The sequence below is a fragment of the Paenibacillus sp. 3LSP genome (genome assembly GCF_032465655.1).
Lineage (GTDB): Bacteria > Bacillota > Bacilli > Paenibacillales > Paenibacillaceae > Fontibacillus > Fontibacillus barengoltzii.
Genome location: NZ_JAWDJI010000173.1, coordinates 1 through 45173, shown reverse-complemented (window position 1 = coordinate 45173; position 45173 = coordinate 1). Strand labels below are relative to the sequence as shown.

Annotated in this window: 35 protein-coding genes and 1 other annotated feature; of the genes, 30 read left to right on the top strand and 5 right to left on the bottom strand. The window is 54.2% G+C overall.

Annotated elements, in window-relative coordinates; genetic code table 11:
- Positions 1 to 112 precede the first annotated feature (112 nt).
- Positions 113 to 329, top strand: a binding site (T-box leader).
- A gap of 111 nt (positions 330 to 440) precedes the next feature.
- Positions 441 to 2882 (top strand): leucine--tRNA ligase, encoded by a 2442-nt coding sequence (leuS, locus tag RW092_RS14740; RefSeq protein WP_316010567.1) that lies wholly within the window; start codon positions 441 to 443, stop codon positions 2880 to 2882.
- A gap of 30 nt (positions 2883 to 2912) precedes the next feature.
- Here the strand turns inward: leuS and comER are convergent, their stop codons facing one another.
- Positions 2913 to 3848 carry a late competence protein ComER gene (comER, locus tag RW092_RS14735; RefSeq protein WP_316010566.1) on the bottom strand — a complete coding sequence of 312 codons (936 nt, stop codon included), beginning with the start codon at positions 3846 to 3848 and terminating at the stop codon, positions 2913 to 2915.
- Between the two features lie 238 nt (positions 3849 to 4086).
- Here comER and RW092_RS14730 point away from each other — a divergent pair, with 238 nt between their 5' ends.
- The 6 genes from RW092_RS14730 (at position 4087) to holA (ending at position 11583) form a co-directional block, all read left to right on the top strand.
- Positions 4087 to 4653 (top strand): ComEA family DNA-binding protein, encoded by a 567-nt coding sequence (locus tag RW092_RS14730; protein ID WP_316010565.1) that lies wholly within the window; start codon positions 4087 to 4089, stop codon positions 4651 to 4653.
- Between the two features lie 42 nt (positions 4654 to 4695).
- Positions 4696 to 5214: a deoxycytidylate deaminase gene (locus RW092_RS14725; RefSeq protein WP_085278005.1), complete on the top strand. Its 519-nt coding sequence runs from the start codon at positions 4696 to 4698 to the stop codon at positions 5212 to 5214.
- Positions 5215 to 5312: 98 nt separating this feature from the next.
- Complete coding sequence (locus RW092_RS14720) at positions 5313 to 8111, top strand: ComEC/Rec2 family competence protein (protein WP_316010564.1); 2799 nt, start codon at positions 5313 to 5315, stop codon at positions 8109 to 8111.
- Positions 8112 to 8283: 172 nt separating this feature from the next.
- Entirely contained in the window at positions 8284 to 8832 is a 549-nt protein-coding gene (locus RW092_RS14715; protein ID WP_016311416.1) for an RNA polymerase sigma factor, read from the top strand.
- Positions 8829 to 10043, top strand: coding sequence for an anti-sigma factor family protein (locus RW092_RS14710; protein WP_016311417.1), 1215 nt, complete (start codon positions 8829 to 8831; stop codon positions 10041 to 10043). Before RW092_RS14715 ends, RW092_RS14710 begins: the two co-directional genes overlap by 4 nt.
- Before the next feature lie 511 nt (positions 10044 to 10554).
- Entirely contained in the window at positions 10555 to 11583 is a 1029-nt protein-coding gene (gene holA / locus RW092_RS14705) for a DNA polymerase III subunit delta (protein ID WP_316010563.1), read from the top strand.
- Between the two features lie 86 nt (positions 11584 to 11669).
- Here the strand turns inward: holA and rpsT are convergent, their stop codons facing one another.
- Entirely contained in the window at positions 11670 to 11942 is a 273-nt protein-coding gene (gene rpsT / locus RW092_RS14700) for a 30S ribosomal protein S20 (protein WP_016311419.1), read from the bottom strand.
- Positions 11943 to 12147: 205 nt separating this feature from the next.
- On the opposite strand from rpsT, the gene gpr reads away from it, so the two are divergent.
- From gpr to dnaJ, 11 genes are all read left to right on the top strand, one after another.
- The gene (gene gpr / locus RW092_RS14695) at positions 12148 to 13161 is read left to right on the top strand and encodes a GPR endopeptidase (RefSeq protein ID WP_316010562.1); all 1014 of its coding nucleotides are present in this window, start codon (positions 12148 to 12150) and stop codon (positions 13159 to 13161) included.
- Between the two features lie 156 nt (positions 13162 to 13317).
- Positions 13318 to 14712 carry a stage II sporulation protein P gene (locus tag RW092_RS14690; protein ID WP_316010561.1) on the top strand — a complete coding sequence of 465 codons (1395 nt, stop codon included), beginning with the start codon at positions 13318 to 13320 and terminating at the stop codon, positions 14710 to 14712.
- 30 nt (positions 14713 to 14742) lie between these two features.
- Entirely contained in the window at positions 14743 to 15285 is a 543-nt protein-coding gene (locus RW092_RS14685) for a hypothetical protein (RefSeq protein WP_316010560.1), read from the top strand.
- 89 nt (positions 15286 to 15374) lie between these two features.
- Entirely contained in the window at positions 15375 to 16445 is a 1071-nt protein-coding gene (locus tag RW092_RS14680; protein ID WP_316010559.1) for a LacI family DNA-binding transcriptional regulator, read from the top strand.
- Positions 16446 to 16639: 194 nt separating this feature from the next.
- Complete coding sequence (gene lepA / locus RW092_RS14675; RefSeq protein WP_316010558.1) at positions 16640 to 18457, top strand: translation elongation factor 4; 1818 nt, start codon at positions 16640 to 16642, stop codon at positions 18455 to 18457.
- Between the two features lie 115 nt (positions 18458 to 18572).
- Positions 18573 to 19778 (top strand): radical SAM family heme chaperone HemW, encoded by a 1206-nt coding sequence (gene hemW, locus RW092_RS14670; RefSeq protein WP_036699352.1) that lies wholly within the window; start codon positions 18573 to 18575, stop codon positions 19776 to 19778.
- A gap of 172 nt (positions 19779 to 19950) precedes the next feature.
- Positions 19951 to 20418, top strand: a complete 468-nt coding sequence (locus RW092_RS14665; protein WP_316010557.1) for an N-acetyltransferase — start codon at positions 19951 to 19953, stop codon at positions 20416 to 20418.
- Between the two features lie 107 nt (positions 20419 to 20525).
- Positions 20526 to 21554, top strand: coding sequence for a heat-inducible transcriptional repressor HrcA (gene hrcA / locus RW092_RS14660; protein ID WP_316010556.1), 1029 nt, complete (start codon positions 20526 to 20528; stop codon positions 21552 to 21554).
- Positions 21555 to 21600: 46 nt separating this feature from the next.
- Positions 21601 to 22260, top strand: a complete 660-nt coding sequence (gene grpE / locus RW092_RS14655) for a nucleotide exchange factor GrpE (protein ID WP_254899772.1) — start codon at positions 21601 to 21603, stop codon at positions 22258 to 22260.
- Between the two features lie 59 nt (positions 22261 to 22319).
- On the top strand, positions 22320 to 24155 hold the full coding sequence (gene dnaK, locus RW092_RS14650) for a molecular chaperone DnaK (protein ID WP_028537895.1): 1836 nt from the start codon (positions 22320 to 22322) through the stop codon (positions 24153 to 24155).
- Between the two features lie 308 nt (positions 24156 to 24463).
- Positions 24464 to 25582, top strand: coding sequence for a molecular chaperone DnaJ (dnaJ, locus tag RW092_RS14645; protein WP_016311430.1), 1119 nt, complete (start codon positions 24464 to 24466; stop codon positions 25580 to 25582).
- Between the two features lie 74 nt (positions 25583 to 25656).
- Here the strand turns inward: dnaJ and RW092_RS14640 are convergent, their stop codons facing one another.
- Both RW092_RS14640 and RW092_RS14635 read right to left on the bottom strand, forming a co-directional pair.
- Complete coding sequence (locus RW092_RS14640) at positions 25657 to 25941, bottom strand: YxcD family protein (protein WP_028537897.1); 285 nt, start codon at positions 25939 to 25941, stop codon at positions 25657 to 25659.
- 3 nt (positions 25942 to 25944) lie between these two features.
- Entirely contained in the window at positions 25945 to 26376 is a 432-nt protein-coding gene (locus tag RW092_RS14635; protein WP_316010555.1) for a hypothetical protein, read from the bottom strand.
- 214 nt (positions 26377 to 26590) lie between these two features.
- Between RW092_RS14635 and RW092_RS14630 the strand changes: the two genes are divergently transcribed.
- The 7 genes from RW092_RS14630 (at position 26591) to RW092_RS14600 (ending at position 31850) form a co-directional block, all read left to right on the top strand.
- The gene (locus RW092_RS14630) at positions 26591 to 26959 is read left to right on the top strand and encodes a hypothetical protein (protein WP_316010554.1); all 369 of its coding nucleotides are present in this window, start codon (positions 26591 to 26593) and stop codon (positions 26957 to 26959) included.
- A gap of 65 nt (positions 26960 to 27024) precedes the next feature.
- Entirely contained in the window at positions 27025 to 27204 is a 180-nt protein-coding gene (locus RW092_RS14625) for a YfhD family protein (RefSeq protein WP_016311434.1), read from the top strand.
- Positions 27205 to 27313: 109 nt separating this feature from the next.
- Positions 27314 to 28282 carry a 50S ribosomal protein L11 methyltransferase gene (prmA, locus tag RW092_RS14620; protein WP_028537900.1) on the top strand — a complete coding sequence of 323 codons (969 nt, stop codon included), beginning with the start codon at positions 27314 to 27316 and terminating at the stop codon, positions 28280 to 28282.
- A gap of 6 nt (positions 28283 to 28288) precedes the next feature.
- Positions 28289 to 28972, top strand: coding sequence for a site-2 protease family protein (locus tag RW092_RS14615; protein WP_028537901.1), 684 nt, complete (start codon positions 28289 to 28291; stop codon positions 28970 to 28972).
- Positions 28973 to 29061: 89 nt separating this feature from the next.
- Positions 29062 to 29826, top strand: a complete 765-nt coding sequence (locus RW092_RS14610) for a 16S rRNA (uracil(1498)-N(3))-methyltransferase (protein ID WP_085279180.1) — start codon at positions 29062 to 29064, stop codon at positions 29824 to 29826.
- A 3-nt stretch (positions 29827 to 29829) separates the two neighbouring features.
- Positions 29830 to 31173 (top strand): tRNA (N(6)-L-threonylcarbamoyladenosine(37)-C(2))-methylthiotransferase MtaB, encoded by a 1344-nt coding sequence (mtaB, locus tag RW092_RS14605; protein WP_016311439.1) that lies wholly within the window; start codon positions 29830 to 29832, stop codon positions 31171 to 31173.
- A 239-nt stretch (positions 31174 to 31412) separates the two neighbouring features.
- Positions 31413 to 31850: an NUDIX hydrolase gene (locus tag RW092_RS14600; RefSeq protein WP_028537903.1), complete on the top strand. Its 438-nt coding sequence runs from the start codon at positions 31413 to 31415 to the stop codon at positions 31848 to 31850.
- A gap of 71 nt (positions 31851 to 31921) precedes the next feature.
- Here the strand turns inward: RW092_RS14600 and RW092_RS14595 are convergent, their stop codons facing one another.
- Positions 31922 to 32947: a Na/Pi cotransporter family protein gene (locus tag RW092_RS14595; protein ID WP_016311441.1), complete on the bottom strand. Its 1026-nt coding sequence runs from the start codon at positions 32945 to 32947 to the stop codon at positions 31922 to 31924.
- Between the two features lie 173 nt (positions 32948 to 33120).
- On the opposite strand from RW092_RS14595, the gene RW092_RS14590 reads away from it, so the two are divergent.
- The 5 genes from RW092_RS14590 to RW092_RS14570 all read left to right on the top strand — a co-directional run.
- Entirely contained in the window at positions 33121 to 34494 is a 1374-nt protein-coding gene (locus tag RW092_RS14590) for a class I SAM-dependent rRNA methyltransferase (RefSeq protein WP_316010553.1), read from the top strand.
- Positions 34495 to 34637: 143 nt separating this feature from the next.
- The gene (gene addB, locus RW092_RS14585; protein WP_316010552.1) at positions 34638 to 38180 is read left to right on the top strand and encodes a helicase-exonuclease AddAB subunit AddB; all 3543 of its coding nucleotides are present in this window, start codon (positions 34638 to 34640) and stop codon (positions 38178 to 38180) included.
- Positions 38177 to 42187, top strand: a complete 4011-nt coding sequence (gene addA, locus RW092_RS14580; RefSeq protein ID WP_316010551.1) for a helicase-exonuclease AddAB subunit AddA — start codon at positions 38177 to 38179, stop codon at positions 42185 to 42187. The genes addB and addA overlap by 4 nt, the downstream gene beginning before the upstream one ends.
- Positions 42188 to 42292: 105 nt before the next feature.
- A complete protein-coding gene (locus RW092_RS14575; RefSeq protein ID WP_036624667.1) occupies positions 42293 to 43492 on the top strand; it encodes an exonuclease SbcCD subunit D in 1200 nt (399 codons plus the stop codon).
- Positions 43489 to 45173, top strand: a 1685-nt coding sequence (locus tag RW092_RS14570) for an AAA family ATPase (protein WP_316010550.1), incomplete at its 3' end; no start/stop codon positions are given. The genes RW092_RS14575 and RW092_RS14570, both read left to right, overlap by 4 nt.

Genomic DNA, 45173 nt, shown 5'->3' with positions numbered 1-45173 from the left:
TTTCGATGTGAGTGAACCGATGCCTCTTTAGTAACATTTTAACTGAGTGATCGCGCAACGTTGACGATATGTGGCATTATTTTATATAATAATTGATAATTCAATTCTATATTGTGGAACTTTGAAGAGGAATAGTAATTTGGATTTCGCCATCCAGAGAGCCGGCGTTTGGTGCAAGCCGGTTGGGGAATGCAGATGAACTCGCCTTGGAGTTATGATGCGAAAATCATCATCGTCTTGCCCGCGTTAAGGGTGCAAAGGGAGCTAGGACAAAGCATGTCCGATGCTAACTAGGGTGGTACCACGGGAAATCTCCTCTCGTCCCTAGCGATCATAACGCTACGGGTCGGGAGGTTTTTTGATTTTAGGGAGTTCACCTCGTCGGCTTATGACGTGGATCCCGCATTTCAAATTGTTGTTTTCAAGGAGGATTTTGAATTATGGCGGACCAAAATGTGCCCCATGATGTTTACCGGGCCCAGGCCATTGAACCGAAATGGCAGGCTTATTGGGAAAAGCATCAAACTTTTAAAACACGGGAAGAGGCGGGGAAACCGAAGTTTTACGCGCTTGACATGTTCCCTTATCCATCGGGAGCAGGCCTCCATGTAGGCCATCCGGAGGGGTATACAGCTACAGACATCGTCTCTCGCTTCAAACGGATGCGCGGCTATAACGTACTTCATCCGATGGGTTGGGATGCTTTCGGGTTGCCAGCAGAGCAGCATGCGCTCGATACGGGCGAACATCCGCGTGACATCACGGTGAAGAACATCAACAACTTCCGGCGCCAAATCAAGTCGCTGGGCTTCTCTTACGATTGGGACCGCGAGATCAGTACAACTGATCCGAATTATTATAAATGGACGCAGTGGATCTTTCTCCAACTGTATAAAAAAGGTCTGGCCTATGTGGCCGAAATTCCAGTGAACTGGTGCCCGGCATTGGGTACGGTGCTGGCGAACGAAGAGGTCATTGACGGCAAGAGTGAGCGCGGCGGCCATCCGGTCATCCGCAAGCCGATGCGTCAATGGGTGCTGAAAATTACCGAATACGCTGAACGGCTGCTGGAAGACCTGGAGGAACTGGATTGGTCGGAAAGCATCAAGGATATGCAACGCAACTGGATTGGGAAATCCGAAGGTGCGGAAGTCGTATTCGAAATCGAAGGTCATGATGCGTCTCTGACGGTCTTTACGACTCGTCCGGATACGCTGTTTGGAGCGACGTATGCGGTGCTTGCTCCAGAACATGAACTGGTTAAGAAGATCACGACCGATGCTCAACGCCAAGCGGTTGAAGCTTACCAAGACCAAGCGGCGCGGAAGAGCGATCTGGAACGTACCGACCTGGCTAAGGAGAAAACTGGGGTATTCACCGGCGCGTACGCGATCAATCCGGTCAATGGAGAGAAGCTGCCGATCTGGATTGCCGACTACGTGCTGGCGGGTTACGGAACCGGTGCGATCATGGCTGTACCAGGGCATGATGAGCGCGACTATGAATTCGCCAAACAGTATGATCTGCCGATCATCGAGGTGGTTGAGGGCGGCGATCTGTCGAAAGAGGCTTATACGGGCGACGGAGCACATGTGAACTCCGGCTTCTTGAACGGCCTGGGCAAGGAGGAAGCCATCAAGAAAATGATCTCCTGGCTGGAGGAGAACGGCAAAGGCCGCGGCAAAGTGACTTACCGCCTGCGCGACTGGCTGTTCAGCCGTCAACGGTATTGGGGGGAGCCGATCCCGATTCTGCATCTGGAAGACGGCACGATGAAGCCGGTACCGGAAGATCAGCTGCCGCTGGTTCTGCCGGATGTAGATGCGATCAAACCGTCGGGTACCGGGGAATCGCCGCTGGCGAACGTGACCGAATGGGTGAACACCGTGGATCCGGAAACGGGGCTGCCAGCTCGCCGCGAAACGAACACGATGCCGCAATGGGCGGGAAGCTGCTGGTATTACCTGCGTTATATCGACCCGCACAACGACAAGGAGCTGTGCTCGAAGGAGAAGCAGCAGGAATGGCTGCCGGTTGACCTGTACATCGGCGGGGCCGAGCATGCGGTGCTTCACCTGCTCTACGCTCGCTTCTGGCATAAGGTGCTCTACGATCTTGGGGTTGTAACTACCAAAGAACCGTTCCAAAAGCTGGTAAACCAAGGGATGATTCTCGGTACCAACAATGAGAAGATGAGTAAATCCCGCGGCAACGTCATCAATCCGGACGAAATCGTAAACAAATATGGGGCGGATACGTTGCGCGTATATGAAATGTTCATGGGACCGCTGGAAGCAACGAAACCATGGAATGAAAGCGGCGTTGAAGGTATTCATCGCTTCCTGTCCCGCGTCTGGCGTCTGTTCATTGCGGAAGACGGCAGCCTGAATCCGAAAATTACGGCGGACGGTGGAAGCGACGATTTCAAACGTACATGGCACAAGACGATCAAGAAAGTGACCGAGGATTTTGAAAACCTGCGCTTTAACACCGCGATCAGCCAGTTGATGATTTTCGTGAACGAAGCTTATAAAACGGACGCTGTGCCGAAAGCGGCGGCGGAAAACTTCGTACAGATGCTGTCCCCGCTGGCACCGCATTTGGCGGAAGAGCTGTGGGAACGTCTTGGTCATACTGATACGATTACGTATGAACCTTGGCCTACGTACGATGAGGCTTGGACCGTAGAATCCGAAGTTGAAATCGTCGTGCAAGTGAACGGAAAAATCGTAGAACGCACGAAGATTTCCAAAGACTTGGATCAAGCGGCGATGCAAGAACATAGCTTAAGCCTGCCGAATGTTCAGCAGGCTGTGGCTGGGAAGACGATCCGCAAAGTGATTGCAGTGCCAGGCAAACTGGTGAATATCGTCGTCGGATAAGCTCATTTCCTTGTGAGGATGTAGGTATGTTCAGGGAATGGAGGCGGCCCCTGATCCATCTGGCGGCTTAACGCCGGACAAGTGGGCTTCCTTTTCCGGACATGACGGAGCTTGATCCGAAGACGACGGAGATTCATCCAGTGTGGCCGGATGAAACAACGTATGCAGCTTGCTGATATCGTCGTCGTATTTACGATGAGTCGTATCGATCAGACGGGCAAATACCTCCCGCAGACAGGAATCCAGCACAGCAATCCCTTCAGCGGTCACGCCTCCGGGGACGGCAACCCGTTCGATCAGTTGCTCGGGATTCAGACCGCCTTCGGTGAGCAGCTTGCCTGTGCCTGACAGCATTTCCGAGCCGAGCGCAATCGCTTCCTCATAACTGATTCCAGTTCGTTCAGCGGCGGATTCGGCCCACAGCTGCAGCATATGAGCTACAAATGCTGGCCCGCAACTGGATAAATCGGATGCGATTCGAGTCTCGCTCTCTTTGAGGGTGATTGGCGTACTGATCGAGGACATCAGCTGCTCTAGGAGTAGACGATCTTCGGGGCGAATCCGCCCGCCGTAGATGCAGAGCGAAGCACCGCTGTGAACGGAATGCGTGATGCTGGGAATGATTTTGGCAATTTTTGAGGGAATGGCAGCTTCTAAGGTTTCAATCTGAACGGGGCTCGTGATCGACACGACGATCTGATTATCATCGAGCACGTCCCGGATTTCCGCGATGACATCGGGGTAATCCAGGGGTTTGATGCACAAGAAGACGATTTTGCTTCCCTGGGCGGCTTCAGCATTGCTGCTGTACGCCCGCAGTCCGGGATGACGCTGGGCCAGCCATTTCGCTTTCGAGGGAGAGCGGTTGCTGGCACAAATATTTTGCGGGAGCAGCGCACCGGAACGCAAAAACGCGTCAATGAGCAGGCTTCCCATGGCTCCGGTTCCGATGAAGGCGACTTTCATCCGGCTTCCCCTTTCCGTGCTTCACGCACTGTATTGGTAAAACGTTAAAGTGATTGCACTCGTTCATGTGTTTGTTGTAATGAGGCGGTTCATCTTACGTTATTGCGAACCTACTTCTGCCGTTTCTACTTCACTTGTATAGATTGTATGCAGCTTGATTGGATCTTCATGACTACTGGCTGATTCTTTTAAGATGTTGGAAGAGGAGTGGAGATACGATATGCGGAGGGAACTCGTCTTGACGGCTATCGTTTCAGCAGTGATTGGCGCTGGATTGATGCTTCTGGCAACGGGCGGTCGCTCGCCTGCAGGCATTGAAGGCTGGACGCCGATAAATGCCGAGGTTAAGGCGGCTTTGGCTGCAGAGGGCGCGGCTGTGGATCGAAGCGAGCTAAAGGCTGCAAATCCTTCAGAAACTGGGTCAGCCGTGGACAAGACTGGCGATGAGGCGACTGGGACAACCGCAGCTGGGAAAACGGACTTAAAGGGTAATTCAGGAGAGATGGCAACGCATGTGAATGCCGCAGGTCAGAACGCAGGATCTACTACAGAGGCCGAAGCGGTCAGCGGAGTTGCAGCCTCCAAGGAAGAAGCCGGGAATTCTACGGATACGGGAAAAATCAGCATTAATCGCGCCGGATTGGCCGAGCTGCAGGAAATCCCCGGGATCGGCGAGAAGAAAGCCAAAGCCATTCTCGATTACCGAAATGCGCATGGTCCTTTTACCTCCATAGAAGCGTTGACCGAGGTGAAAGGCATCGGAGACAAAATGCTGGAGAAAATGAAGCCTTATATCGGGCTGTAATTCTTGTGATCGAAACATGACTTGCGAGGGTGATGATGGAATATGAATCCGGACAAACGCAAAGATTGGGATACGTATTTTATGGATATCGCTTATATGGTATCGACGCGGTCGCGGTGTAACCGACGTCATGTCGGCGCTGTGCTCGTTCAGGGCAAGAAGCTGCTCGGCACGGCTTATAACGGCGCCCCTTCCGGTGTTCCGGACTGCTCGGAGGCAGGCTGTATGATTGCGGAAGAATACGAGCTGGTGGTAGAGGACGGACAGGAGAAAATGGTGAAGAAACAGCGCTGCGTCCGTACGATCCATGCCGAACAGAACCTGCTGTTGTTCACGGACCGGATCGACCGGGAAGGCTCCAGCGTCTATGTGACGGATGAGCCGTGCTGGACATGTGCAAACATGCTGGCCAACAGCGGCATTACGGAGATCGTATTCCATCGGCCCTATCCGAAGGATACCGGTAAAGTGACGGCCATGATGAAGCAAAAAGGCATCACTTTCCGCCGCCTGGAAGGGTATCAACCGCCGCAGGAAACGATTGCGCACGTGGAAGAATAATTGAAATTTTTTTGATCGATCATCGAATGTGGAAGCACCCCATTCGCCTTAGGGCGGGTGGGGTGTTTTTTGTTGAGGTGGATCAGGGAGGGATGTCCATGAACCGAAGACCGTTAATTGCGATAACTTGCAGTTGGATCGCTGGAAGCGGCTTGGCGGCAGCTTATACCGGCTGGCGTTTTTGGTTGTTTGGGCTGGGCTTGTTGTTGGTCTGTACAGCCATCGCCATCATTTGGCGTCAAGCTTGGCGGAGTCTCGCCTTGGCAGGGTTGGCTTTGTTGCTTGGGGGCTGCTATTGGCTGTATAACGAAGCGGGCAATGTGAGCCGGATCGGACCGATAGTGGCCGGTATGGAAGCAGAAAAAGAAGCAGGAACGGGGACAAGCCCTACAAAGGAGGGGGCGCAGGCGCTTGATGGTCAAACCATCCGTATGGAGGGAACGATCGTATCCACGGTCAAGGTCGATGGGGACCGGGCTGATTTTACGCTGAGAGTCAGCGGCTTATCGCTGATTTCGCCAGATGGGAAAGCGTTGGCGAAGCATGAGATTCCTCGTGGAGAAAAGGTTGCGGTCCAGCTGCGGCTCGCATCGCAAAGCGAACAGCAGACGGCAGCCACCTGGCATCGCGGGCTACGGGTTACGCTGAATGGAACGCTGGAGTTACCGCAGCCTGCCCGCAATTTTGGCGCATTTGATTACCGTCGGTATTTACATTTGCAGCGGATCCATTGGCTGGTCAAAGCTTCGGGGGCATCGTCTCTGAAGGCGGGACAGCCATCCCGAGGCGCCGCCGCTGCCTTAGGATCTGTCGATGCTTTGCGCGAACGCCTTGGCGAGCGCATTGAGCGATTGTTTCCGGACTGGCAAGCCGGTTATATGAAGGGGCTGCTGATTGGCTTGCAGAATGAGCTCGACCCGGATAAATACGCGGAGTTTACACAGCTTGGGCTCACGCATATCCTCGCCATTTCCGGCAGCCATGTTGCGATTAACGTGGCGCTTGTTCTGGGATTACTCCGTCTTTGCCGGGTGACGCGGGAGACCGCAAACACGGTTGCTATTGTTTTCGTTCCGGGATATATGCTGCTTACCGGTTTATCTCCATCGGTCATTCGGGCTGGGCTGATGACGATATTGGGCTTGTACTTGCTAAGGCGCGGGCTGCTAAAAGACAGCCTGAACGTATTAGCCGCTGTTGCGATGCTGATGCTGATCTGGGATCCGTATTATTTACTGAATGTCAGCTTCCAGCTCTCGTTTGCTGTGACGGCAGGGCTGATTGTATTCGTCCCGCGCTTAATCCCGTATCTAAGGTGGCTGCCAGGCAAAATCGGAAATGCGGTGGCGATTACGCTGGCGGCACAGCTGGTGTCTTTTCCATTAACGATCGTCTATTTTAACCAGTTCTCTTTCCTGTCCATTCCGGCTAATTTGCTGCTAGTCCCGATCATCGGCACCTTGGCGCTTCCCCTAGGAACAGGGGCATTACTATTAAGTTTGCTGTCGATCAAGCTGGGCTCATGGGCAGCTATTCCGGTACGCTGGTTGAATACGGCAACGTTTGAAGCAACCAACTGGTTGAGCACACGCAGCGGGTTTATGACGTATTGGAAATCGCCTTCGCTGCTTTGGATCGCAGCTTTTTATGCTGGATGCTATCTGTTGGTATATTGGGGACAACGGCGTGAGCGTATTGCCGCCGAGGCCTTAACTGTCCGTGGGCAGGATGACGATACTGTGCCTCTCAATCCAGCTAAACGAGAGGTAGCTTTCGCTCATATCAACTGGCGGGAGTGGTCTCAGGACGTGCCTGGAAATCAGGCTAGGCTAGGGGTACTTGATAGACTGGCAGCGGTTAAAACCGCCTGGACCCAACAGGGTTACGGATGGGGGACGATCGCAAACGCGCTTAGCCGATGGGGATGGTCGAAACGAATGGATTTTCTGCGTTTGGGCATCGCCATAGGCCTTATGCTGCTGCTGATCACCGGATATCAACCGGCCTACAGCCAAGGGACCGGCTATATCGAGTTCATCGATGTGGGTCAAGGTGACTGTGCCTTGATTACTACGCCATCTGGCAAGCATATTTTGGTGGACGGCGGGGGGACGGTATCGTTTCGCAAAGCGAAGGATGCGTGGCGGGAGCGGCGTGAACCTTTCGAGGTCGGGGCCAAAACGGTGGTTCCGCTGCTCAAGAAGCGTGGGATCCATCGCTTGGATGCGGTTATTTTAACGCACGGGGACCAGGATCATATCGGCGGACTGCAGGCGGTCATTGACTCCATTCCTGTGGAAGCAGTGGTGATCAACGGCAGCTTGGCCGAGTCCAAGACGATGACGACCTTAATGGAAACGGCGCTGACTAAGCGTATTCCGGTATATGCGGCAAGCCGCGGCATGAAGTTGCAACCGGATGACGCCACTCGCTTGGAGGTGCTTTATCCCTTGATGCCTGAGGAGGCGCTTCACCCAATCCCCATCGTGAAAGAACAAAATCACCGCTCGATCGTCTTTCGTTTAGATATGAATGGAGCTTCCTTTTTATTTACAGGTGATATGGATGAGACGGCGGAGAAGGAAGTATTAAGCCTTGAACGATTGACCTCTTCGGGAACGACAACACCGCAGCTCTTCTCAATCGATGTCATGAAAGTCGCCCACCACGGCAGTAAAACCTCTACCTCTGCAGATTGGCTGGACTATTGGCAGCCGGAAGCGGCAGTTATTTCGGTTGGGGCTTCAAACCTTTATGGTCATCCGCATCCTACGGTCGTTGATCGGCTGAACGCTCAACAGATTCGAATCTATCGAACTGATCATCAAGGCGAGGTCCAGATGCGAGTTCGAGAGGGAAGAATCGAGGTTAGATATAAGTTGCTCCCAATCCCATAAAACCGGGCCCTTTCGCGGTTTATAAAGATGACGGGGCCTTTTTTTTCTGGTATCCTTAGGTCAGATTGCTTAGAGGGTGGACTTCTAAAATGTTTTTTAAAAAATAGTAACAACATTGCAACATCTTGTCGGACATTAGCGTCTGTAAGGATGCAAGGAAGGGGGAGCCTTAGTGGTAGAGCAGGGACTCATCAGAGCCGCTCAAACGGGCGATCGCGACGCTCTAATCACCCTATTGCGAGAAATTGAAAGCCACGTGTACCGGACGGCCTATTATATTCTAAACAACGAACAGGATGCACATGATGCTGCTCAGGAAGCACTTATTCGCATTTATACGAAAATCGGTTCCTATGAAGAAAAAGCTCAGTTCAAAACCTGGGTCCAGCGGATTGTGACCAACATCTGTATCGACAAATTTCGTAGAAATAAGCCCACCGTATCGATCGAGGAGCACGAAATGGTGTTTCAGGGGAATGATAGCGTAGAACGGGAAGTGATGTCAGGCTACTTGGCCGAGGACATCCGAAGCGCAATTGAACAATTGCCGGAACACCATCGGTCGGTGGTTGTGCTGAGGTATTTGCAAGATTTTTCGTATAACGAAATTGCTGAGAGCTTGAATTTACCGCTGAATACGGTGAAATCCTATTTATTTAGGGCAAGGCAACAGCTGCAACACTTACTCCAAGATTATCAGAAAGGTGGTGTATCAGGATGAAATGCCCAGAGGCGGTGGAATGGATGCATCGTTATCTAGACCATGACTTAAATGAAGAGGAGACCTCTCTTCTCTTTGAGCATATGCGCAGTTGTGAAGAGTGCGCCGAGACGTTTGCGCTGCTTCGCAAGTTATCTGCGCAATTGGAGGATCTGCCGAAGGTAGTTCCGAACTACAGTCTTGTGGACGCGATTCTTCCGCAGTTGGATGAAATCGACCGGGCTCGCCGTGAAGGCGGCAGTACGGCTGAGGACATCGTACTGCCGATGACAGCGGTGCAACGTGATGCGGATGCCGGTCAAGGCGGCATGCTGCCGAGCCGGCGCAGTCTTCGTCGTCCTGATGCGGGAACAGGAATGCGTCGGAGCCGGATTTACCGGTACGGGGCGCTTGGTGTGGCGGCGGTATTGATCTTGGGCGTATTCATTTATCAATACGAACCGCGCACTGTATCCGATGCCGAGATCGCCATGGACACTGCGTTGGAATCGGCGAACAAGCAATCCTCGGCGACCAACTCGGCGGACGATGCAGCGAGCGACGCTCAGTTGTTCAGTGACGACACCAACACGGGGGCGCCTGGGGCCGGAGATTTGGATACGCCAGTGTCCAAGGATGTGGTTCCTCCGGCGGAAGATTCGAATACTGACGGTACCCAAGAGCGAATCGCACCCGGCGATACATCGGATTCCGGTTCTCCAGCGGTGACGCCGGGTAATTCAGGTACAAGCGATAAAGCTCCTAGTGAGCCAAATCAAGGGAACCACGGTTCTTCCGGCAGCCCCTCGGTTCCGAATGGCGGCAGCAACGGGGCTCCTGCACAAGGGCCGACATCGCCTGGAGCAGGAAATTCGGACTCTGCGGGCGATCTAGAAACTCCGGATATTCTAGAGAACTCAATTGTAGATCAGCAAGTGACCTTCGATAATCCAAGAGAGAAGTATGGCATCGCAAGCTTTAATATTTGGACTTCTCCAGATGGGGCATTTGAAGCTGAGTTCAAGGACGGACATCTGTATGTCTATCGTCTTGAAGCCCAGGAACGGAAACTGGTGGCTAATCAAGTGATCGATGGGAATTGGGTTGACGGTTCGTGGTCGGAATCAGGCCATATATTTACGTACGAGACAGAAATCGAGGGAACCCCAGTGGTTCATACCCTTTATGCTGAGCAGGCGGCTGCGGATGCTGCAAAAAGTACACAGCCCTAAATAGCATGGAATAACGGACAAATTTGGGCGTTTTTTTGAACTTGCAGCAGTCACCTTTTCAGGAGATATGGAATAGGTTATATGTATAGTAGAGATAACGGATTAAACCCTGATCGTCGTATGACCGCAGGCGGGAGAGTTTCTAGAGCTCTTTAGCCCGCGTTTATATAGATGTTCCGGGACAGAGGGATCTTTCGCCACGAGGCAGAGGTCCCTCTGTTGCGTTTAAAAGGTAGCCGGACATAAGGACTCCAGAGCCGCTATTTTCACCTATTGAAGGATTAGCGATTTCTAACGGACCGAGAAGACCTTATTCTGGACAAATCGAGCTAAAAGGGTGCAGGTAGTACCAAATAAGGTCTCAGGTGTCTGTTAAAATGGGAAATAGCCGGGAAATGGACAAATAAGGGCTGTACGGTCCGTTACGCGACTTATCGGTATCAGGGCTTGGACGAATACGTGAAATCGAAGTATGATGGAAGAAGGCAACAAAGTTGAAAGGGAGATACCGATGGACGCAAAGCAGAAACAAACGATAAAAGACATAAAGCAGGGGCGGGTCTCCCCGTTGTACGTTTGTTATGGTACGGAGAAGTATCAAATTCAGGAGTTTGTAGGATTACTTCAGAATCAGCTGGTGGATCCGGATCAGAAGGATTTTGCCATCGCGACCTTTGATTTGGCGGAGACGCCGATTGAGGTGGTCGTTGAGGAAGCGGAGACGATGCCGTTTCTCGTGGAGCGCAAGCTGATCGTTGTACGCGACTCCACTCTGCTTGTCGCAGGGGGCAAGGAAGGCGGCAAGATTGAGCATAAAGTCGAAGCGTTGCTGACGTATATCGGCAACCCGGCAGATCATAGCGTCGTTGTGTTTGTTGTGAACGGGGAGAAGCTGGACGAGCGGAAGAAGGTCGTTAAAGCGATCAAATCGGCGGGTACGGTGCTGTCCTTTTTACCGCTTGGAGGCAGCGAGCTCGTTCAGTGGGTCGTGCAAGAGGTAGAGAAGCGCGGCTGCCGTATCGGGCGGGATGCCGCGGAAGCCTTGATTGCAGCAAGCGGGGTGCAGATGGCCGTACTGGCTGCAGAAATGGACAAGCTCTGCTTGTACGCCGGATCCGGCGGCATGATCGATACCGCTGCCGTGGAGCAGCTAGTGGCGCGCAGCACGGAGCAGAACGTGTTCGTGATGGTGGAGCATATCGCCGCGATACGGCTGGAGCAGGCGCTGGGCATTTTCTATGAGCTGTTGAAGCAGCGTGAAGAACCAATCAAAATTGCGGCGCTCATCGCTCGCCAGTTCCGGATTATGCTGCAGGTGAAGGAGCTCGCCCGCCAAAGCTATTCGCAGCAACAGATTGCTTCCCAGTTAAGCCTGCATCCGTACGTTGTCAAGCTGGCCGGCGACCAGGCCCGGAAGTTTGAAACCGGCCGTTTGAAGGCGATTTTATCCGAGCTGGCCGAACTGGATTACCGGATGAAAAGCGGGCAAATCGACAAAGTGCTGGGGCTGGAGCTGTTTTTGCTAAAACTCGCGGCTTGAAGCCAGAGGCTCGGCCCAAACAGCAACCAAAAAGACCTGAACGAAATCGTTCAGGTCTTTTTGAGCTTCGTATCATTTAACGAGTCTTACGCTTGGGACGTAAGTTCGTTTAATTTTTTAGCCAAGCGGGATTTCTTACGGGCAGCTGCGTTCTTATGGATCAGACCTTTAGTAACGGCTTTGTCCAATTTTTTGGTAGCAGCCACGAAAGCAGCTTTAGCTGCTTCAACTTCGTTGTTCGCCAGAGCAGTGTCAACTGTTTTCACAGCTGTACGCAGGGCGGATTTTTGCGAAGCGTTCAACGCGCGGCGTTTGTCGCTCGTTTTTACGCGTTTGATTGCGGATTTAATGTTAGGCATTGCATTCACCTCCTGTAAAGCATATATCAACCCAGATGATTCACAACTTAAAATATTTTATCACGCAAGATACCAAAAAGCAATAAATTCATCATACCGAATCTCTTGATTTCGCGCAAGTTTTTTAGCCTTGCAGAAGGGATGTATAAACCCATTCCCTCTCCCGCACAATAAAGGCAATCAGAGGAAATGGAGGTCTTATGGCATGAACTTGGACTTGCGGGAATATTCCGTACGCACTGACTTGGCCGTTGAATCGAAGGAAATTGCGGAGACGATCCATGGCGGCCCGGTCCCCGGGCTCAATGAGCAGGTCGAGGAACAGGACGGGATCAAGGTTACCCGTTTGGATGTGACCAATGAGGCAGCCTCGCGGCAAATTGGACGAATTCAGGGGCATTATGTAACGCTGGAGGTTCCCGGTCTTCGCAATCAAGATACCGAGCTGCAAGAGAAGGTGGCTGCGGTGTTCGCCAATGAGTTTACCGCATTTTTAAATAAAATCGGGGTTGGCCCGGAGGCTAAGACGTTGATCGTCGGCCTCGGTAACTGGAACGTCACACCGGATGCGCTGGGACCGATTGTGGTGGAGAATGTGATGGTTACTCGGCATTACTTCGAGCTGACCCCGGACCAGGTTGCGCCAGGTTACCGCGAGGTCAGTGCGATTGCCCCCGGGGTGCTTGGTATTACCGGCATTGAATCCAGCGAAGTGGTGCAAGGGATCGTGGAACGAACGAAACCGGATCTGATCATCGCCATCGATGCGCTCGCTTCGCGCTCCTTGGAGCGGGTGAATACGACGATCCAGATCGCCGATATCGGCATCCATCCCGGTTCAGGGATCGGCAATAAGCGCCGAGGGTTAACGAAGGAAATTTTAGGCGTGCCTTGTATCGCTATCGGCGTTCCAACGGTGTGCTACGCATCGACGATCGTCAATAATGTATTGGATCTGATGAAAAATCATTTTAACCAGGAGAGCGACGACGGGAACGCTCCGACGAAGCAGATCATGGGCATGCTGAATGACCTGAATGAAAACGAGCGTCTGGGTCTCGTCAAAGAGGTGCTTGAACCGCTTGGCCATGATCTGATCGTCACGCCGAAGGAGATTGATGAATTCATCGAGGACGTAGCTAACGTGATTGCTAGCGGACTTAATATTTCGCTGCATGAGGCAGTTACGCCGGATAACGTGGCGTCCTACACGCATTAACAATCGCACACCCCTTCTAGCTCCCGCCGAAAATCTCAAGGAAATCCGCGAATCTAGCGGATTTCTTTTTTTGTGTGAGAATTTGAGGTTCTAGCCTTTCAACTAGGTTCATAGATTTGGAATATAGTTTGAAAGCGGCTGGAGGAGGACATGCATATGAAATTCAAGGCTTGGAATCTAGGAAAAATAAGAAGGAATCTGCTTCATGTGTTGGCGATGGGACGCACCTTTTTGCTGCTATCGGCCATGTCGGTAATCTTCTTCGTCATGCTGGGGGTGCTGGGGATAGCTGAGAAACAGCTGAACACCTCCCCTGTCTCCTCGATGAAAGGACTGGCTGCCTCGCTGTCGAGCGGATTCTTCATGGATATGGTTGGTATGGAGCTGCCGCATGTGGCTAGCGAGAAGCAGACCCCGGCGATTTCCGGGAAGCAGGTGACGAACTTCGTCTTTCAGCTGTTGACGGACGTGAATCCGTCCGATCCAAAGAGCTTGGTAGCCCGGGAAGTCCCGGGGTTAGGGGCTGACAGTCCAATCCTGCTACGCACCGGCTCCGGCAACGGGGCGGCCCAAGCTCCGGAAGACTATCGACCGGGCGCAGGAGCGGATGGAAGTGCGCCGGATCACCCGGAACCGGATGTCCCCGATGACGGAAGTAACGCGGACCCCGGGCAGGAAGGCAACGATTCGGACACGGCACAGCCGCCAGCAGAGGAACCGGGGAAGACGGACGGCTCGACCGGGAATCAAGAGGAGCCTTCCATCGAGCCGGGCAACAAAAATATCGTGATGATCTATCATTCCCATCCGCAAGAATCTTTTAATCCCGTGCTTGGTACAAATGTAGATAATCCGAGCTCGGCGGAGGATAAGAAGAACGTAGGCTTAGTTGGAGAAGCCTTAGCGAAAGAGCTGGAGCGCAGAGGAGTCGCAGCGTTACACAAGTTCGAAAATTATGCGGCCAAGGTGAGCAATTACAACTATAACTACTCATATAAATATTCCCGAGAGACGGTCAAACAAGCGATGGCCGAAAACGGTCAGCTGCAATATTTTATCGATATTCACCGCGACTCGCAGCGCCACGACAAAACAACGACGACCATCGACGGCGTGAATTATGCCCAGGTCTATTTCATTATCGGACATGGGAACAAGAATTGGCGCGAGAATGAGAAATTCGCAAGCTCCATTCATGAACGGTTGGAGAAGGCGTATCCCGGGATATCTAGAGGCATCTGGGGCAAGACATCTTCCCAAGGCAACGGGGAATATAACCAATCGCTGTCGCCGAACAGCGTGCTGATCGAAATCGGCGGCATCGACAACAGCCAGGAAGAACTGGAGCGTACCGCTAAAGTGCTGGCTGGAATTTTGGCTGATCTATATTGGGAAAGTCAGGACGCGGAGAAGGCAGGCAAGCTGTCGAAGAGCAGTACGAACGGCGTCGCCAACGGCAACGCAAAGAGTACCAACAAGTCCACAGGCACTGCGAACAAAGGTGCGGGCAGTTCCAATAAGTCTTCGGATACCACAAACAAGAAATCTTGATTTGAGACAACGAAGCAATGGGGGATGGACATGGCAAAAATGCTGCGAAAAACATTAGTATACGGTCTATTGCTGGCGACTGGGGTCACGCTGGGAATGCAGCTTGCCGAAAGTGGTACCAGCTCGATCCTGGGCTCCGGATTCCAAACCGGAGGGACGACTGCGGTCATGAACGGGCAATCCATGACCTATCCGCAATCGCAGCAGCCGCAGCAATCACACCAGCAATTACAACAGCAAATACAGCAGTTGCAGCAGCAATTGCAGCAATACAACAACGGTTGGACCGCCGGCTCCACCCCCACTTGGACCACCGATCAAGGCAATATTGTGCCGCAGGGAACGACAGAAGGGTATCCCCAGGCTTCTGGCAATGGAACCGCCCCCTCCGGGACCGATGGGTCAAATACGACGGGGAGCGGTCAGGTGTTGCAGACGCCAGCTGACTTGCTGATGCCGCCGCCCTCGCCGCCAGCTATCGACCGATTTGCTGACAAAGTAGCTCACCTGCTGCAGCAAGCGTCGCAAAAGAGCATTCATTGGGTCGCCTCCTGGTTTGGTCCCGGCGAATGAAATAACGATTTATAACGAATGACGAGTTTGTTATACTGTTGTTATCTTGTTATGGACCGTTCGTTATACGTTATTTCGGAGGTTAGAGTTTGAAAAAAGTTACGATGCAGCAAATCGCCGACCATCTCGGCGTTTCGAAATTCGTTGTCTCCAAAGCTTTATCCGGCAAGGGAGGGGTCAGCGAGCAGACCCGGGAGAGGGTTATCCAGGCCGCTTCCCAGCTTGGTTATTTTAATCAGAAGAACGGCTATATGAAGAACATCATTCCGTCCGGAACTGCGCTGCCGGCACCAGCCGGCAAGCAATCGGTGCTGGTACTGATGCCGAATATCCGATTTCAGAACAAGGAATCGCTGTATTGGGGCAGGCTGCTGGAAGGGATCTCCCGGGAGCTGGAGGCGCTGGAGCTGGGGATGATTATCGTATCCGATCCTCGCGGCGACAACTTCATGAGCGTCCTAAATCCTGATGGGATTCTGGGGATGATCGGGGTGGGGCAGATCGCTACCCCATTCCTGCTGGAGGTACACCGGATTGGACTGCCGATTGTGTTGGTCGATCACGAGGATCCGTTGATTCCAAGCGACACGGTGTTCGCAAATAACGTCGATGGGATGGCCCGTTTGACTAACCATCTGATTGGCCTGGGGCATCGAAAGCTGCACTTCTTAGGCAGTTTAACGTTTTCCCGCAGCTTTCGAGACCGCTGGATAGGTTACCGCAGCGCCTTGGAGGAGAACGGCTTGACCCCGCAGTCCCTGGGAGATCCCATGCTGGAGCTGCAAGGCGTTGACACTGGGGCTTACGGCAACATGCTGCGCGAGTGGCTGGAGCGGCAACAAGCAGCAGGGGAGCTCCCAACCGCACTGGTGTGCGCGAATGACTCCATCGCGATGCATGCCTGCTCTGTTCTGGGTGAGATTGGGCTTCACGTGCCTGGGGATGTCGCGGTCAGCGGGTTTGACAATATTGACGATGCAGCTCGGCAAACGCCGGCCATGACCACCATTAACGTTCCGAAGGAGAGCCTTGGTCAGCGGGCGGTGAGGAAGCTGCTGGAACGACTGGCCCAACCGGATGCACCGCGGGAGAAGATCATGATCTCTGTCGAGACGGTATATCGGGATTCCACTGCAGAGCCACGTCGGAAGGTCGAATAAGGAAGTCCATTTAAACAAGCGAGCTGTCAGAGATCATCTCTTGGCAACTCGCTTTTTCATTAAATATATAGGAACATTTTTCTGGAGATTTTGAACCTGTCAACGTTAAATCGCTCTCCGTGATTGCTGCTTGCCCCGGCAACTGCTATAATAAATTGATTGCATTACTTCGATGATTTGTGGTGGGGGTAAGGATGACAGATATCAAGGCTAGACAAGCGAAAATTCGCAATTTCTGTATTATTGCACATATAGACCATGGCAAATCGACTTTGGCTGACCGGATTCTGGAGTATACCGGGGCGTTGACTTCCCGGGAAATGCAGGATCAGGTTCTTGATCAGATGGACTTGGAACGGGAGCGCGGAATTACGATCAAGCTTCAGGCGGTCCGCCTGAACTACCGTGCTGACGACGGCGAGGAGTATGTGCTGAACCTCATCGATACTCCAGGGCACGTCGACTTCACCTATGAGGTTTCCCGCAGCTTGGCGGCTTGCGAAGGCGCATTGCTGGTCGTGGACGCAGCCCAGGGGATTGAGGCGCAGACGTTGGCCAACGTTTATCTGGCGCTGGATAACAACCTGGAGATTTTGCCGGTCATCAACAAAATCGACTTGCCGAGCGCAGATCCTGACCGGGTAAAGCAGGAGATTGAAGATGTCATCGGCCTGGATGCCAGCGAAGCGGTGCATGCTTCCGCCAAGGCCGGAATCGGGATTAAGGAGATTTTGGAACAGGTCGTTCAGAAGGTGCCGGCACCGACGGGAGATCCGGATAAACCGCTGAAGGCGCTCATCTTCGACTCCCACTATGACCCATACAAAGGCGTTATCGTTTATGTGCGCGTCATTGACGGCAAGATCAAAGCCGGTTCGAAAATAAAAATGATGGCGACGGACAAAACGTTTGAAGTCATCGAGGTCGGCGCGTTCAAACCGCGGATGACGATTGTGGACGAGCTTAACGTCGGCGATGTTGGCTTTATCGTGGCCGGGATCAAGACGGTTGGCGATACCCGTGTAGGGGATACCGTGACGGATGCGAAGAATCCGACACCAGAGCCGCTGCCGGGTTATCGGAAGATCAATCCGATGGTGTACTGCGGCTTGTACCCGATCGAAACGTCGGATTACAATGACCTGCGTGAAGCGCTGGAGAAGCTGCAGTTGAACGACGCTTCGCTAAGTTTCGAACCGGAAACTTCCAGCGCGCTGGGCTTTGGCTTCCGCTGCGGCTTCTTGGGGTTGCTGCACATGGACGTCATTCAGGAGCGGATTGAACGGGAATTTAACATTCCGCTGATTACGACGGCACCAAGCGTTATCTACAATGTAACGCTGACGAACGGTGAGACGATTTCCATTGACAACCCGTCGAACTATCCGGAAGTCGGCAAAATCGACTACGTTGAGGAGCCTTACGTCAAAGCCTCCATCATCGTGCCTAACGATTATGTCGGTACCGTGATGGAGCTGTGCCAAAGCAAACGCGGCGAGTTCGTGAATATGGAATACCTTGATACGACGCGCGTTACGATTACGTACCAGGTTCCGTTGTCGGAGATCGTGTACGACTTCTTTGATCAGTTAAAATCGAGCACCAAAGGCTATGCTTCGTTTGACTACGAGTTGTCCGGTTACCGCAGATCCAATCTCGTGAAGATGGATATCTTGCTGAACGGAGAGCAGGTGGACGCCTTGTCCTTTATCGTGCACCGTAACCGTGCATACCATCGCGGCCGGATTATCTGCGAGAAGCTGCGCGAGCTGATTCCGCGCCAAATGTTCGAGGTACCGATTCAGGCTTCGATCGGAACGAAGGTCATCGCCCGCGAAACCGTAAAAGCGATGCGCAAGAACGTCCTCGCCAAATGTTACGGCGGTGACATCTCGCGGAAGCGGAAATTGCTGGAGAAGCAAAAGGAAGGCAAGAAGCGGATGAAGCAGGTCGGCAGCGTCGAGGTGCCGCAGGAAGCGTTCATGGCGGTGCTGAAGATCGACGACAATTAAGAAGCAGGTGAGTTGACGAAGGAAAGCCGTCGGGCTTTCCTTTCTACTATTATTTAAGAGAAACTTGGAGGAGGGCATGACCATGGACCAAACAATGAAGCATCCGGGGCAGGGAATGCCGATCTCAAATCTTGCGGCAGGCGGCGCAGCCTCATCCGGACCATCCGGCGCACCGCATGCGGTATATATTCATATCCCATTTTGCACGAACAAGTGCTTCTATTGTGATTTCAACTCTTACGTATTAAAAGATCAACCGGTAATGGACTATCTGCGCGCCTTGGATCGGGAGATGGAGCTGACGGTCCAGCAAACCCCGCCAGGTGAAATCCGCAGCATCTTTGTGGGCGGCGGGACGCCTACCGTGCTGACTCCGCAGGAGATGGAGTTCTTCTTGGCATCGGTCAGACGTCATTTTCCACATTGGGCGAGTGATATCGAATTTACAATGGAGGCAAACCCGGGCACGACAGACCGAGACAAGCTGACCGTTATGAAAGACGGCGGAGTTAACCGAGTCAGCTTCGGCGTCCAGGCGTTCCAAAATGAGCTGCTTAGCGGTATTGGGCGGATCCATAACACTGACGATGTCTACCGGAGCCTGGAGAATGCTAGAGCTGTTGGCCTAGATAATCTGTCCATCGATTTGATGTTTGGCCTGCCTAACCAAACGGTTGAGATGCTGGACTATAGTGTCTCACGGGCATTGGAGCTTGGGCTGCCGCATTATTCGATCTACAGCCTGAAGGTTGAGGAGAACACGTTGTTCCATACGCTGTACCACAAGAACCAGCTGCCGCTTCCTAGCGAGGAGGAAGAGCTGAATATGTACTTGCTATTAATGGAACGAATGGACAAAGCCGGGTACAAGCAATACGAGATCAGTAATTTTGCCAAACCCGGTTTCGCCAGCCGGCACAACATCACGTATTGGAAGAACGAGGATTACTACGGGTTGGGTGCCGGTGCTCACGGGTATGTCGGCCGCACGCGTCACGTGAACATTAAGGGTGTGAACCCTTATGTGGAAGCAGCGAAGACAGGACTGCCTCGTTTGGAGCAATTTGGCGTGTCCCGGGAAGAGGCAATGGAGGACTTCGTGATGGTTGGACTTCGGATGCTGGACGGCATTCGTAAAGCGGATTTCCGAGGTCAATTTGGCGAAGATCTGGATGACGTATTTAACCGACAGCTTACGAAGATGTTAAGCGCTGGTCTACTGGAGCCTCACAGCGACGGGGAAGGCTATCGGCTCAGCAAGCAAGGCGTGCTGTTCGGAAACGAAGTGTTTGCCGAATTTATCGGCGTTTTAACCGAATAAAGACTGAACTGATAAGCAGCTTGCGCTTCTTGATTTGAAGTGGCAAAGCTGCTTTTTTGCATTCCGCGGAATATCTTGGGAAGATGACATAACCATGAAACATTTCTCTTGAAGTTTTATACCGTATATTGTATATTTATTCATATTATTTGTGAACGAGGGGGAAGTCAGCATGCCAGCGGTAGCCGTTTGCAGACAGGCGAATTTAGCGGACGTCGAGCCATTATATAACATCATTGAGGGGTATGCCCGGCGTGGCATTATGCTGCCGCGTTCACGGAAGATACTGGAGCGTCAGATCCAGGATTTCGTCGTGGCGGAAGTGGATGGTGAAGTCGTCGGCTGTGGTTCGCTGTGCAAGCTGGGGGAGGAACTTGTTGAAATCCGTTCCCTTGGGATCGCCGAAGGCCATAAGGGAAAGGGACTTGGTTCCATGCTGGTGGAGCAGCTGGTGGAAGAGGCCCGGAGACAAGCGATCCCTAAAGTAATGGCGCTCACCTATAAGGTTTCCTTCTTCCTTAAAAATGGGTTTGCAGTTGTAGAGAAAGAAATCTTTCCGGAGAAAGTTTGGACCGACTGCGTCAATTGTGCAAAGCAGCATTGCTGCGATGAAATCGCCGTTCTTAAGATACTGGACTGACTTGACAATCGTCAGGTCGGTTTGGTATTTTTGTATTAGTGATTAGCACTCTATGACATTGAGTGCTAACGATTCGGAAAAATCGAGTTAATCCGGGAGGGATTGCCATGTTGACGGAACGCCAAAGAATGATATTGACCGCTATTGTTGATGACTATATTCGCTCGGCGGAGCCTGTGGGATCCCGAAGCATTTCGAAACGGGGCGATGTCGGGTACAGTCCGGCAACAATCCGGAATGAAATGGCCGACTTGGAGGAGCTCGGTTTTTTGGAGCAGCCGCATACGTCAGCGGGGCGGATTCCTTCTCATAAGGGCTACCGTTACTATGTGGATCACCTAACGCCGTTGAACTTACTTTCGAATGAAGAAGTTACGACGTTAAAAGCATTTTTCGCAGAAAAATTAAACGAAACTGAACAAGTGATTCAACATGCCGGGACCATTCTTTCCCAAATGACCAATTACACTTCCATCCTGTTGGGGCCGGAAGTTTTTCATACGTCTTTGCGTCACTTCCAGCTATTGCCGCTAAACGAAACGAAGGCGGTGGCGATCGTCGTGACGAACACAGGACAAGTGGAGAACAAGACCGTCGTGATTCCGCCGGACGTATCCGTATCCGAAATGGAACGGGTGGTCAACTTGTTGAACCGCAAGCTTGCTGGGGTGCCGATCTATAAGCTCAAGACTGCCTTGTATAATGAGATTGCACAAGAGATGCAGCGGCATATTGAGCATTTTGAAGATCTAATGAAGGTATTGAATCAAGCGCTTGACCCAGGCACAGAGGGGCAACGCCTCTTCCTGAGTGGAGCGACGAACATGTTGACGCAACCGGAATTCCGCGATGTCGAGAAGGTCAAAGGGATTCTTGATGTCCTAGAAGAGACTCCAACCTTAACGAAAATGATCTCTTCCGCATCCGGGTCTGGCATTCAAGTGCGTATTGGCACCGAAAATGGGCATGAAGCCTTCGCCAACTGCAGCCTCATCACGGCTACCTATCAAGTCGAGGGTGAAGCGGTTGGTACGATCGGCATTTTGGGACCTACACGGATGGAATATGCCCGGGTGATCCGGATTTTGGAAATTTTATCGAAGGATTTAAGCCATTTCCTGAGCCGGATGCAATAACATGCATGATCTACGAGGCTAGCTGCATGTTAAGGAGGTGAGCATCTTGAAGGAATCACAGCCGATTCAGGACAACAATCACACTGTAGAGGAAGAAATGAATATGAACGATAACGTAAAAGAGGACTTGCAAAACACCCCTGGACCCGAAGTGAGGCAAGATGAAGTAACGTCTCAAGAACCGCAAGATACTCAGAACGCTGCCGGTGCAGAGGGTGCTGCTGAAGCTGTCAACGAAGCGAACAACGTGGATGTGACTGCTGAGCTGGAGAAGCTGCGTGCGGAGAACGAGGAATATCAGCAGCGATTGCTGCGTGCTCAGGCGGATTTCGATAACTACCGGCGCCGTACGGTGAAGGAGAAGGAAGAACTGGGCAAGTATGCATCCGCCAAGCTGATTACCGAGCTGCTTCCAGTGATCGACAACTTTGAACGTGCGCTACAAACATCCGGAGACGTCACGGATGCTGCCTCATATGTTAAAGGGGTGGAAATGATCTTCCGCCAACTGGAAGGCGTGTTGAAGGCGGAAGGCCTTACTGCGATGGAAGCGGAGGGCCAGCCGTTTAATCCTGAATTCCATCAGGCGATTATGCAGGTGGAATCCGAGGAGCATGAAGAGGGCATCGTCGTGGAAGTTGTGCAGAAAGGCTATATGCTGAAAGATAAGGTGCTGCGCCCGGCGATGGTCAAAGTCAGCGGCTAATCCAGCAGCTAACCACGAATCCCAAAGACGATTCAACCTATTAAGGAGGACATAACGTAATGAGCAAAGTAATCGGTATTGACCTTGGTACAACTAACTCCTGCGTTGCGGTAATGGAGGGCGGCGAAGCGGTCGTCATTCCTAACCCGGAAGGTGCGCGTACAACCCCTTCCGTCGTAGGTTTTAAGAAAGACGGCGAACGGATTGTCGGTGAAACGGCGAAACGTCAAGCGATCACCAATCCGGATCGGACAATCATTTCGATCAAACGTCATATGGGGACGAACCATAAAGAAGTGATCGATGGCAAAGAATATACGCCGCAAGAAATTTCCGCTATCATTTTGCAGAAGCTGAAAGCTGACGCAGAAGCGTATTTGGGACAACCGGTCACCCAAGCGGTAATCACGGTTCCGGCTTATTTTAACGACAGCCAACGTCAAGCGACGAAGGATGCCGGGAAAATCGCTGGTTTGGAAGTGCTGCGGATCGTCAACGAACCAACGGCTGCTGCACTGGCTTACGGTTTGGAGAAAGCTGAAGATCAAACGATTCTCGTATATGACCTGGGCGGCGGTACCTTTGACGTATCGATCCTCGAACTGGGCGATGGCTTCTTCGAAGTTAAAGCGACCAGCGGGGACAACCATCTGGGCGGCGACGACTTCGACCAGAAGATCATCGACTACCTCGTAGCCGAGTTCAAGAAGGACCAAGGCGTTGACTTGAGCAAGGACAAAGCAGCGGTACAACGTTTGAAAGATGCTGCGGAAAAAGCGAAAAAAGAACTGTCCGGCGTGTTGACGACGACGATTTCTCTGCCATTCATCACGGTTGTTGACGGTGTGCCGCAACACCTTGAAGTGAACCTGACTCGCGCGAAATTCGAAGAGTTGACTGCGGATCTCGTTGAACGCACCCTTGGACCAACTCGCCGGGCTTTGAGCGATGCTGGTTTGACTCCAGCCGACATCGACAAAGTCGTGCTTGTTGGTGGTTCTACACGGATTCCTGCCGTACAAGAAGCCATCAAGAAACTGACGGGCAAAGAGCCGCATAAAGGCGTCAACCCGGACGAAGTCGTTGCGCTTGGCGCTGCGGTGCAAGCCGGCGTATTGACCGGCGATGTCAAAGACGTAGTCCTGCTTGACGTTACTCCGCTGTCGCTGGGGATCGAAACGGCTGGCGGCGTATTCACAAAGATGATCGAACGGAATACAACGATTCCGACGAGCAAGTCGCAAATCTTCTCGACCTTTGCCGACAATCAGCCAAGCGTAGAAATCCACGTCCTGCAAGGGGAACGGGAAATGGCAGCCGGCAACAAAACGCTGGGCCGCTTTATCTTGGGCGATATTCCACCAGCACCACGCGGCGTACCGCAAATCGAAGTTACCTTCGACATTGACGCGAACGGGATCGTTAACGTATCGGCAACCGATAAAGGGACCGGTAAAAGCCAAAAAATTACGATTACTTCCTCCAGCGGCTTGAGCGACGAAGAAATCGAACGGATGATGAAGGACGCCGAGCTGCATGCGGAAGAAGATAAAAAACGCAAAGAGCTGGTTGAAGCGAAAAACAATGCTGACCAACTGATCTACACCGTTGACAAAACGTTGAAGGATCTGGGCGACAAAGTTGACGCTGCTGAAGTTGAGAAAGCAAACGCTGCGAAAGAAGAGCTGAAGAAAGTGCTGGAAAGCGACAATCTGGAGCAAATCAAAGCGGCATCGGAGAAATTGACCGAGGTTGTTCAGCAGTTGTCCGTGAAGCTGTATGAGCAAGCTTCGCAAGCAGCAGGCGCGCAAGACAACGCTGAAGCTTCCGGCGGCCAGAACCGCGAGAATGTCGTTGACGCTGACTACGAAGTGGTTGACGAAGATAAGAAATAAAGCTAAGATGGCTCACAGAGCAGTTTGAGTCTGGTGAATAGACTTTGGCAACCGGGAAGGTCAAAGTGCGGGCTGCTACCGCGCTTTGACTTTCCTTTTGCTGATAAGGGATATTAAATAGGTTACTTCGTGATGAAAAGATATGTCAGGTTTTAAGCACCGAGAAGGTTGGATGAAGCTGGGACTGAGTAGCGGAGCGTACATGAGGGTACGTGAGCAACGGAAGGCCCGGCTGAATTCAAGATTCGATGTCGAATCAGCTTCTTGGGTTACTTCGTGATGAAAAGATGACCGATGGGGGTGGAAGGATGGCAGAGAAGCGCGATTACTACGAGGTGCTGGGCCTCAGTAAAAATGCGTCCGAAGACGAAATCAAAAAAGCGTACCGCAAGCTGGCCCGGCAATATCACCCGGACGTCAATAAAGCGGCGGATGCGGAAGCGAAGTTTAAAGAAGTCAAGGAAGCCTATGACGTCTTAAGTGATCCTGCAAAACGGTCGCGTTATGACCAGTATGGCCATATCGATCCGAATCAGGGCATGGGCGGCGGCTTCTCTGGCGCGGATTTTGGCGGCTTCGGGGATATTTTCGATATGTTCTTCGGCGGCGGCAGCCGGCGTGATCCGAATGCGCCGCAGCGCGGTAATGATTTGCAATACACGATGACGATCGAATTTAAGGAAGCGGTGTTCGGGAAAGAAACGGACATCACCATTCCGCGTACGGAAAACTGCGACACCTGCTTTGGGACTGGAGCCAAACCTGGTACCAAACCGGTGACCTGTTCGGTGTGTCACGGCACCGGGCAGCAGGAAGTCGTTCAAAATACACCATTTGGCCGTATGGTAAACCGGCGTACTTGTACGAACTGCGGCGGCAGAGGGCAAATTATCAAGGAGAAATGTCCAACTTGCGCCGGCAGCGGCAAGGTAAAGAAACAGCGTAAAATTCATGTGCGCATTCCAGCAGGGGTTGACGATGGAGCGCAACTGCGGATGTCCGGTGAAGGTGAAGGCGGGTTGCGCGGCGGCCCAGCTGGCGATTTGTACATCGTAATCCGCGTCAAACCGCATGATTTCTTCGACCGTGAAGGCGACGATATCTATTGCGAAGTTCCGTTGACGTTCGCCCAAGCTGCATTGGGTGATGAGATTGAAATTCCTACACTGACGGAGAAAGTGAAGCTGAAAATTCCGGCAGGCACGCAAACCGGAACCTATTTCCGCTTAAAAGGCAAAGGGGTGCCGCGCCTGCGCGGAATCGGCCAAGGCGACCAGCATGTGAAAGTGGTTGTCGTGACGCCAAGCAAGCTCAGTGATGAGCAGAAGGAGCTGCTGCGTCAATTTGCTGCGTTGGACGGCGAGCATACCCATGAGCATGAACAGTCGTTTTTTGACCGAATGAAACGGGCGTTTCGTGGAGACTAATCGCTCCAACATAAAAGCGCGAGCTAAGGAGAAGTAATTCCCTAGTTCGCGCTTTTGTTTTTTGGCATTGAGTATTAACCTTCCGTTTGGATTTCCGCTAAAATTTCATCCTCCAGCATCAGCCGGATATCTTCCCGGAAGACCCGCATGCCGTATTCCCGATGTACGTACACCATGATCGCTTCCATGATGTTCGATTCAACGATGTACCAGCTGCGGCCGCCAACCCATACTTCACCGGTATAGCCAGTATCTTCATCCCAGCTGAGCTCAACCGTCACATCGGGGGGGCGGACGCCTCTCCGTTCAGCGGTATGCAGGCAAATCGCGTTAATGATTTCGTCCATCCCGAGGATCATGGCTTAATAACGGCCTCCATTGCGATAATCGTCGTGGCGCGGCTGTTTTTTGAATCGGCGGTACAGGGCCGCAACCGCAACAACAATTACATAGATCGCTAACAGGTTCACAGCTAATCCGAGCAGATTGCCGAAGAAGCCCATACTGCTAAATAAGCCGCCGAACAGCAAACCTGCAAGACCGCCGATCATCATGCCGCGCATAAAGCTGCCGCCGCTGAAGAATCCGCGGTTTGTCGTCGGAGTCCCTGCTTGGGTTTTATTGCGATTCCCCGTCGTATTCTGATATTCGCTTTGTGACGGCTTCTTCGGGGTTGGATTGTACGACCGCGGGCCGGACTTGAATCCGCCGCGTCTTGCGTCGGCAAAGTCAGGGGCAGTGAAGGTGAAGAAGACGGTGAAGACCATCATCAGAAGCATCATTTTTTTTAACATCGTCTATAAACTCCTCCTATGATTGTAAGTAAAGTATGTTCGCTTCCCCAACGAGTAATACGGACAAGCCAAGGAAACGTTTCAAATTTAAATTGAATCAAGTCGGGAATCGGACAAATTTGTATAAAGCCATGACCAAAATTACATCCTACCGAATAATGGGCTGTGCGCGTGCAGCTTCATTGAAGCCTAAAACGAAAGGCAGGGAGGAAGGATGGCTGAAAAGAACATTTTGGCCTATTTCAAAAGCCCGGAACAGGCCGAAGGAGTTGCCCGTAAATTAAGTGCACTGCGGGTGGAAGAGATATCGATTGATCGCTTCAGCCGTTATGCTGGTGAGGGATACAATCCGATGAATCCGGTGTCGGGCAGCATCTCCAGCCTGGCGGCGGTCACCCAGGATGCGTCGATTACGAACCCGTCGGCGGGGATCTTGGCAGCAGCAGATCCGGCAGCCAGCGGACTTAGCCATGGGGGGCAAGGCGGGCCGACCGGTCATGACATTTTACTAACCGCTGTCGTTGACGAATCAATTCACCATCAGGCGTTGCGCATCATTGAAGAGGCGGGCGGCTTGATTTAATCCTTAAAGAAGAATGATTTCATCATGCCAATTGGAGAGTACATGGAAAGGAGCTGAAGCAGAAAATGAGTCAAAGTCAGGAAGATCGGCGAACTAAGCGGATCTCTGCCAAAGGAAAAAATCTGCCGATCGGACACTATACGGATGTAGAGTTTTCCGAAGAGATGGCTGATCAAGAGGATTGGGAAGCGCTGGAGCGCAGCGAACGGGCGGATGCACGCCAGCAGGGGCAATACAAGCTGTAAACCATCAACAGCAACAGGGGACCCAAGGGTTCCCTGTTTTGTTTTGTCACGTTCCAGAATCTATAGTACAATAAATCTTATGCATGTAAGTCAAGGAGGAAATCATACGATGATTTGGAAAGAATTAACTATACATACGACGGAAGAAGCGGTGGAGATGGTTTCCAACTTCCTGCACGAGGCAGGCGCAGGCGGAGTAACCATTGAAGAGCACGTCGATAACGATAAACCTCGGGATACCTCCCTGGGACAATGGTTTGAAATTCCACCTAACGACATTCCTGAAGGAGAAGCGAAGATCAGCGGGTATTTTCCAGAAGGGCTGGATATCGATGATGTGATTGCGGAAGTTCGCGCACGCATCGAGGAGCTGAAGAGCTTTGATATTGATCCTGGGGCGGCGGAGATCTCCGTGCGGGATGTCAGCGAGGACGATTGGGCGAACAATTGGAAGCAATATTTCAAGCCGCTAAGGGTGTCCGAGAGACTGACGATCAAACCGACGTGGGAGGAATATGTACCGGTTGCGCCGAATGAGCAAATTATTGAGCTGGACCCGGGCATGGCGTTTGGTACAGGTACGCATCCTACCACCTCTCTTTGCTTACGCACACTAGAGAGTATAATCCAAGATGGGGACGAAGTGATTGATGTCGGCACGGGCTCAGGGATTCTCGCCATCGGTGCGTGTCGGCTTGGCGCCTCTAAAGTGCTGGCGCTGGATCTGGATCCGGTCGCTGTATCTAGTGCGAAAGAGAACACGCGTCTGAATGGCTTGGAAGACCGGATCCAAGTCGTGGAAAGCGACCTGTTATCCGTTCTGAAAGGCGAGGGCAGCACGAATGTTGAGATCAAGCTGCCAGTACGGGTGGTCGTGGCGAACATTTTGGCAGAGATCATTTTGCTGTTTATCGAGGATGTCTATCAGGCATTGACGCCTGGCGGTTATTATATCGCCTCGGGAATTTATAAGAATAAAGAACAAGCCGTACAAGAAGCGCTGATTGCCGCGGGTTTCGAACTGGAACGGACGGCCCGGGAAGAAGATTGGGTCGCTTTTGTGGCGAGAAAGAGGTAATTCAATATGGATTTTCTAGACCGAATATTGCGGGTTCCGTTGGACCAGCTCCCCTTTTATTTGATCACCCTGGTGATCGCCTTTACGCTGCATGAATTTTCGCATGCCTATTTTGCTAATAAATTCGGGGACCCGACGGCCAAACTGCTGGGGCGCGTGACGTTGAACCCGGCAGTTCATTTTGATCTATTGGGGATTATCCTGCTCCTGCTTGCCGGGTTCGGTTGGGCCCGGCCGGTTCCGGTGAACCGTGACAATTTCAGCAAACCGCGCCTGATGGGTGTGATCGTATCGGTTGCCGGACCGCTCAGCAACTTGCTGCTGGGTGTCCTGGGGACGCTGATTTACGTGATGCTGGCCCGTTTTGGCGTGCTGGATGCAATTACGAACGAGAAGTTATTTCAAGCCGTTCTTATTTTCTTTAATCTATTTACAGTCATGAACTTCTTCTTATTTTTATTTAACCTGATTCCTTTACCGCCGCTTGACGGCTATCGAATTTTGGAGGATGTGGTGCCGCGCCGCATGTTAGGCAAATTGCAGCAATATGAGCAGTGGTCGGTGCTGATCTTCTTAGTGATCCTGATCGTCCCGGGCATGCAGAAGTATACGATCATGCCGCTATATAATGCAGCCGAAACGATCTATTACCAGTTTGCCCATCTTTTCCTAGCTTTGTTTGGCGTATAGGCTGGAGAAGAGGACTGGAAACAGGAGTTCAAAAGTTGTATGATGTAGTTTGGTGATTTTTGACCTTATGGAACGGTGAGGATGATGGCATGCAGCGATATTTTGTGGATCCTGCGCAATTTGGCGATCGGGAAGTGACGATTGCCGGTGAGGATGCCCGTCATATCGGCAGGGTGATGCGTTCCAAACCCGGCGATAAGCTGATCGTGAGCGACGGGATATCCCGGGAAGTCCTCGCGGAGATTACAATCATCGAGCCGCAGCAAGTGACCGCGGCTATTATAGAGGAGCTGGCGGCGTCGGGCGAACCGTGGCTTCAAGTGACGGTAGCCCAAAGCTTGCCCAAAGGCGACAAAATGGAAACCGTCATTCAGAAGTGTACGGAGATTGGTGCAGCTTCTTTCCTTCCTTTTTTATCTGAGCGTACGGTGGTACAGTATGACAGCAAGAAGGAGGAGAAGCGGCTCACCCGCTGGCAGAAAATCGCCAAGGAAGCCGCCGAGCAAGCGCATCGCAGCAAAATTCCGACGGTTGAGCTTCCCGTCAAATGGGACAAGCTTCTTGTAGAGCTGAAGAACTACGATTTGGTATGTTTATGTTATGAAAAAGAGGACGGCCGGCAGCTGCGAGACGTGCTGAAGCCTTTCGTTATCGGGTTGACACCTGAAAGAACGGTGAAAGTCGCTGTGGTCGTTGGACCGGAAGGCGGCTTTACCGAAGCGGAAGTAGAGGAAGCCGAAGCTGCGGGAGCGGTATCCGTTGGTTTAGGCCGGCGCATTTTGCGTACCGAGACCGCTGCCATGGCCGCCCTGACTTGCATCATGTATGAATCCGGAGAAATGGGGGGGAAATGAGCGATGCCTACTGTCGCCTTTTACACCTTGGGCTGTAAAGTGAATTTCTATGATACTGAAGCCATTTGGCAACTCTTTAAAAACGAAGGCTATGAACAGGTTGATTTCGAGGAATCAGCTGCCGACGTTTATTTGATTAATACTTGTACGGTGACGAATACCGGTGACAAGAAGAGCCGTCAGATTATTCGGCGGGCGGTGCGCCGTAACCCCGACGCGATCATTGCGGTAACTGGCTGCTACGCGCAGACATCACCTGCGGAAATTCTGGATATTCCGGGCGTAGATCTTGTCATCGGTACACAGGACCGGGACAAAATTATCCCTTACGTGAAGCAGCTCCAAGAGCAACGTAAGCCGATTAACGCTGTGCGCAACATTATGAAGACCCGGGAGTTCGAAGAGCTGGACGTACCAAGCTTTGCCGATCATACCCGCGCTTTTCTGAAAATCCAAGAGGGCTGCAACAACTTCTGCACCTTCTGTATTATCCCTTGGTCGCGTGGTTTGTCGCGCAGCCGCGACCCGCAAAGCGTCATTCAGCAAGCGCGTCAACTGGTCGCTGCAGGATATAAGGAAATTGTTCTGACTGGCATCCATACGGGCGGCTATGGGGATGATTTGGAGAACTACCGTTTGTCCGATCTGCTGTGGGACTTGGATAAAGTCGAAGGTCTGGGACGTATCCGGATCAGCTCGATTGAAGCAAGCCAGATCGATGAACGGATGCTGGATGTGTTGAAGAACTCCTCGAAGATGTGCCGTCACTTCCATATCCCGCTGCAAGCAGGCAGCAATGAAGTGCTGAAGCGGATGAGAAGAAAGTACACGATCGAAGAATTCGAGCATAAAATCAAAATGATCCGCGATTTCATGCCGGACGTTGCGATTACAACTGACATCATTGTCGGCTTCCCTGGGGAAACTGACGAGCTGTTCCGTGAAGGCTTCGAAGCGATCAAACGCATCGGCTTCTCGGAAATGCACGTGTTCCCGTATTCCAAGCGGAGCGGTACGCCGGCAGCGCGGATGGAGGACCAGGTCGACGAAGAAGTGAAGCATGCTCGCGTGCATGAACTGATCGACTTGTCCGAGCAAATGCAGCTGGCTTATGCGGAGAAATTCGTGGGTCAGGTGCTGGATGTCATTCCAGAGAAGGATGAGAAGGGCACTGCCGGAGACGGCTTCGTGACGGGCTTCAGCGACAACTACCTGCAAATTCGCTTCCCGGGCACACCGGACTTGACCGGCAAAATCTGCCGCGTGAAGCTGACCAAAGCGGATGCGAACACCTGCGAAGGACAGTTAGTTCGAGTTCTGGACGATGCCACTCAAGCCTTAGCTTAATAAGGTCGCCCGCCATCGGGCATAGGTCAAGGATTTCACCCTGATTGGGGTTGAAATCCTTGTTGTTACATACGGGTAATTTGGAAGTATGAGTGCGATGCACCTATAATTAACAAATAACAACGGGCGTCAACAATTTCTCGCCCAGCGCCGAAGACGGCATATCCTGAAGGGAACAGCGAACAGAAGCGCCTCAGTCCATTGGGAGGCTTGGGTAAAATAAAGGAGGTACAGCCAGAATGCCATTCAAAGAAATCTCTGCTGGAGGCGTCGTTTATCGCATCCAAGACGGACGGCTGCAAGTGCAACTGATTACCGATCGTTATGGCAAGATATCGTTTCCGAAAGGGAAGCGGGAACCGGGAGAAACCGTGGAACAAACGGCGCTGCGCGAAATTTTGGAAGAAACCGGCATTGTGGGCCGGATTAATAAATTGATTGATATCATCGCATATACTTACCATCATCCCAAACTCGGCTCCGTGGAAAAAGAAGTCCATTATTACCTGGTAGAATGGCAAAGCGGTGCCCTCCGTCCTCAGCTTGAGGAGATCCGCAGCGTGTCCTGGTACGAGCCGCAGGAGGCTTGGCGTCAGCAACGCAAGGCGGGATATGACAATAACGACTTCATCTTAGAGAAGGCCTTGCAAATGCTGGGGATCGAGCCGGAGAACTAATACGGTGCAGTTGTTTTCTGCGATATTGAGGAGATGGGAGAATATCGGGGAAAATAACTGCATTTTTGCGGCTATTTAGATGCCTTCGCATTCGGAAGGAGGGGGCCGGCGTGATGATCCAGGTCTTCAGGCGGGTCCAGCTTGGACCAGATTGGCAAATAGCAGAACGGCAGCGCCAGCAAGGAGCAGACCACATTAAAAATCGTCTGCGTGTGAGCGATTTGCGCTGAAAGATCGCTGGTTAACCAGGCTGCCGCCCCTTGCAGCAGCGGAACTAGCGGCAAGAACAAGACTGCTCCCAATACGTTGAGCGTTACATGCGACCATGCGACGAAGCGGCCAGCTCGGGTGCCGCTGATGGCGGCGATGACCGCCGTGACACAGGTGCCTACGTTGGAGCCGATAACCATGGCGATGCCAAATTCGACCGGCAAGGCACCACTGGCGGCGAGTCCCATCGTCATGGCGACGACGGCAGCACTGCTATGAATGATCGCCGTCAGGATAGCGCCGGCAAAGGCGCCCCACAACAGGCTGCCGGTGGCATGCTCCAGCAGCCAGGAGATCACGCCGCGCTCTTCCAGCGCCGGACCAATCGACTGCATAAAACGGATGGCGATCATAACGAGGCTGAAGCCGGCGATAGCCAGGGCAGCATACTGCAAGGGCAGCAACCAGGGGATGCGGCGTTGGATATAGTTTGGCAACATTTCGCCTGCCAGCACGGCGGCGGCCCATAACGTGAACGAAACGATCAGCATGGGGACTCCCAGCTTGGCTATATTAAGGGCAAGCAGTTCTGTGGTCAGGCAGGTTCCGATATTCCCTCCCAGAATAATGCCGAGCGTCCGTGCATAGGACAACAGGCGGGCGTTAACCAGGCCAATTGTCATGACGGTTACAGCGGTGCTGCTCTGTAAGACGGCCGTGATGAAGGTGCTCGATACAAGGCCGGTCCAAGGTGTCCGCGTCGTCCGGTGAAGAACACCAATCAGTCGTGGACCTGCCCATGCGTGCAGGGCCGCCTCCATGACCTTCATGCCGAACAGGAACAGGGCGAAGCCAAACGTCACAGGAAACAAAATCTCATGAAACATGCTGGCAACCTCCCTCCCCGGATGATCTGTCAAATGCAGACAAGCGATAATCGTACAAGTTACATATATGACGGTCGGACAACTTCCATGCCAGTCAGGCTGACGAACCGTCCCGGTCGCAGCGGTGCTTTAGGCGTCGTGAGTCATATTTAAAATGAGGAGTGAAGGATTAAGTGGCAAGGGTCATATTGCAACGCAGCCGCAAGAAACGGGTGGAAAAAGGACATCCTTGGATCTTCAAAAATGAAATCGAACGATTGGAAGGAGAGGTGAAACCGGGCGATTTGGTTGAGGTGGTTGATCACCGGAACCGTTATCTGGCCACCGGGTATTACAACCCGGCTTCACAAATTACTGTCCGCATCGTGTCGTATACACCGTTGGAGGCGATGGACAAGGCCTTTTTTGTCCGTAGGTTTCAGGAATGCTTGAAGCATCGGGAACGGTTCGTGAAGGAGGACGCTTACCGTTTCGTATACGGAGAGGCCGACTTTTTGCCGGGGCTGATTGTGGACAAATTTGGTGACGTGTTGGTAGTACAACTGCTTACACTGGGGATGGACCGCTGTCGGGAGCAGATCGTAGAGGCGTTGTCCGAAGTGATGCACCCCGTTGGCATCTATGAACGCAGTGATGTAGGTGTCCGGGAAATGGAAGGCTTGGAGCAGGTGAAAGGGTCGATCTTTGGCCAGCCGCCGCGCCATGTGATCGTTTCAGAGAACGGGCTTAAGATCGAGGTGGATATCGAGCAGGGGCAAAAAACCGGGTATTTCTTCGACCAGCGGGAAAACCGGGCGTCCATCAAGCCGTTGATGACCGGCTGGGGTGGCCGCAGCGGCATTTCGCTGCAGGAGCTGCCCACGGAAGACGGCGGTGTGCGTCTCGCACCGGTTAACCGGAACGGTAAAGAAGTCACCTTCCCGTACTGGGATGGAGCTACCGTGCTGGAATGCTTCTCGCATACCGGAAGCTTCACCTTGCATGCTTGCAAATATGGAGCCAAAAAGGTCACTTGCCTTGACATCTCCGAGCATGCGATAGAAAGTGCGAAGCGGAACGTGGAACTGAATGGGTTCACCGATCGCGTCGAATTTGTGGTGGCTGATGCGTTTGACTATCTGCGCAGCCAGGTAAAGGGCTTGGAGGAACGGGCACGGCGGGCTGCCCAGGACGCTAAGGTCGATACTTCCGTGCCTTTGACCGCCGGCGGCGGGCGGACGTGGGACGTCGTGATCCTCGATCCACCGGCGTTCGCCAAGACGAAAGCGGCGGTCAAAGGCGCCGTTCGCGGCTATAAAGACATTAACCTGCACGGCATGAAGCTGGTAAATGAAGGCGGCTATTTGGTCACGGCCAGCTGCTCTTACCATATGCGTCCGGATCTGTTCCTGGAGACGATTCTTGAGGCAGCGGAGGATGCGGGCAAAGTACTGCGTCTTGTGGAATGGCGGGCAGCCGGTAAGGACCACCCGCAAATTCTTGGGGTGGACGAAGGACATTACCTGAAATTTGCCATTTTCGAAGTGCGCAGCAAACACGCGTTATAAAATTGAATATAATTGAATTACAGCCTCGTTTCGCGAGCTTTCGCGGTGCGAGGCTGTTTTTGTGACGGAAGAAGATGCGAATGTTTGATCGTATTTATGCTATACTGGAACTTAACGAATTGTCCGTCGTAGGAGGGATTTCCATGTCTTTACAGTTTATACTCGGCCGCTCCGGCAGCGGCAAAACAAGCCTCATTCTTGACCGGGTGACCTCCAAGCTGCGGGAGCAACCGATGGGTCCGCCGCTCATTATTTTAACCCCGGAGCAAGGCACGTTTCAGATCGAGCAGCGGATCGCTACGGCCCCGGGACTGCACGGTACAGTACGCACTCAGGTGTTAGGATTTCGTCGATTGGCGCTGCGCGTCATGCAGGAAACCGGAGGTGCGGCATTGGTGCCGATCGATGATGAAGGCAAGAAAATGCTGCTGTACAAGCTCATGCGCCGCCGCAAAGACGAGTTGAAGCTGTTTGGACACGGCGGAGACCAGCTCGGATTAATTGACCGGATCGCCGGGCTGTATACGGAAATGAAGAAATATAACGTGGATTTCTCCACTTTGCAGGAGCATTATCATCTTCTGGAGCAGATCGAAGGGGAGTCTCCTTTATTAAAAGATAAAATGCACGATTTGAGCCTCCTGTTCGCGGAGTATGACGAAGAACTGTCCCGCTTGTACATCGACAACGAGGACCATGTCGTCAAGCTGGCGCAGGGGGCCAGCGAGTCGGCTTATTTGCGCGGGGCGGAAATTTGGATTGACGGGTTTCATACGTTTACCCCTCAGGAATATACTGCGATTCTCGCGCTGCTGAAAACGGCGGCTTCGGTTACGGTCTCACTGACATTAGACCGAGTATACAACGATGGAAATCAGCCGCATGAACTTAACCTGTTCTATACCCCTGCATCTGCCTTCGTGAAGCTGAGCCGACTGGCTGCAGAAGAGGGGATTGAGGTGCTGCCGCCGGAGCTGCTGGAAGCTCGCCCGTTCCCGCGGTTTCGGGAGAGCGAGACGCTTTCATACTTGGAGTCGGCTTACGAGCGACGTTCGCCATGGCCGAAGTCTGAGCCGCCTAAAGATTTAGAGAATGCCTTGTCTCTGCACCGGGCGGCCAGCCGGCGAGCCGAGGTCGAAGGGGCGGCACGTGAGATGGTGCGTCTCGCCCGGGAAGAAGGTGTGCGCTGGCGGGACATGGCGCTCTTGGTGCGCAACTTAGGGGATTATGAAGAACTGCTTGCTCCAACGATGGAAGCATACGGGATCCCTTATTTCCTTGACCAGAAAACAAGCATGCTGTATCACCCCATGATCGAGTTTATTCGGGCGGCGCTGGACGTTGTGCTTGGGTTTTGGAGATACGAAGACGTATTTCGCTGCGTGAAAAGCGAATTTCTTCTGCCGCTGGACGGCAGTCTGACGCGTGAACATATGGATGTGCTGGAGAATTATGCTCTGGCGAGCGGAATCCAAGGTTATCGATGGTTTGACGGCCGTCCTTGGAAATCGGCGCCCAGCCTGTCGCTGGAGCTGGAGGATCAAACGTCGGCATCCACGAAAGCCATGGAGCAGCTGCAGCTGTTGGAGCGGTGCCGCGCTGCGGTCGCCGGCCCTTTGACCGCTTTTGAGAAAGAAATCCGTAAGGCGAAGAACGCAGAAGATATGTGTGCGGCAGTGTACCATTTGCTGGAGCGGGTGGAAGCCGCCCAGCGCCTGGATGTGTTGGCACACCAAATGGTTCGCGAAGGTAAGCCGCGTCAGGCGATGGAGCATCGCCAATTATGGGGCGCGGTATTGGACGTGCTTGACCAGATCGTAGAGATGATGGGGGACGAGCCGTTGGAGCTGGAGCTCTTTGCCGGCGTGCTGGAGACCGGGCTCAAGGAGCTGAAGGTGTCGCTGGTGCCGCCTTCGCTCGACCAGGTGCTGATCGGGAGTACGGAGCGGACGCGTTCGGGGCAGGTCAAGCATCTGTTCTTGCTTGGCATTAATGAAGGAATCATGCCAGCCAATTTGCAAGAGGAGGGGGTGCTCAGCGAGCAGGAGCGGGAGCGACTGGCGGAGCTTGGCTTGGAGCTGGCTCCGGGGCTGGCCCGCAAGCTGTTGGATGAACGTTTCCTCATCTACGAAGCGTTGTCCGGGGCAAGCCGTTCGCTCTGGTTAAGCTACCCCGCTGCCGATGGTGAGGGGGGGGCACTTTTACCATCGGAGGTGATCCGGCATGTGAAGCGGATCTTCCCGGGACTAAAGGAGCAGCCGCTGCTATTAGCGCCGGGGCCTGTCAGCAGCTCCACCGATCCGTTCGCTTCTCAGCTTGAATACGTCTCTCATCCGGGTCCGACGCTAAACGCCTTAATCGGTCAGCTGCGACTGTGGAAGACGGGAGAGTCCATTTCGCCGCTGTGGTGGCGTGTGCTGGAATGGTACAAGTCCCGACCGGAATGGGAAAGCAAAACGGCTCGCCTGCTGACCTCGCTGGATTATCGTAACCGGGTGCGCGGTTTGACGCCGGCAACGAGCCGACGGCTTTACGGCAAACGGCTGCGGACAAGCGTATCGCGGATGGAACAGTTCTCGGCTTGTCCGTTCGCGCACTTCGCTTCACATGGGCTGAAGCTGAAGGAACGCCAGCTTTACCGACTGCAAGCGCCGGATATCGGACAGCTGTTCCATGCGGCGCTCAGTCAGATGGCGATCACCTTCAAGTCGCAAAACCGCAGCTGGGGCAGCCTTACGCCAGAGGAAGCGATTCAGGCCGCCAATTCGGCTGTTGATGAGTTGGCACCTAAGCTGCAGGGCGAAATCCTGCTTAGCTCCAAGCGCTACGGTTATATTTCCCGCAAGCTGAAAGCGATCGTCGGTCGGGCTTCGTTAATCCTTGGCGAGCAAGCGCGTCGCGGCAGCTTCGAGCCGGTTGGCCTGGAGCTGGATTTTGGACCAGGGCGGCCCTTGCCTCCGCTGACGTTTGAGCTGCCCAACGGCTGCGTGATGGAAATCGTCGGCCGGATTGACCGTGTGGATATGGCGGAAGGCGAACAAGGCCTGCTCTTGCGGGTCATCGACTACAAGTCGAGTCAGACCGACCTAAAGCTGCACGAAGTGTATTACGGCTTATCTCTACAAATGCTCACCTATCTGGACGTTCTGCTGTCCTCGGCGGAAGCCTGGCTGGGGCAGCCTGCCCTTCCTGCCGGCACGTTGTATTTCCATGTGCATAACCCGCTGCTGCAAAGCAGCAACGGCATGAGTGCGGAGCAGGCGCAGCAGGAGCTGCTAAAGCGATTCAAGATGAAGGGCTTGCTGCTCGCAGACCGGGATGTGATCGCGAAGATGGATGCCCAACTGGAAAAAGGCTATTCCGATATCATTCCGGTGGCCATTAAGGCGGATGGCGGCTTCTACAGCAGCGCCTCGGTTGCAACGCCGGAGCAGTGGGATACGCTGCTGGGTTCTGTACGACGGACGATTACGGAGATTGGCACGCGCATCACCGACGGTGACGTGCAGATTGCCCCATATCGACTTGGCCTGGAGACGGCTTGTACGTTTTGTCCCTACAAACCGGTGTGCCGCTTTGAGGAAGCATTGGACGGCAACGCATATCACGTCCTCGGCAAACCGGGCAAAAACGAAATTTGGCAGCTCCTCGGACAGGAGCGCGGAAAGGAGGCGAACCCTTCATGACCATCCCGACGAAACCAAAACCAGCTGGAAGTTACTGGAGTGATGACCAATGGCGGGCGATCGCCTTGTCCGGCGGTGACATGCTGGTGGCCGCAGCCGCTGGGTCCGGCAAGACAGCGGTGCTCGTCGAGCGGATTATCCGCAAGCTGACGGACCGCGAACAGCCGCTGAGCGTGGAGCGGCTGCTGGTGGCTACGTTTACCAAAGCCGCCGCTGCGGAGATGCGGGGTCGGATCACGGAAGCGCTGGAGAAGGAATTAGCCAAGGACCCGGGCAACGAGTACTTGAACCATCAGCTGGCCATGTTAGGGCGCGCTTCGATCACGACGCTCCACTCGTTTTGTATGGAAGTTATTCAACGCTATTACACGCTGATCCCGCTCGATCCAGGCTTTCGGATTGCCTCGGAAAGTGAGACAGCGCTGCTGCGTCAAGAGGTGCTGGAGGAGCTGCTAGAGGATAAATACGGAGGTGAACCGGCGGACAGCCCGTTCTTGAAGCTGGTGGATCTGTTTGGCGGAGAGCGCACCGATGCGGCGGTCTTTACGCTGGTGCAGCGGCTTTATGACTTCTCGCGCAGCCATCCTTGGCCAGATCACTGGCTTCAGGAAGCGTCTTCCTCTTTTATGGCTCCAGATCTCGCTGCCCTAGAGAAGAGCGCATGGGTCCAAAGCCTATTGGCCGATACGAAGTTGGCGCTGGGAGGCGCGATCAGCTTGCTGACGCAAGCAAAGGCGCTGGCGTTATCTCCGGGAGGGCCGGAGCCGTATGCCGTCACGCTGGAGGATGATCTGAACGTGGTCCGCTCGCTGCAGGAAGCGGTGGCAGGCGGAGCTTGGGCTTCGTTGTATGACGCGTTTCAAGGGGTGAACTTTGGCAAGCTGAAGCCGGTCAAGAAAGACCAGACCGATCCGGAGGTACAGGAGCGGGTAAAAGCGCTGCGAGAAGAAGCGAAGAAGACAGTCACCGATTTGCGGACGCAGCTGTATGGTCGACCGGCGGAGGCGTTTTTGCGGGAGATGCATGACATGGCTCCACTGCTTGGTGCATTATCGGAGCTCGTGAGTGAATTTGGAGAACGTTACCGGCTGCAAAAAGTGTCCAAGGGCTGGCTCGACTTCTCCGACCTGGAGCATTATTGCCTGCAAATTCTGCGGCATCCGGATTCGGAGCCGGGCGAGCTGCGACCGTCTGATGCGGCCATGGAATACCGCCGGCAATTCGATGAGGTGCTGCTGGACGAGTATCAGGACACCAATACGGTGCAGGAGACGATTGTACGCTTAATTTCCCGGGAGAACCCGGGCAATCGGTTTATGGTTGGCGATGTGAAGCAGAGCATCTATCGTTTCCGCTTGGCGGAACCCGGGCTGTTCCTGGAGAAATATCGAACCTATGGCGACGATTTTGACGGAGCCGGGCTGCGCATCGATTTGGCGCGGAACTTCCGCAGCCGGCGCGAGGTCGTTGACGCGGTGAATTTACTGTTCCGACAGATCATGAACGAGAGTGTAGCGGAAATATCGTACGATACACGGGCCGAGCTGGTGTATGGGGAAGGCTTTCCACCGCAGGGAACCGAGGATTATCGCCCAGAGCTCTTGCTGATTGATCGCGACAACGGATCAAGCAGCGGTTCAGACTCGTTCGATAGCAGAGACAGCGAACCCTTGGACGGCGAAGGCGGGGACGAGGAAGATGAGGCTGCGTTGATTGAGGCGGTGCGGCTGGAAGCCCGCGCCATTGCAGCTCGTATTCGCGGGATGTTGGGCGAAGGCGGTGAACCGCTGCGCATCTACGACAAGCAGCTGCAGACGATGCGTCCGGTCGCTTTCCGAGATATGGTGATTTTGCTGCGGTCGACGTTGACCTGGGCGCCGGCAATGATCGAGGAGCTTCGAGTGGAAGGAATTCCGGCGTACGGGGAGTTAAGCCAAGGTTATTTTCAGGCGTCCGAGGTTGAAACGATGCTGTCGCTTCTGCAGGTGATCGACAATCCGCTGCAGGATATTCCGCTGGCAGCGGTGTTACGTTCGCCGCTGTACGATTTTTCTGAGGAGGAGCTGGCGGACATACGCCTAGCTTCCCCAAGCGGCCGTTACTATGAGGCGGTTCTGGCACGGGCAGCCGCGGGAGTTGCGCTAAGTGACAATAGGGAAGGAGGCGCTGGAGAAGCTTCGGTATCTCATCCGGAGACGAGCCCGGTTGAACCGATTAGCGATGCTTTGGCGCTGAAGCTGCAGGCGTTCTTGCGGCAATTGGACACGTGGCGCAGCATGGCACGGGTTGGGCAGCTTAGCGACCTGATCCGCGAGATTTACCGGGAAACCGGTTATCTGGAATGGGTTGGCGGCTTGCCGGGCGGAACCCAGCGTCAGAGCAACCTGCAGGCGCTGCTGGATCGGGCGAGACAATACGAGGTATCATCTTCGGCCCCCGGGTTGTTCCGCTTCTTGCGTTACGTTACTCGACTGCGCGAGAACGGCGGCGACCTTGGGGCTCCGGGCGATGCCGGGGAACAGGGCGACGGCGTACGCATCATGACGATCCACAAGAGTAAAGGCTTGGAGTTCCCGGTTGTGTTCATCGCCGGATTGTCCAGGCAATTTAATCGACAGGATCTGAACGCACCGTTTCTGATGCATAAGGAGCTTGGCTTTGGTCCGAAGTACGTTGACGCGAACACACGCGTCAGCTACCCGACGTTGCCGAACCTGGCGATCCGGCGGCGGGCGCAGATGGAGCTGTTGGCGGAGGAGATGCGCGTTCTGTACGTGGCGCTTACCCGCCCGAAGGACAAGCTTGTACTCGTCTCTTCGGTCAAAAATCTCACCAAGTCCGTCGAAGCTTGGGGCGGTGCGCTGGAGGCGAGTGAGCATCAGCTGCCGGATTATTTGCTGGCGCGGGGACGCTGCTATCTCGACTGGATTGGCCCAGCGCTGATCCGCCATCCAAGCGCACGGGAGCTGCGGCAGTTCGCCGGGCTGCCGGAGGTTGGTCCTGCCGTGTTGGCGGACAGCCCTTCCGACTGGCACATCGCGTTTCTTTCCGCCCGCACGGCGGGACAGAACGGAGCGGTGGCAGAAGCGGCTGTCACTGCGGAGACTGCGGCAGTGGATTCGGCGCAAATCAAGGCGTTGCTGTCTGGTCAGCCGACAGCGGTCCTGCCGGAAGAGGCAGAAGACGTCGAGGCGGCTGAGATGAGAGTTATGGTGGAGTCACGGCTCAACTGGACGTATCCTTATGCGGCAGCAAGCCGAGTCGCGCCCAAAACCTCAGTGACGGAGATGAAGGCGCTGTTGTCGCTGCAGGAGGAACCGGCTCGTGACGTCTTCGTAGAAGCGGAGCTATTGCGCGAGCGAGAACAGGCAGAGGCGGAAGAGCAGCCGGAGTTCAAGCTGCATCTGCGCCGTCCGCGGTTCATGGAGCAGCGCAAGCTGACTCCAACCGAACGTGGGGTCGCCTACCATACGCTGATGCAGCACCTGCCGTTTGACGCAGAGCCGGGAATCGCAGTCGTTCAAGCGACGCTGAATCGGTTGATCGAGCGGAAAATTATGACCGCGGAGCAGGCGGCGGCCATTGAGGTGGATAGCATCTCAAGATTGCTGCAGAGCCCGCTTGGCGAACTGCTGCGGCAGGCGGACTGGGTGAAACGCGAGATGCCGTTCAGCTACGGGCTGCCTGCAGCGGAAGCCTCGCCGCAGCTGAGCGGATTGGAAACGATGCAAGATGGATCGCCAAGCGCTGCATTCCAGGAGCTGGACGGGGAAACGGTCCTGATCCAGGGGATTGTGGACTGCCTGTTCGCAGTAGGCGGCAAAGTGTACCTACTAGATTACAAAAGCGACCGAGTGCTGGAGCATCGCGGGGGGGCGAAAGCGCTGGCGGAATCGTACCGGTTCCAGCTGGAGTTGTACGCCCAAGCGGTTGAGGATATCACCGGTTCGACCGTGGATGAGAAATGGTTGTATTTCTTTGACGGCGGCCAAGCGGTGAGATTGTAATCTCCATGGATGCGGGCAGCCAATAAAGGCTGCCCCCCATCTATCCGAAATAGAGTGAGTGCTAGAATGCCGGCGTACTTAGCCAAGATCAAGGGGGAGAAAGGGATGCGCATTTTACATACGGGCGATTGGCATTTGGGGCGCACGCTGGAGGGACGCAGTCGGCTCACAGAGCAGGAGGCGTTTCTGGACGAGCTAGTGCAGATAGTCAAGGATCAGCAAGTAGATCTCGTCTTGATGGCGGGCGACGTGTATGACAGTGTGAATCCGCCGGCTGCGGCGGAAGCGATGTTCTACGATGCGGCGGCACGGCTGACGGAGACCGGCTGCCATCTGGCGGTGATCGCCGGGAACCATGACCAGCCGGAGCGGGTGGCTGCGGTATCGCCGCTGGTGGCGCGCCGGGGCATTTCGTTGGTGGGGCTGCCGGTGCCTGAGGCGATCACCGTTCCTGTGCCGCGCACCGGGGAGACGGCGGTCATCGCTGCGTTGCCGTATCCTTCCGAAGCCCGGTTGTCCGAGCTGCTGGCCGGCGATGCGGATGAATCCGAACTGCGGCTGGCTTACAGCGCCAAGGTAGGGATGTTGATGCGCCAGCTGGCCGGGGCGTTTCGCCCGGACACCGTGAACCTCGCGATGAGCCATATCTATGTGCTTGGCGGCGTGGAATCGGACTCCGAACGGCCGATTCAGGTTGGCGGCGCTTATACCGTGGACCCGTCGGCGCTGGACATCGGCGCGCAATACACGGCGCTGGGGCATCTGCACCGGCCGCAAGCGGTAAAGGGAGCCGGATTAACCCGGTATAGCGGGTCGCCGCTGGCGTATTCTTTTTCCGAGGCAGGACAAGCCAAATCAGTGATGCTCCTGGATGCGGTACCTGGGAAGGAGCCGATCTTGGAGGAGCTGTACTTGAGCAGCGGGAGGCCGCTGGTACGCTGGAGCTGCCGGGGCGGGCTGGCAGAGGCGTACCGTTGGTTGGAAGAGGGAAGGGACGCGAACGCGTTTATCGACCTCGAAATCAGCCTAACCGAAGCGATGGCGCTCAGCGACATCCAGGCGCTGCGTAAGGCTCATGACGGGATCGTCCATATTCGCCCGGTCTATCCGGGACGGGAGCTGCAGGAGGAGCTCGCCTCCCGCGAGAGCGTGCCGGTGCATGAGCTGTTCCGCAAGTTTTACCAGCGACAAACCGGTGGAGCTGAGCCGGAGGAAGAGTTGGTTGAGCTGTTTATGTCCCTCGTCTCCGAAGAAGAGGATGAAAGCGCGGCAGCGGATGGTGCTGTGGAGGGGGGAAGTCGATGAAGCCGATTACGCTAAAATTAGCCGGGCTGCAAAGCTACCGGGAAATGCAGACGATCGATTTTACCGAGCTGTGTGAGACAGGGTTGTTTGGCATTTTTGGGCCGACGGGCAGCGGGAAGTCGACGATTCTGGATGCGATCACGTTGGCCCTTTACGGCAAAGTTGGCCGTGCATCCGGCGGAACCCAAGGGATTATGAACCATTTGGAGGACGCGCTGTTTGTGGCGTTTACGTTCGAGCTGACTTCTGCGGCCGGGACGGAGCGTTACCGGGTGGAGCGGCGGTTTAAGCGCCAGAGCGAGTTGTCGGTCAGCAATACGATCAGTCGGTTTATCGAAATTTTGCCGGATGATGAGGAAAAAGTCATCGCCGACAAGCTGGCTGATGTGACACGTTGCGTGGAGCAGAAGCTCGGTCTCAAAATGGATGATTTCACCCGTGCGGTTGTTTTGCCTCAGGGAAAATTCGCCGAGTTCCTGTCCCTGAAGGGGGCGGACCGACGGGCGATGCTGCAGCGGCTGTTCCACTTGGAAAAATACGGTGACCTGCTAGGGCAGAAGCTGACCCGCAAGGTCAGAGCAAACGAGCAGCGCCGCGCCGAGGTGGCCGCCGAGCAGCAAGGGCTCGGGAATGCCTCCGCCGAGGCGCTGGAGCAAGCGGCGGCAGCGGTGCAAGAGGCGGCGGCGCTCGCCGCCGAGCGGCGCCGCGAGCTGCTGCACGCGCAGCAGCGCTATGACCAGCTCGCCAAAGTGCGCGAGCTGGCGGTCGAGCGCGCCGAGCGAGCGGCGCAGCTGGAGGCGCTGCGCGCGCAAGGCGGCGAGATCGCCGCGCTGGAGGCGAAGCTGGCGCGCGGGAGCGCCGCCGAGGCGCTCAGGCCGGTGCTGACGGCCTGGCAAGAGGCGCAGCGCGCCGCCGCCGCCCGCGCGCTAGCCGCGGCCGAGGCCGAGCAGGCCGCCCGGGCTGGGGCTGCGGCGGCCGCCGAGGCCAGTGCGGCTGCGGAAGCCGCAGCGGCGGCGCTCGGCCGCGAGGAGCCGGCGCTGCTCGTACGGCTCGAGCAGCTGGAGCAGGCGCGCAGCCTGCAGGAGGAGGCCGCGCGCCTTGGCGCCGAGCTGCAGCGGATCGCGGCGCAGCGCGCGGAGGGCGCGCAGCGTAAGCAGCTCCTCGCCGAGCAGACGGCGAAGGAGGAGCAGCTGCTGGCCAAGGCGCAGACACGCCAGCGCGAGCTGGAGCAGCAGCTGAAGGCGACGGAAGTGAAGGCCGAGGAGCGTCAGCAGGCGCAAGCTGCCGTACGGCTGGCCCAGCAGTTGGCCGCATTGCAGGAGCAGCTCGCGCAAGCGGAGCAGGAGGAAGCGGCTGCTCGGACAAGCTTGCAGCAGGCAGAGGGTAAGCTGGAGCAAATCGTTCGTGAAGTTGCCGAGGTGCAGCTATCCAGCCAAACGCTTGCCGGACAGCTTGCGGAAGCTGCTTTGGAGCTGACGATGTTGGAGAAAGAACTGCAGCAGCATGCTGCTGAGCTCACCGGATCCGAACAGTCGCTGCGTCAGGCGCTAAAGGTGCGCGAACGCCATCTGTGGGCAACCCGGTTAGCGGAGCAGCTGCAGGACGGCGAACCGTGCCCAGTGTGCGGCTCCGCGCATCATCCGGCTCCGGCTGAGGCCGAGGACGACGGCGTCACCGGCGG

What these genes read in the sequence shown, in the direction of transcription:
- leuS (WP_316010567.1), top strand. Translation starts at nt 441, where the DNA reads ATGGCGGACCAAAATGTGCCCCATGATGTTTACCGGGCCCAGGCCATT.
- comER (WP_316010566.1), bottom strand. Translation starts at nt 3,848, where the DNA reads ATGAAAGTCGCCTTCATCGGAACCGGAGCCATGGGAAGCCTGCTCATT.
- RW092_RS14725 (WP_085278005.1), top strand. Translation starts at nt 4,696, where the DNA reads ATGAATCCGGACAAACGCAAAGATTGGGATACGTATTTTATGGATATC.
- RW092_RS14720 (WP_316010564.1), top strand. Translation starts at nt 5,313, where the DNA reads ATGAACCGAAGACCGTTAATTGCGATAACTTGCAGTTGGATCGCTGGA.
- RW092_RS14710 (WP_016311417.1), top strand. Translation starts at nt 8,829, where the DNA reads ATGAAATGCCCAGAGGCGGTGGAATGGATGCATCGTTATCTAGACCAT.
- holA (WP_316010563.1), top strand. Translation starts at nt 10,555, where the DNA reads ATGGACGCAAAGCAGAAACAAACGATAAAAGACATAAAGCAGGGGCGG.
- rpsT (WP_016311419.1), bottom strand. Translation starts at nt 11,942, where the DNA reads ATGCCTAACATTAAATCCGCAATCAAACGCGTAAAAACGAGCGACAAA.
- gpr (WP_316010562.1), top strand. Translation starts at nt 12,148, where the DNA reads ATGAACTTGGACTTGCGGGAATATTCCGTACGCACTGACTTGGCCGTT.
- RW092_RS14690 (WP_316010561.1), top strand. Translation starts at nt 13,318, where the DNA reads ATGAAATTCAAGGCTTGGAATCTAGGAAAAATAAGAAGGAATCTGCTT.
- RW092_RS14685 (WP_316010560.1), top strand. Translation starts at nt 14,743, where the DNA reads ATGGCAAAAATGCTGCGAAAAACATTAGTATACGGTCTATTGCTGGCG.
- lepA (WP_316010558.1), top strand. Translation starts at nt 16,640, where the DNA reads ATGACAGATATCAAGGCTAGACAAGCGAAAATTCGCAATTTCTGTATT.
- hemW (WP_036699352.1), top strand. Translation starts at nt 18,573, where the DNA reads ATGCCGATCTCAAATCTTGCGGCAGGCGGCGCAGCCTCATCCGGACCA.
- RW092_RS14665 (WP_316010557.1), top strand. Translation starts at nt 19,951, where the DNA reads ATGCCAGCGGTAGCCGTTTGCAGACAGGCGAATTTAGCGGACGTCGAG.
- hrcA (WP_316010556.1), top strand. Translation starts at nt 20,526, where the DNA reads ATGTTGACGGAACGCCAAAGAATGATATTGACCGCTATTGTTGATGAC.
- dnaK (WP_028537895.1), top strand. Translation starts at nt 22,320, where the DNA reads ATGAGCAAAGTAATCGGTATTGACCTTGGTACAACTAACTCCTGCGTT.
- dnaJ (WP_016311430.1), top strand. Translation starts at nt 24,464, where the DNA reads ATGGCAGAGAAGCGCGATTACTACGAGGTGCTGGGCCTCAGTAAAAAT.
- RW092_RS14640 (WP_028537897.1), bottom strand. Translation starts at nt 25,941, where the DNA reads ATGATCCTCGGGATGGACGAAATCATTAACGCGATTTGCCTGCATACC.
- RW092_RS14635 (WP_316010555.1), bottom strand. Translation starts at nt 26,376, where the DNA reads ATGTTAAAAAAAATGATGCTTCTGATGATGGTCTTCACCGTCTTCTTC.
- RW092_RS14630 (WP_316010554.1), top strand. Translation starts at nt 26,591, where the DNA reads ATGGCTGAAAAGAACATTTTGGCCTATTTCAAAAGCCCGGAACAGGCC.
- RW092_RS14625 (WP_016311434.1), top strand. Translation starts at nt 27,025, where the DNA reads ATGAGTCAAAGTCAGGAAGATCGGCGAACTAAGCGGATCTCTGCCAAA.
- prmA (WP_028537900.1), top strand. Translation starts at nt 27,314, where the DNA reads ATGATTTGGAAAGAATTAACTATACATACGACGGAAGAAGCGGTGGAG.
- RW092_RS14615 (WP_028537901.1), top strand. Translation starts at nt 28,289, where the DNA reads ATGGATTTTCTAGACCGAATATTGCGGGTTCCGTTGGACCAGCTCCCC.
- RW092_RS14610 (WP_085279180.1), top strand. Translation starts at nt 29,062, where the DNA reads ATGCAGCGATATTTTGTGGATCCTGCGCAATTTGGCGATCGGGAAGTG.
- mtaB (WP_016311439.1), top strand. Translation starts at nt 29,830, where the DNA reads ATGCCTACTGTCGCCTTTTACACCTTGGGCTGTAAAGTGAATTTCTAT.
- RW092_RS14600 (WP_028537903.1), top strand. Translation starts at nt 31,413, where the DNA reads ATGCCATTCAAAGAAATCTCTGCTGGAGGCGTCGTTTATCGCATCCAA.
- RW092_RS14595 (WP_016311441.1), bottom strand. Translation starts at nt 32,947, where the DNA reads ATGTTTCATGAGATTTTGTTTCCTGTGACGTTTGGCTTCGCCCTGTTC.
- addB (WP_316010552.1), top strand. Translation starts at nt 34,638, where the DNA reads ATGTCTTTACAGTTTATACTCGGCCGCTCCGGCAGCGGCAAAACAAGC.
- addA (WP_316010551.1), top strand. Translation starts at nt 38,177, where the DNA reads ATGACCATCCCGACGAAACCAAAACCAGCTGGAAGTTACTGGAGTGAT.
- RW092_RS14575 (WP_036624667.1), top strand. Translation starts at nt 42,293, where the DNA reads ATGCGCATTTTACATACGGGCGATTGGCATTTGGGGCGCACGCTGGAG.